At 37.0% G+C, this 57671-nt stretch carries 53 protein-coding genes and 1 tRNA gene (2 of these 54 cut by a window edge); 24 read left to right on the top strand and 30 right to left on the bottom strand.

All coding sequences use genetic code 11. The features are described 5' to 3' along the window. The 6 genes from D0T85_RS16435 to hisB form a co-directional block, all read left to right on the top strand. On the top strand, positions 1–113 hold the 3' end of the coding sequence (locus D0T85_RS16435; RefSeq protein WP_163214613.1) for a PaaI family thioesterase. It extends 358 nt beyond the left edge of the window; only the last 113 of its 471 coding nucleotides appear in the window; its start codon lies beyond the left edge, outside the window; the stop codon is at positions 111–113. A gap of 223 nt (positions 114–336) precedes the next feature. Further along, positions 337–1188, top strand: a complete 852-nt coding sequence (gene hisG / locus D0T85_RS16430; RefSeq protein ID WP_163214612.1) for an ATP phosphoribosyltransferase — start codon at positions 337–339, stop codon at positions 1186–1188. Between the two features lie 101 nt (positions 1189–1289). Continuing rightward, positions 1290–2588: a histidinol dehydrogenase gene (gene hisD / locus D0T85_RS16425; RefSeq protein WP_163214611.1), complete on the top strand. Its 1299-nt coding sequence runs from the start codon at positions 1290–1292 to the stop codon at positions 2586–2588. Further along, entirely contained in the window at positions 2588–2779 is a 192-nt protein-coding gene (locus D0T85_RS16420) for a hypothetical protein (protein WP_163214610.1), read from the top strand. The genes hisD and D0T85_RS16420 overlap by 1 nt, the downstream gene beginning before the upstream one ends. A 55-nt stretch (positions 2780–2834) precedes the next feature. Next, complete coding sequence (gene hisC, locus D0T85_RS16415) at positions 2835–3878, top strand: histidinol-phosphate transaminase (protein WP_163214609.1); 1044 nt, start codon at positions 2835–2837, stop codon at positions 3876–3878. Between the two features lie 95 nt (positions 3879–3973). After that, positions 3974–5098 (top strand): bifunctional histidinol-phosphatase/imidazoleglycerol-phosphate dehydratase HisB, encoded by a 1125-nt coding sequence (gene hisB, locus D0T85_RS16410; protein WP_163214608.1) that lies wholly within the window; start codon positions 3974–3976, stop codon positions 5096–5098. Positions 5099–5357: 259 nt separating this feature from the next. Here the strand turns inward: hisB and D0T85_RS16405 are convergent, their stop codons facing one another. The 6 genes from D0T85_RS16405 to D0T85_RS16380 all read right to left on the bottom strand — a co-directional run bounded on the left by D0T85_RS16405 (position 5358) and on the right by D0T85_RS16380 (position 12614). Then, positions 5358–6116 (bottom strand): exodeoxyribonuclease III, encoded by a 759-nt coding sequence (locus D0T85_RS16405; protein WP_163214607.1) that lies wholly within the window; start codon positions 6114–6116, stop codon positions 5358–5360. A 1-nt stretch (position 6117) separates the two neighbouring features. Then, positions 6118–7785 carry a formate--tetrahydrofolate ligase gene (locus D0T85_RS16400; RefSeq protein WP_163214606.1) on the bottom strand — a complete coding sequence of 556 codons (1668 nt, stop codon included), beginning with the start codon at positions 7783–7785 and terminating at the stop codon, positions 6118–6120. Positions 7786–7895: 110 nt separating this feature from the next. Next, positions 7896–8750 (bottom strand): CPBP family intramembrane glutamic endopeptidase, encoded by an 855-nt coding sequence (locus tag D0T85_RS16395; protein WP_163214605.1) that lies wholly within the window; start codon positions 8748–8750, stop codon positions 7896–7898. 255 nt (positions 8751–9005) lie between these two features. Further along, positions 9006–10325 carry an ATP-binding protein gene (locus D0T85_RS16390; RefSeq protein ID WP_163214604.1) on the bottom strand — a complete coding sequence of 440 codons (1320 nt, stop codon included), beginning with the start codon at positions 10323–10325 and terminating at the stop codon, positions 9006–9008. Between the two features lie 136 nt (positions 10326–10461). Further along, positions 10462–11541 (bottom strand): hypothetical protein, encoded by a 1080-nt coding sequence (locus tag D0T85_RS16385; protein ID WP_163214603.1) that lies wholly within the window; start codon positions 11539–11541, stop codon positions 10462–10464. Next, on the bottom strand, positions 11538–12614 hold the full coding sequence (locus tag D0T85_RS16380) for a hypothetical protein (RefSeq protein ID WP_163214602.1): 1077 nt from the start codon (positions 12612–12614) through the stop codon (positions 11538–11540). Before D0T85_RS16380 ends, D0T85_RS16385 begins: the two co-directional genes overlap by 4 nt. 646 nt (positions 12615–13260) lie before the next feature. Between D0T85_RS16380 and D0T85_RS16375 the strand changes: the two genes are divergently transcribed. Further along, positions 13261–14307, top strand: coding sequence for a leucine-rich repeat domain-containing protein (locus D0T85_RS16375; protein ID WP_163214601.1), 1047 nt, complete (start codon positions 13261–13263; stop codon positions 14305–14307). Positions 14308–14311: 4 nt separating this feature from the next. Here the strand turns inward: D0T85_RS16375 and D0T85_RS16370 are convergent, their stop codons facing one another. Then, positions 14312–15322 (bottom strand): lysophospholipid acyltransferase family protein, encoded by a 1011-nt coding sequence (locus D0T85_RS16370; RefSeq protein WP_163214600.1) that lies wholly within the window; start codon positions 15320–15322, stop codon positions 14312–14314. Positions 15323–15537: 215 nt separating this feature from the next. Between D0T85_RS16370 and D0T85_RS16365 the strand changes: the two genes are divergently transcribed. The 10 genes from D0T85_RS16365 (at position 15538) to D0T85_RS16320 (ending at position 25424) form a co-directional block, all read left to right on the top strand. Further along, positions 15538–15816 carry a tetratricopeptide repeat protein gene (locus D0T85_RS16365; protein ID WP_163214599.1) on the top strand — a complete coding sequence of 93 codons (279 nt, stop codon included), beginning with the start codon at positions 15538–15540 and terminating at the stop codon, positions 15814–15816. 15 nt (positions 15817–15831) lie between these two features. Then, on the top strand, positions 15832–16059 hold the full coding sequence (locus tag D0T85_RS16360) for a ferredoxin family protein (RefSeq protein WP_163214598.1): 228 nt from the start codon (positions 15832–15834) through the stop codon (positions 16057–16059). A 241-nt stretch (positions 16060–16300) separates the two neighbouring features. After that, complete coding sequence (locus tag D0T85_RS16355; RefSeq protein ID WP_163214628.1) at positions 16301–17380, top strand: 3-methyl-2-oxobutanoate dehydrogenase subunit VorB; 1080 nt, start codon at positions 16301–16303, stop codon at positions 17378–17380. 289 nt (positions 17381–17669) lie between these two features. After that, the gene (locus tag D0T85_RS16350; protein WP_163214627.1) at positions 17670–18431 is read left to right on the top strand and encodes a thiamine pyrophosphate-dependent enzyme; all 762 of its coding nucleotides are present in this window, start codon (positions 17670–17672) and stop codon (positions 18429–18431) included. Positions 18432–18672: 241 nt separating this feature from the next. After that, entirely contained in the window at positions 18673–19017 is a 345-nt protein-coding gene (locus D0T85_RS16345; protein ID WP_163214597.1) for a four helix bundle protein, read from the top strand. Positions 19018–19081: 64 nt separating this feature from the next. Next, positions 19082–19624: a 2-oxoacid:acceptor oxidoreductase family protein gene (locus D0T85_RS16340; RefSeq protein ID WP_163214596.1), complete on the top strand. Its 543-nt coding sequence runs from the start codon at positions 19082–19084 to the stop codon at positions 19622–19624. A 164-nt stretch (positions 19625–19788) separates the two neighbouring features. Further along, positions 19789–21822, top strand: a complete 2034-nt coding sequence (locus D0T85_RS16335; RefSeq protein WP_163214595.1) for a putative porin — start codon at positions 19789–19791, stop codon at positions 21820–21822. A gap of 8 nt (positions 21823–21830) precedes the next feature. Next, positions 21831–22664: a transporter substrate-binding domain-containing protein gene (locus tag D0T85_RS16330; protein ID WP_163214594.1), complete on the top strand. Its 834-nt coding sequence runs from the start codon at positions 21831–21833 to the stop codon at positions 22662–22664. Positions 22665–22831: 167 nt separating this feature from the next. Then, a complete protein-coding gene (locus D0T85_RS16325) occupies positions 22832–24205 on the top strand; it encodes an ATP-binding protein (RefSeq protein ID WP_163214593.1) in 1374 nt (457 codons plus the stop codon). A 244-nt stretch (positions 24206–24449) separates the two neighbouring features. Beyond that, entirely contained in the window at positions 24450–25424 is a 975-nt protein-coding gene (locus D0T85_RS16320) for a Gfo/Idh/MocA family protein (protein ID WP_163214592.1), read from the top strand. Positions 25425–25474: 50 nt separating this feature from the next. Here the strand turns inward: D0T85_RS16320 and D0T85_RS16315 are convergent, their stop codons facing one another. The 6 genes from D0T85_RS16315 to D0T85_RS16290 form a co-directional block, all read right to left on the bottom strand. Next, positions 25475–27019 carry a sulfatase gene (locus D0T85_RS16315; RefSeq protein ID WP_163214591.1) on the bottom strand — a complete coding sequence of 515 codons (1545 nt, stop codon included), beginning with the start codon at positions 27017–27019 and terminating at the stop codon, positions 25475–25477. A gap of 12 nt (positions 27020–27031) precedes the next feature. Then, the gene (locus D0T85_RS16310; protein WP_163214590.1) at positions 27032–28894 is read right to left on the bottom strand and encodes a RagB/SusD family nutrient uptake outer membrane protein; all 1863 of its coding nucleotides are present in this window, start codon (positions 28892–28894) and stop codon (positions 27032–27034) included. Between the two features lie 24 nt (positions 28895–28918). Next, complete coding sequence (locus tag D0T85_RS16305) at positions 28919–32311, bottom strand: SusC/RagA family TonB-linked outer membrane protein (protein ID WP_163214589.1); 3393 nt, start codon at positions 32309–32311, stop codon at positions 28919–28921. Between the two features lie 119 nt (positions 32312–32430). Continuing rightward, a complete protein-coding gene (locus D0T85_RS16300; RefSeq protein WP_163214588.1) occupies positions 32431–33444 on the bottom strand; it encodes a FecR family protein in 1014 nt (337 codons plus the stop codon). A gap of 297 nt (positions 33445–33741) precedes the next feature. Beyond that, positions 33742–34245, bottom strand: coding sequence for an RNA polymerase sigma-70 factor (locus D0T85_RS16295; RefSeq protein WP_370459990.1), 504 nt, complete (start codon positions 34243–34245; stop codon positions 33742–33744). An 81-nt stretch (positions 34246–34326) separates the two neighbouring features. Next, the gene (locus tag D0T85_RS16290; RefSeq protein WP_163214587.1) at positions 34327–35940 is read right to left on the bottom strand and encodes an ABC-F family ATP-binding cassette domain-containing protein; all 1614 of its coding nucleotides are present in this window, start codon (positions 35938–35940) and stop codon (positions 34327–34329) included. A gap of 251 nt (positions 35941–36191) precedes the next feature. On the opposite strand from D0T85_RS16290, the gene D0T85_RS16285 reads away from it, so the two are divergent. The 3 genes from D0T85_RS16285 (at position 36192) to D0T85_RS16275 (ending at position 38247) form a co-directional block, all read left to right on the top strand. Next, positions 36192–36812 carry a superoxide dismutase gene (locus D0T85_RS16285; RefSeq protein WP_163214586.1) on the top strand — a complete coding sequence of 207 codons (621 nt, stop codon included), beginning with the start codon at positions 36192–36194 and terminating at the stop codon, positions 36810–36812. A gap of 230 nt (positions 36813–37042) precedes the next feature. Further along, the gene (locus D0T85_RS16280; protein ID WP_163214585.1) at positions 37043–37567 is read left to right on the top strand and encodes a hypothetical protein; all 525 of its coding nucleotides are present in this window, start codon (positions 37043–37045) and stop codon (positions 37565–37567) included. A gap of 71 nt (positions 37568–37638) precedes the next feature. Then, positions 37639–38247 (top strand): thiamine phosphate synthase, encoded by a 609-nt coding sequence (locus tag D0T85_RS16275; RefSeq protein ID WP_163214584.1) that lies wholly within the window; start codon positions 37639–37641, stop codon positions 38245–38247. A gap of 772 nt (positions 38248–39019) precedes the next feature. On the opposite strand, the gene nhaA is transcribed toward D0T85_RS16275, so the two are convergent. The 4 genes from nhaA to ettA all read right to left on the bottom strand — a co-directional run bounded on the left by nhaA (position 39020) and on the right by ettA (position 44542). Next, positions 39020–40339, bottom strand: coding sequence for a Na+/H+ antiporter NhaA (gene nhaA / locus D0T85_RS16270; protein ID WP_163214583.1), 1320 nt, complete (start codon positions 40337–40339; stop codon positions 39020–39022). A gap of 183 nt (positions 40340–40522) precedes the next feature. Further along, positions 40523–42304: a translation elongation factor 4 gene (gene lepA / locus D0T85_RS16265; RefSeq protein WP_163214582.1), complete on the bottom strand. Its 1782-nt coding sequence runs from the start codon at positions 42302–42304 to the stop codon at positions 40523–40525. Positions 42305–42419: 115 nt separating this feature from the next. Beyond that, positions 42420–42620, bottom strand: a complete 201-nt coding sequence (locus tag D0T85_RS16260; RefSeq protein WP_163214581.1) for a winged helix-turn-helix domain-containing protein — start codon at positions 42618–42620, stop codon at positions 42420–42422. 236 nt (positions 42621–42856) lie between these two features. Beyond that, positions 42857–44542, bottom strand: coding sequence for an energy-dependent translational throttle protein EttA (ettA, locus tag D0T85_RS16255; protein WP_163214580.1), 1686 nt, complete (start codon positions 44540–44542; stop codon positions 42857–42859). 113 nt (positions 44543–44655) lie between these two features. Between ettA and D0T85_RS16250 the strand changes: the two genes are divergently transcribed. The 3 genes from D0T85_RS16250 (at position 44656) to D0T85_RS16240 (ending at position 46706) form a co-directional block, all read left to right on the top strand. Next, a tRNA-Lys gene (locus tag D0T85_RS16250) sits at positions 44656–44728 on the top strand. 257 nt (positions 44729–44985) lie between these two features. Continuing rightward, positions 44986–45846, top strand: coding sequence for an energy transducer TonB (locus tag D0T85_RS16245; protein WP_163214579.1), 861 nt, complete (start codon positions 44986–44988; stop codon positions 45844–45846). Positions 45847–45851: 5 nt separating this feature from the next. Next, positions 45852–46706, top strand: a complete 855-nt coding sequence (locus tag D0T85_RS16240; RefSeq protein ID WP_163214578.1) for an energy transducer TonB — start codon at positions 45852–45854, stop codon at positions 46704–46706. A 139-nt stretch (positions 46707–46845) separates the two neighbouring features. On the opposite strand, the gene D0T85_RS16235 is transcribed toward D0T85_RS16240, so the two are convergent. The 10 genes from D0T85_RS16235 to D0T85_RS16190 all read right to left on the bottom strand — a co-directional run bounded on the left by D0T85_RS16235 (position 46846) and on the right by D0T85_RS16190 (position 55449). After that, positions 46846–47349 carry a hypothetical protein gene (locus tag D0T85_RS16235; protein ID WP_163214577.1) on the bottom strand — a complete coding sequence of 168 codons (504 nt, stop codon included), beginning with the start codon at positions 47347–47349 and terminating at the stop codon, positions 46846–46848. A 27-nt stretch (positions 47350–47376) separates the two neighbouring features. Beyond that, complete coding sequence (locus D0T85_RS16230; protein ID WP_203558506.1) at positions 47377–48588, bottom strand: hypothetical protein; 1212 nt, start codon at positions 48586–48588, stop codon at positions 47377–47379. Further along, complete coding sequence (locus tag D0T85_RS16225) at positions 48581–49486, bottom strand: hypothetical protein (RefSeq protein ID WP_163214575.1); 906 nt, start codon at positions 49484–49486, stop codon at positions 48581–48583. Before D0T85_RS16225 ends, D0T85_RS16230 begins: the two co-directional genes overlap by 8 nt. A gap of 176 nt (positions 49487–49662) precedes the next feature. After that, the gene (locus tag D0T85_RS16220; RefSeq protein WP_163214574.1) at positions 49663–50445 is read right to left on the bottom strand and encodes an SH3 domain-containing protein; all 783 of its coding nucleotides are present in this window, start codon (positions 50443–50445) and stop codon (positions 49663–49665) included. 37 nt (positions 50446–50482) lie between these two features. Next, positions 50483–51316 (bottom strand): hypothetical protein, encoded by an 834-nt coding sequence (locus D0T85_RS16215; protein WP_163214573.1) that lies wholly within the window; start codon positions 51314–51316, stop codon positions 50483–50485. Positions 51317–51396: 80 nt separating this feature from the next. Further along, a complete protein-coding gene (locus D0T85_RS16210) occupies positions 51397–52107 on the bottom strand; it encodes a toxin-antitoxin system YwqK family antitoxin (RefSeq protein ID WP_163214572.1) in 711 nt (236 codons plus the stop codon). Between the two features lie 51 nt (positions 52108–52158). Beyond that, a complete protein-coding gene (locus D0T85_RS16205) occupies positions 52159–52971 on the bottom strand; it encodes an SH3 domain-containing protein (RefSeq protein WP_163214571.1) in 813 nt (270 codons plus the stop codon). 13 nt (positions 52972–52984) lie between these two features. Next, entirely contained in the window at positions 52985–53641 is a 657-nt protein-coding gene (locus tag D0T85_RS16200; protein WP_163214570.1) for a hypothetical protein, read from the bottom strand. A 325-nt stretch (positions 53642–53966) separates the two neighbouring features. After that, positions 53967–54845, bottom strand: coding sequence for a hypothetical protein (locus tag D0T85_RS16195; protein WP_163214569.1), 879 nt, complete (start codon positions 54843–54845; stop codon positions 53967–53969). A gap of 145 nt (positions 54846–54990) precedes the next feature. Next, positions 54991–55449 carry a hypothetical protein gene (locus tag D0T85_RS16190; protein WP_163214568.1) on the bottom strand — a complete coding sequence of 153 codons (459 nt, stop codon included), beginning with the start codon at positions 55447–55449 and terminating at the stop codon, positions 54991–54993. A 128-nt stretch (positions 55450–55577) separates the two neighbouring features. On the opposite strand from D0T85_RS16190, the gene D0T85_RS16185 reads away from it, so the two are divergent. Then, on the top strand, positions 55578–56084 hold the full coding sequence (locus D0T85_RS16185) for a GNAT family N-acetyltransferase (RefSeq protein WP_163214567.1): 507 nt from the start codon (positions 55578–55580) through the stop codon (positions 56082–56084). Here the strand turns inward: D0T85_RS16185 and D0T85_RS16180 are convergent. The 3 genes in view from D0T85_RS16180 to D0T85_RS16170 are tightly spaced (at most 21 nt apart) and all read right to left on the bottom strand, a layout consistent with a single transcriptional unit that may run on beyond the window. After that, positions 56081–56638, bottom strand: a complete 558-nt coding sequence (locus tag D0T85_RS16180) for a Fe-S-containing hydro-lyase (RefSeq protein ID WP_163214566.1) — start codon at positions 56636–56638, stop codon at positions 56081–56083. The genes D0T85_RS16185 and D0T85_RS16180 overlap by 4 nt on opposite strands. Positions 56639–56659: 21 nt before the next feature. Beyond that, a complete protein-coding gene (locus tag D0T85_RS16175; protein WP_163214565.1) occupies positions 56660–57502 on the bottom strand; it encodes a fumarate hydratase in 843 nt (280 codons plus the stop codon). Continuing rightward, positions 57499–57671: the final stretch of an alanine-tRNA synthetase second additional domain-containing protein gene (locus D0T85_RS16170; protein ID WP_163214564.1), read on the bottom strand. It continues 772 nt past the right edge of the window; the window shows 173 of its 945 coding nt (coding positions 773–945); its start codon lies beyond the right edge, outside the window — the gene reads right to left on this strand; the stop codon is at positions 57499–57501. Before D0T85_RS16170 ends, D0T85_RS16175 begins: the two co-directional genes overlap by 4 nt.

Raw genomic sequence — 57671 nt, 5'->3', positions numbered from 1 at the left:
TGTATAATGCACAGAAAGAACTTTGTACCAAAGCTATTTGTACCTACTTTACATTTTCACAAGAAAAGTCCAGAAATGAAATGAATTTCACATCTTGTGATCTCGAAGATTGATTTTTTGTGATAAAAGTTTGGTATATTCATAAAAATACTTTATTTTTGTCGCAATAAACAATAAAATATATGAGAATTGCAACTACACATCATCATCATTTACCTAACGATTAACGCGGTGGGCATATATGATATTGTGTGGAAATAATATAGTAAGGCTTACCCCATAGGTAAGCCTTTTTTTATTGTATAACCAAGAAATCGTAAAATAGTAAATATAATTATGTTAAGAATTGCAGTACAAGCCAAAGGCCGTCTTTTTGAAGAGACAATGACATTATTAAGTGAGTCAGACATTAAATTAAGTCCGTCAAAACGGACCTTATTAGTACAGTCATCAAACTTTCCACTCGAAGTTTTGTTTCTTCGCGACGATGATATTCCACAATCAGTAGCTACAGGAATAGCCGATCTGGGTATTGTAGGCGAAAATGAGTTTGTGGAAAAGGATGAAGATGCTCAAATTATCAAGAGGCTGGGATTCAGCAAATGCCGATTGGCTTTAGCTATTCCAAAAGACATTGACTATCCGGGTGTATCATGGTTCAACGGAAAGAAAATAGCAACCTCCTACCCTGTTATTCTTGAGAACTACCTTAAGAAAAACGAAGTAAAAGCTGAAATTCATGTTATCACCGGATCGGTAGAGGTTGCCCCGGGTATAGGCCTGTCCGATGCCATTTTCGATATTGTAAGTTCTGGCTCCACATTGGTAAGCAACCGGTTAAAAGAAGTAGAACTGGTTATGAAATCGGAAGCTGTGTTAATTGCTCACAATGAATTGAGTGAGGAGAAAAAAGAAATTCTCAATGAACTCCTCTTCCGTTTAAATGCAGTAGAAACAGCGCAAGATAAGAAATATGTATTGATGAATGCCCCCTCTGACCGGGTAGATGAAATCATCCAAGTATTACCTGGTATGAAGAGTCCTACCATTATGCCGCTGGCACAAGAAGGCTGGTGTTCGGTTCATACCGTTCTCGATCAAAAACGATTTTGGGAAATCATTGGCAAACTTAAAGCTTTAGGAGCAGAAGGTATTTTGGTGTTGCCTATTGAGAAAATGATATTATAATAAGAATTAAAGGAGGTATAGGAGGTAAAGTGAGGTAAAGAATCAATCTAATTACTTTACCTCACTTTACCTCACTCTACCTCCTTCCCAACTCTATAAATATGGAAACAATCAAATATCTGGCCAAAGAACAATGGGAAAGTATTCTTAAAAGGCCATCACTGCAAATTGAAAGCTTATTCGATAATGTTCAAGCCATTATCAATAAGATAAGATCGAATGGAGACGAAGCTATACTGGCTTATGAATCTCATTTCGATAAAGTAAAATTGAAAACACTCAATGTTACTAAAGAAGAAATAAAAGAAGCAGAAAGCTTGGTTCCCATTGAGCTCAAATCAGCAATCTATCTGGCTAAGAAGAATATTGAAAAGTTCCATGCTGCACAAAAATTTGAAAGCAAAAAGGTGGAAACCATGGATGGGGTTACCTGTTGGCAGAAAGCTGTACCCATTGAAAAAGTAGGGCTTTACATTCCGGGTGGAACCGCTCCCCTATTCTCTACAGTGCTCATGTTAGCTGTTCCTGCCAAAATAGCAGGATGCAAAGAGATTGTGCTTTGTACCCCTCCTAATAAAGAAGGTAAAATACATCCGGCTATTTTATTTGCGGCTCAGGTTGCAGGTGTAGATAAAATATTCAAGATAGGTGGTGTACAGGCAATTGCTGCCATGGCCTACGGGTCAGAAAGCGTACCTAAAGTTTATAAAATATTTGGTCCGGGTAACCAATATGTAACCGCTGCCAAGCAATTGGTAAGTCTACGCGATGTAGCGATTGATATGCCAGCCGGCCCATCGGAAGTTGAGGTATTAGCCGACGAAACAGCCGACCCTGCTTTGGTTGCCTCCGATTTATTATCACAGGCAGAACATGGAATCGACAGCCAGGCGATATTAATTACCACTTCCGAATCTCTTTTAAAAGAAGTTACTTTTGAAGTTGAAAAACAGTTAGGACACCTTGAGCGTAGAGATATTGCTACCCAATCGTTGAAACACAGCAAACTGATTCTGGTAGAAAACATGGATACTGCAATCAGCCTCACTAACGAGTATGCTCCCGAACATCTTATTATTCAAACAGCAAATTATCAGGATGTTGCAGAGAAGATAACCAATGCCGGTTCTGTATTCCTCGGCCCTTATACTCCGGAAAGTGCAGGTGATTATGCTTCGGGAACGAATCATACCTTGCCAACAAACGGATATGCTAAAGCATACAGTGGTGTTAGTTTGGATAGCTTTACCAAAAAAATCACATTCCAGGAAATAACCAAAGAAGGGTTAACTACTTTAGGACCAGCTATAGAAATTATGGCTACTAACGAAGAACTCGATGCGCATAAAAACGCAGTAACACTAAGATTAAACAAAATATTTAAAACCCGAAATTCTTAATGAGGATTAGCAGTAAAGATACCCGTAGGGCATACATCTCAATAGAAAGCCAACAACAAAATACAATCACAACCCGGTACGGGTTGCATCGTACATGTTATGCAACTCCTAATGGAGTTGTGATGATTGAAGATTCGTATTGTTCTATTGATATGAATGCCCTATGGGCATTTAGTGCAAACTCATATTAATTCTTAATTCCTAATTTTTAATTCTTAATTCCTAATTCTTAATTCCTAATTCCTAATGAAGCCCCTCGAAGAACTAACCCGTCCCAATATCTGGAATCTGAAGCCATACTCTTCAGCCCGTGACGAATATAAAGGAATCACTGCATCTGTATTTCTGGATGCTAACGAAAATCCATATAACGCGCCAACCAACCGATATCCCGACCCTTTACAATGGGATTTGAAACATGAGTTGGCCCGTATAAAGAAAACACAACCCGAAAACATTTTCTTAGGTAATGGTAGCGATGAAGCCATTGATTTGGTTTTCCGTGCCTTCTGCGAACCGGGTGTTGACAATGTAGTTGCCATTGATCCAACTTATGGCATGTATCAGGTATGTGCCGATGTGAACAATGTAGAATACCGTAAGGTGCTATTAAACAACGATTTTCAGTTTTCGGCTGATGAGTTGATTGCAGCAACCGACAATCATACCAAACTACTATTTCTTTGCTCGCCTAATAATCCTACTGGTAACGATCTATTGCGTTCCGAAATAGAAAAAATTATCAATGGCTTTGAAGGATTGGTTATTCTGGACGAAGCATACAACGACTTCTCCAAAGCACCTTCTTTCATTGAAGAGCTCGATAAATATCCTAATCTTGTAATATTACAAACATTCTCTAAAGCCTGGGCTTCTGCAGGTATTCGTTTGGGTATGGCATTTGCATCCACAGATATCATTAATATCCTGAATAAAATTAAATATCCGTATAATGTAAATCAACTTACCCAGCAACAAGGAATGGAAATACTTCATAAATATTATGAGATAGAACGCTGGGTTAAAACACTGATTGAGGAAAGAAAAACACTCATGAAGGATTTTGCTAAACTTAAAGTTGTTGAGAAGGTATATCCATCGGATGCTAATTTCTTTCTGGCTAAAGTTACAGATGCAAGTAAGATTTACAATTACTTGGTAGGCGAAGGAATTATTGTACGCAACAGAAACAATATAGCCTTATGTGGCAACTGCTTACGCATAACAGTTGGTACCCGGGTAGAGAATAATAAATTGATTGAGACATTAAAACAATTCCACATGCTGTAGGGGCTCCCCTATGTGGGTGCCCTGATGATGGTTTGCAATGTATTATTCCATCAGGGCACCCACAAGGGATGCCCCTACACTGCAATATCCTAATTATGAAAAAGAAAGCATTATTTATAGACCGTGACGGTACCCTGGTTATCGAACCACCCATTGATTATCAATTAGATTCTCTCAACAAGTTGGAATTCTATCCAAAGGTATTCCGTAACCTGAACTTTATCCGTACCAAGCTCGATTACGAGTTCGTTATGGTCACCAATCAAGACGGATTAGGCACAGAGTCTTTCCCCGAAGAAACTTTCTGGCCGGCACATAACCTGATGCTTAAAACCTTTGCCGGAGAAGGCATTACGTTTGATGATATCCTGATTGACAGAAGCTTCCCCGAAGACAATGCCCCTACCCGTAAGCCTCGTACAGGAATGCTTACCAAATACATCGATAACCCCGAATACAACTTGTCCGACAGCTTTGTTATCGGTGATCGTGCAACCGATGTTGAATTAGCCAAAAATCTGGGATGCAAAGCCATCTACTTACAAGATTCTGTTGAATCATTAAAAGATAAACAACTCGAATCTTATTGTGCTTTAGCTACAACCGATTGGGATAAAATAACCGAATTTCTTTTTGCCGGTGAACGCACTGCCGAAGTTCGTCGTACAACCAAAGAAACAGATATCTACATATCAATGAATCTGGATGGTAATGGTACCTGCAATATCTCTACCGGACTTGGCTTTTTCGATCACATGCTAGAACAAATAGGCAAACATTCAGGAATAGATCTTACTATCAAGGTAAACGGTGACCTGAATGTAGACGAACATCATACCATCGAAGATACTGCTATTGCCCTTGGCGAATGCTTCCATCAGGCCCTTGGAAACAAACGGGGTATTGAAAGATATGGGTACAGCTTGCCTATGGACGATTGCCTTTGTCAGGTATGCCTGGACTTTGGAGGCCGACCATGGTTGGTATGGGATGCAGAGTTTAAACGGGAGAAAATAGGAGAAATGCCTACCGAAATGTTTTTGCACTTCTTTAAATCGTTAAGCGACGGTGCAAAAATGAATCTGAATGTCAAAGCCGAAGGTCAGAATGAACACCATAAGATAGAAGGTATCTTTAAAGCATTGGCACGTGCTATTAAAATGGCTATAAAAAGGGATATATATCAGTTTAACTTGCCCTCAACTAAGGGGTGCTTATAAACAATACGAAGAAACTGAATAGGGGTTTTAACCCAGTCATGTTCGGAATATTTTGTATTGTTTACAATCTACGTTCTACGGGCTGTAAGCCCGACTCAATTCAGCCCCAGGCATCGCCTGGGGAATGGAAAACATCCCATAAAAGCGGGCTGAAAGCCCAACTCAATAAACTGCCCTTATCAGGGCGCTAGAGTGTTGCTGTTATTCCCCCAGGCGTTGCCTGGGGCTGAATTAACCTGCCACTTCGTGGCGAATGTGCTTAAATCTCCAATACCATCGGACAATGGTCGGAGTGAACCACATTATTTAATATCCGGGCATCCTTGATAAGTGCTTCGGCAGGTTTACTTACCATGCAGTAATCAATACGCCAACCTTTATTTTTTGTACGTGCATTAAACCGGTAGCTCCACCAGGTATATTCTTTTTTGTCAGGAAATAAATAACGGTAAGAGTCTATATAACCAACAGACAAGAATCGGGTCATCCACTCACGTTCTTCGGGTAAGAAACCACTATTCTTTGCATTTCTTACCGGATCATGGATATCAATTGGCTCATGACAGATATTATAGTCACCACAAAGAATCAGGTTAGGACGCGTTTTCTGCAACTCCTCAATATACTTCTGAAAATCTTCCAGCCAAACCATTTTGAATGCTTGCCGTTCTTCGCCACTGGTACCGGATGGATGATAAACACTTACAATAGAAAGATCACCATAATCGGCACGGATAAAGCGTCCCTCATTATCGTATGCTTCTATCCCCATTCCATACTCCACATGATCGGGCTCCGTTTTCGATAAGATTGCAACTCCACTATATCCTTTCTTCTGGGCACAAAAGATATACGAGTGATATCCTGCTTCCTTAAATAACTCAAAAGGATATTGGTCTGGTTGCAGTTTAGTTTCCTGCAAGCAAACTACATCTGGTTGCTCTTGTGCCAACCATTCAGGGAAACCCTTGCCAATAGCTGCACGAAGCCCATTTACATTATAGGTTATTATTTTCATGTTAGCTCAACCCTTCAATATTACCATCTACAATATCAATATGAAGCGCTTGTGGTTCTTTGGGTAATCCTGGCATCCGAAGTATATCACCCGCAATAGCAACAATCATTTCGGCACCATTATTAATAACAATGTTGCGGATATGTATTTCAAATCCCTTAGCAACCCCATACTGTTTAGGATCGGCCGAGAATGAATATTGTGTTTTAGCTATACACACCGGATAATGAGAGATTCCCATCTTCTCGATTAGCTTCATTGTTTTCCGGGCTTCCAAACTGTATGTTATTTCTGCTGCACCATATATTTTTGTTGCTATCTTTTCTATCTTAGCAGATACGGTATCGCTATCTTCATACGTAAAGCTCAGTGGTGCAGAGGGTTTATTTTCGATGGTATCAACAACCAGATTGGCCAATTCTATAGCTCCATCACCACCTTCGGTAAAGGCATTATTTACTGCAAACCCTACTCCTATCTCCTTGCAATGTTTACGAACAATATCTATTTCCTCGTCTGTATCGCTGGCATATTTATTGAAAGCAATAATTACCGATTGTCCGAAGCTTTGCATATTTTGTATATGCTTATCTATGTTTTTAAGACCTTTCTTAATACCTTCGGCATTGGGTTCTTTTATATGCTCTACACTAACATCGCCATGCATTTTCAGTCCCTGAAGCGTAGCTACAATAATAGTTAACTTAGGTTGCAGTCCCGATTTACGACATTTAATGTTATAAAACTTCTCTGCTCCCAGATCGGCACCAAAGCCAGCTTCGGTAATAACATAATCACCATAAGTCATAGCCATTTTGGTTGCTATAATAGAGTTACAACCATGGGCTATATTAGCAAATGGTCCGCCATGTACAAAAGCAGCTGTATTTTCGGTTGTTTGAACCAGATTGGGGTTGATAGCATCTTTCAATAATACTGTAATGGCTCCGGCAACACCCAGATCTTTTACAGTAAAAGGTTCGTCCTGATACGTAAATCCCAGAAGAATATTTTCCAATCGTCTACGTAAATCATCCTCATCCTTAGATAAACAAAGAATAGCCATTATTTCGGAAGCGGGAGTAATATCAAATCCCGACTGTTGAGTAATTCCGTTGGCTTTTGGTCCCAGTCCCACAACTATGCTACGCAAAGAGCGGTCGTTTATGTCGATAACTCTTTTCCACAATACTTCTTTCAGGCCGAAGCAAGTATCCTGATATTGGTAAAGATGGTTATCCAACAGAGCCGAAATCATATTATGGGCCGATGTAATAGCATGGAAGTCACCAGTAAAATGCAGGTTTATCTTCTCCATTGGAAGCACCTGTGCATATCCGCCCCCGGCTGCTCCTCCTTTCATGCCAAAGCATGGTCCTAAAGAAGGTTCGCGTAAAGCCACAATTGCATTTTTTCCAATCTTATTTAATCCCAGTGTTAAGCCTATAGATACGGTTGTTTTACCAATACCGGCTTTGGTTGGAGTAATGGCTGTTACCAGAATCAGATTACTTTTGGCTACTTTTTCTTCATCAATCAGCCGCAAAGGTAATTTAGCAATATACCTCCCATAATTTTCAACTTCGTCTCGAGGAATACCTGTTGCCTCGGCAACTTGCTTAATTTTTTTTAGCTCTATGCTGCGAGCTATTTCAATGTCTGATTTCATAATTATTTATTTTTTAAATATTATCTAAAATTCATTTAGAACACAGAGAGACACAGAGTCACAGAGATTTTAATTTTCGTTTTTTAAATTAAACTCTGTGCCTCTGTGTTCTACTTTTTTTCTCCCCAAAGAATTATTAACCCTGAGGCTAATATTAAAAGTACAGTACAGATAATGGACCCTTCGAATCCGAAAGCTCCACCATTTATTATATTATTTTCGGGTAATGAAAGTGTTAATAGTGACAATCGTTCAGTTCCACTAACTTCGTATCCCAACACCGGGCCCTGAATCCAGTTCCAAAACATATGGAGTACAATGGGAAACCATAAATTACGTGTGTACAAAAAAGAAGCTCCTAACATAATTCCTGCCAAAAATAAATTTATCATCGGAAGCACATCTATATGTTGATTACCTAAATGCAATGCCGAAAATATTATTGATGTAATGCCCAAAGCAAGAAATTTGTTCATTTTAGTCATTAAACGTCCTTGAATATAGCCTCGGCATAATACTTCCTCGAACCATGCAGCAACAAAGAACAGAAGAAGATTTAAAGTAAGAAGAAGAAAATCAAAATGTACTTCTGTTACAGAAACAGCACCCAACATTAACGAAACAGAGAAGCCTATTGCATATAACACAATTGCCAAAAGAAATCCCCCAAGGCAATCTTTTGCCCTTCCTTTTATACTTAATCCTAATTCCTTTGGAGAAACCAGATCAATGTATTTCAAAAAAATATATGCTGTGAATGTTGTTACAGCAGCCAGAATAGACCACTGAATTATCTCTTTGAATAGTGATACATAAACCGAGTCTGTTTTAATTAACTGTTCAAACGAAACATATACCACCGAAGTTACAAGCATTAATATACGCGAAGCAATTATGAATAAAGGTATAGAAACCCATATCGGCATAATAGGCTTATTAGCAATTTGTTCTTTTTCTAACTCCATAATCGATAATTAAACAGCAAAAATAGCCATTTATTCTAAGATAAGCATTCATTGTTGTGTCAAATTTTACATTTCATAATGCCTCTGCATTATTCATATTCAAGAATGGAAGGAGTTAATTGGAGATATAGGAGTTAAAGCTTTTCAGACAATAACCTTTTTTGAACTTTTAACTCCTAGAAGAAAAAGTAAACTGTATGATTATTCTGAAGTAATTGATGCAATTATTGTGCAATCCTTATGCAATTTGTGCAATTATTGTGCAATTAACTCATAGAAGCTTCCTGCTCCTTGCCCCTTGTTTATTAGTATGGAAAATCCATTCTCTAATTCTTTTAATTCACTGCTTGCTGTATTTCTTGACACTTCATTCATCTCTTGATACTCCTTATTGGTGATTTTTCCTTTTTCTTTCACATAGAGAACAGCCTTTATCTGTCTTACATTAAGCCCAAGGTTAAGCAATTGTTCTTTTGTAAGATTATCCTTAAATAGAGTTACCAAGAAACCGCCATCACGTTCTGTGAGTTCGGGTTCAGGAAGCCCTGCTTCCTTGCAAGTTTCAATGATACGAACTGTGCCACGTCCCCAAGAATCGATAAGTCCTCCTTTGAAGCAAACATCGGCAATAAGCGGATTACGTGGATGGGATGAGTGAACGTGTTTGAGTGACTCCAACGTAATTTCTTCAGGTAATGCACCGTCATTCCAAATAGTTATCTTATCATCATATACACGTATCTGAATAAATGATCCCATATATTTACGGTGTACTAGTGCATTGAGAAGCATTTCACGAAGTGCCGGAATAGGATACTCGCTGTGTTCCAAACGAAGCATACCCTTAAATTCAATGGAGCGAGTAAGATATTTATGGTCTAATCGTTCCAACACGTTTCTCAACAAAACAATTAAATTGCCTTCTTCAACATCCTGGAAACGTAAGTCTGCATCCCCTTTAAATCGTCCGATCTTAACAAAAGCATTCGTAGAAAAACACCTTGGATCTTTTCCGAAAAGGATTATTGCAGCACGTGTAAGTTCTCCATTTTTAGTTAGTCGTAACTTAGCAAAGATTTCTTCCATAGTTAATCCTTCCACATCGGGCAAACGGTCTTTTTCTTTAGCCATAACCAAGTATGCTTTGAAAGCCCTTTCATCAATATCGTCAAAAGTTGCCCTCGGCTCAGTTACTTCATCCCAAGTCAAACCGGAACGTTTGAGAAGAAACTCATTTAGTGAGTTTCCAGTTAGTTCCATCTTTACACTCCCACTACGATAAAAATACTGACCATGCAGCGAGATAGGCACTGAATATGGTTGGACTACAATCTCAATATAGTATTTATCATCTTCCCGCAAAAGATTTACATCAGCGGAAATTCCCATGTGATTTCTGATTTTATTTGGAATATCCTCCATCAGTTTTTTATAGTCTTCCACTCCAGTGACTTTTCCAGAATCTTCCTTGCCTATATAAATTTTACCACCTTGTGCATTGGCAAAACCGCAAACCCATTCCAGATACTTGTTGTGCCAAGAGGATTTGTATTCTATATTTTGTTGTTCGGGCATATTACTATTTTTTGGATATGTATTTCTTTTCTCGTTTTTCAAAGGCTTCTTTGACAAAATTACTAAATATTTGAAAAACGCCACTTGTATGTGACAAAAAAGTTAGTTATTTTTAAACAATACTCATTCACCGTAGTCACTTCGTTTGTTTGTTTACTAATTCAAAGAAAGTCTTCCCATATAATCTATTTTCTACAAAAACAACAACTGTCTTTTCAGGAAATTCTTGTTGATTCTTGTTGATACGATTAATTATTTGAGGATATATATCCGAAGGCCAATCTTTCATTTCAAAGAAAATAACCTCATTAAAATATTTACTAAAAAATAACAAATCAATCAATATGGAAGCTTTTATGTAAGGTTCGAGCCTATTTACTAATTTATTCGGTTTAAATCCAAATTCATTATAAAGAGCTATTCTGGTATCCTTGTTCCATATATGCTTTTTAAAGAATCTTTCTACTGTTGTATATTTAAATATTTTCTTGTTTTCATAAACAATTCCACCTTTATTTACAGAATTTGGATAATTAGCCCTAAATAGTTTCTTTGCTAAATCCGGAATTGATGTATGACAAGAATAGAAAGCGCCTTTTTCTATATCAAAAGATGCTATATCTTCAACATTTCTAAATTTAACATGATAAAGCGATTGTACTTCATGCGATTCTCTCCATTCCAAATAATTATTGATATTCTCCTTGGATACAATTTCAAATTCTGTTTTGTCGTAAAAAACAATGTTCTCAAAAACAACAGCAGTTTTATTGGGATAAAGTTGCATTCTCTGATAAATCCTATGATATATTTTAGAAATTGTTTGATAAGATAGGCCAATAGTGTTAAATAAGATCAGATCGTTCTGCTTAAATAATATATCAATATACAAAGAAGCTTTTATTAAAATATGGCATAATTCATCTGCACGAATATTTTTTTCTAAGTTAAATTCTTCAAATAATGATGATATTTCATCATCAGTGAACCCATACTTTTTTAATAATTTACGTACTCTAATTCTTTTAAAGAGAGTAAAAAACTCTTTAAACAACCCTGTGTTTACTTCTATAGTATCACTAAAGTTATTGTTCGCAATTCTCCCTAGATCTAGTATATCGGTAAAACAGGCATAAAATTTTCCTTTTTCAATAGTATAAGAGGTACTATTTTCAAGATTGGTTATTTTTAAACAATATTCATTCACCGCAGTCACTTCGTTTGTTTGTTTACTAATTCAAAGAAAGTCTTCCCATATAACTTATTCTCCTCGAAAACAACAACTGTCTTTTCAGGAAATTCTTGTTGCTTCTTGTTGATACGATTAATAATTTGAGGATATATATCCGAAGGCCAATCTCTCATATCAAAGAAAATAACCTTATCAAACTTCCCAAATAACAAATCAATCAATATGGAAGCTTTTATGTAAGGTTCAAGCCTATTTATTAATTTATTCAGTTTAAATCCAAATTCATTATAAAGTGCTATTCTGGTATCCTTGTTCCATATATGCTTTTTAAAGAATCTTTCTACTGTTGTATATTTAAATATTTTCTTGTTTTCATAAATAATTCCAGCAGCACCTGTAGCATTAGGATAGCTAGCCTTGGATAGTTTCTTTGCTAAATCCGGAATTGATGTGTGACAGGAATAAAAAGCGCCTTTTTCTATATCAAAAGATACTATATCTTCAACGTTTTTAAATTTAACATAATAAGGCGATTGAACTTCATGCGATTCTCTCCATTCCAAATAATTATCTACACTCTCCTTGGATACAATTTCAACTTCTGTTTTATCGTAAAAAACAACATTCTCAAAAACAACAGCAGTCTTATTGGGATAAAGTTGTAATTTCTGATAAATTCTAGAGTATATTTTTTCTCTTGACTGAAATGACAAACCACCTGCACTAAAAAAAATCAGATCTTTATTTTTAAATAAAATATCAATCAACAAAGATGCTTTAATCGAAACATGCCATATTTTATCTGCACGAATATTATAGTCTAGTTTAAACTCTTCTAACAAGGATGATATTTCATTATCAGTAAATCCATACTTCTTTAGTAATTTACGTGTTTTAATTCTTTTGAAAATGTGATGGTATCCGTGAAATACTTCTACACCCACTGCTCTCTTTAGTGGGGTTTCATAGATAATTTCTTCTGGGTTGGGTATATCGGTAAAACAAGCATAGAATTTTCCTTTCTCTATAACACAAGTACTAATATTCCCCAAATTTGTGATTTTCAAATAATAATCAGAAGATGGATTCATATTCATGCCATTTTTCGTTTTAAATGATTAATACTATGTTGCAACGCCACAAAAATACACTATATAAAACCATTTACAGCATGTTTTAGATGCTTTGTGAGCACTGTTTGCAAACAGTGCTCACAAAAAAAATCACAATTACACCATGTGTTGCTAAAACTCTGGAGTTTTAGGTAGAATACTCTAAAATTTTCGGTGAGAAATCCCAGAGTTTCTTAAAGGAAATATTATAGTTTCCTTTTCTCTTTGTAGCTCACTCACACTCACACACTCTTTTCCCCCTTTGAGGGGGTCAGGGGGAGAGTTAATAATAATACTACTATTATAGTCTAAATCTGAGTAGGTAGCAGCTACCTACTCAGATTTAGTAGTATTACCAAAATTCGCTGTTTTTGTACATTTTAGCCTATCTACCAACTCAAATTTAGTAGCACTACCGACTCAGATTTAGTGTCTACCAACTCAAATTTAGTAGTAACTACCAACTCAGATTTAGTGTCTACCGACTCAAATTTAGTAGTAACTACCAACTCAGATTTAGTGTCTACCGACTCAGATTTAGTAGCAGCTACCGACTCAGATTTATTTTATGCTTTTTAATACCGGTTTATCTATTCTTTTTTGTAGATTTGTGTAAGCAAACAACAAACCAATGAAGAAGATATTTTTAACAAGCATATTACTGATAGTAATAATTACAGGTAAACTTGCTGCACAAACCGGAGACACAGTAAGGGTTTATGTAGACAAAGCCGGAACCCTTATTAATAATTTCACTGAGGAACAGGCTAACAAAATTGTTCATTTAACCGTAACCGGAAAAATAAATGCCATTGACTTTAAGCATTTAAGAAACGGGTTCAAACAACTGGAGGTTCTGGATATATCGAATGCACAAATACGAATGTATACTGGTAAAGAGGGTACTCATCACGACAACTTTTATTTGTATCCACAAAACTGTATTCCGGCATACGCTTTCAGTACTAAGGTTGGCGAAAAAATTACAGGAAAACAATCATTAAGGCATATTATATTATCCGAAAAGATAAAGAATATTGAGAACAATGCATTTATGGGATGCACCAACTTAAAGATTCTGCAAATAATTAAAAAAACGCCTCCTAATTTGTTCGATGGCGCTTTAGCCGATAATACTACAGCTGTTTTTGTTCCACTGGGTTGCCGCGACGAATATCGTTTCAACAAAAGATGGGGTACTTTTACATTACTGGAAGGAAACCCGGTTTTTGCCGACATACAAATAGGAACTTTTGAAAATTTACGGGATGTACTTCAAAAAAGCGGATATAAACCTACCGATATTCATTATCTTACCATAGAAGGTAAGTTAGAGGATACAGACTTTTTGCTTATGCGCGATTACATGCCAAATCTTATTTCTATTGATATATCCAACACATCGGCAACACATATTCCCGATTTTGTTTTCTCGCACAAAAAATATCTGATGGCTATTAAATTACCTCAAAATCTGCAATCAATAGGCCAACGGGCATTTAGTAATTGCGAAAAACTGATGGGCGAAATTATACTACCGCCAACCGTAAACCGGATTGATTTTGGGGCATTTATGGGATGTGGTAACCTCAAAAAAGTAATTGTAACCGGCGACCATCCCACTACATTAGGAGACAACCTTTTTGGCGACGAAAACAGTAAATTGAAGATCAATTAAACAATTATATTTTTACAACTTTGTGAGAGATAATATTATTGACACTCAATTTATTGCTTGAATTGCATTTTAAGCGGAGATGCTCTTCGAGGGTCTGTGGAGTAGTATTCCAACGTTTGTGCATCCAAACCCATTGTTCGGGATATTCACTAATTAGCTTTTCCAGAATATTGTTATGTATCTGCGTATTATATCGTAAATCGTATTCTATATTATCCGTAAGCTGTAAAGGAACTTCGGGAAGAATTTTAAAAACGTATGTATTATTCGGCCGCCGGAAAGTGGCCATTGGCACAATAGCAGCTCCGGTGTCTATTGCCAACCGGGCACACCCCAACGGGGTGTATGCATCCATGCCAAAGAACTTTAAAAACTCACCTTTTACCCGTTTAGAGTCTTGATCAATCATAATAATCAAACACTCTCCTTTTTCAAGAACCAGCTTCAACGAATTATAAACATTACCATAACGCGAGATGTTTTTCATTCCCCTTTTTTCGCGGAATCTAACCATTATTTTGTTGAGCGATTTCATTCGTATTTCCCGGCTAACAGCCGACGTTTCATATCCTAAAACCGGTGGCATAATTGCCGAAAACTCCCAACCGCAAGTATGAGGAATCAAACACAACACTCCCCTACCCTTTTTGTAAGCAGCTTTGAGATGTTCTTCGCCTTCTACAACGAAATATTGGCTAAATTGGTGACGAGTTGTTAGTTTGGAGAAAAGTATATAGTCGGTAAAAGTTTTACCCAGATTTACAAATAATCCACGACCCATATTATAGATTTCGCGAGGACTTCTTTCGCAACCATACACCCATGTTAGATGTAGTAATACCCGATTACGCGTTGCTATCAGCATGTTAAAAAAGACCACTGCCAGATGCTCGTGAACAAAGAGAATCAACTGACGAGGAAATAGTCTTAAGGTAAAAAGAGCAATTTGCAAAAAAGAATAAAGTATCAGTTCGCGCATAGGTCTTACAACCTTACATTTAAATAGTCCTGCCATTTTATTTGCATATTTGTTAGTACTAAAGTAATGAGTATCAATATAAAATCCAAATGATTTAAATACTTTCTTAAGATGCTACCAATGAGGTTTTCAAAATATACAGACGATGAAATAATGTTAGATGTTACATTCATTGTTCATTTTTCACATAGGGATAGAATACCTTATACAAATAAAGATTATCTTTGTAGGGCGAATATTAAAGAAGAACAATGGATCAACTAACGACCATAAAAAATTTAATTCATGAAGGTTGTGTAGATAAAGCAATTGAAACTTTATCCATATACTTATCTGATAAAAACAGTCCTTCGCACGATGAAGCTTATTATCTGCTGGGTAATGCTTTTCGAAAGCAAGGAAACTGGCAACAAGCACTAAATAACTATCAATTGGCAATTGATATTAACCCTGAAAGCCCTGCTGCCGACGCACGCAAAATGGTTATCGATATTCTGAATTTCTATAATAAAGATATGTACAATCAATAAACGAACTTAATAATTATGGCTAAAATTAAAGGAGCAATAGTTGTTGATACAGAGCGTTGCAAAGGATGCAACCTTTGTACAGTAGCATGTCCGCTCAATGTAATATCACTAAGTAAAGACGTTAATGTACGTGGATACAATTTTGCCCAACAAATACTGGAAGACACCTGCAACGGATGTAGTTCGTGTGCAATAGTTTGTCCGGATGGTTGCATTTCTGTATATAGGATTAAAAGGGAATAAAGATGATAAAGATAATAAAGGAAATAAAGTAGTAAAGGGGATAAAGATGATAAAGATAATAAAGGAAAACATATAGAACTATTAACTTTATTAACTCTATCAGCTCTATTTACTCTATCAGCTCTATTTACTTTATCAGCTCTATCAGCTCTATTTACTTTATTAACTCTATTAACTTTATCAGCTTTATCAACTTTATCAACTTTATTTACTCTCTCTATCAACTCAAATTAAAACAAAAATAATGGAAGAAGTAGTATTAATGAAAGGGAATGAGGCAATAGCCCATGCCGCTGTTCGCTGCGGCACCGATGGATATTTTGGCTACCCTATCACCCCTCAATCTGAAATATTAGAAACGTTAGCCGAACTCAAACCTTGGGAAACAACAGGTATGGTGGTTCTTCAGGCAGAGAGTGAAGTTGCTGCTATAAACATGGTGTATGGTGCTGCCGGTAGCGGAAAACTGGCAATGACCTCTTCGTCCAGTCCAGGTATAAGCCTGAAACAAGAAGGAATTTCGTATCTGGCAGGAGCCGAATTGCCTTGTTTAATTGTGAACGTAATGCGTGGAGGACCCGGACTTGGTACAATACAACCCAGTCAGGCCGACTATTTTCAAACAGTAAAAGGTGGTGGTCATGGCGACTATCGGTTAATTGCACTGGCGCCTTCTTCTGTGCAAGAAATGGCCGATTTTGTTGGTCTGGGCTTTGAACTGGCATTTAAATACCGCAATCCTGCCATTATACTTGCCGATGGTGTTATTGGGCAAATGATGGAAAAAGTAGTTCTTCCGGCTCAGAAACCTCGTCGTACGGACGAAGAAACAATTGAGCAATGTCCGTGGGCAGCAACCGGAAGATCGAAAAACCGCAAGCCCAATGTTATTACTTCGCTCGAGCTTCAACCAGATGCTATGGAAAAAAACAATATACGTTTCCAAGCTAAATACAAAGAAATTGAAGAAAACGAAGTACGCTACGAAGAAATTAATTGCGATGATGCCGACTACCTTATAGTTGCATTTGGATCGATGGCCCGAATTGGTCAGAAAGCCATGGAGATAGCACGTGCCGAGGGAATTAAAGTTGGTATATTGCGACCCATTACTTTATGGCCTTTCCCTACAAAAGCTATTGCTGCTTATGCCAACAAAGTAAAAGGTATGCTTTCTCTTGAATTAAATGCCGGGCAGATGATTGAAGACATCAAGCTAGCGGTAAATGGTAAAGTTAAAGTTGAACATTTTGGCCGTTTAGGTGGCATTGTTCCCGATCCGGATGAAATTGTTGTAGCTTTAAAAGAAAAACTCATCTGATTTACGATTAAACTATTTACGATTTGCAATTAAAGTTACATTGTAAATCAATAATAGTAAATGGTAAATCCGTAAATGGTAAATTGAACGATGAACGTAAACAAAGTACGTAATATATTGAATATGATATTTTTGCTGGGTGCATTAATATCTATAATTGTTTACCTTACGGTAGATAATAAAATGGTGTTTATTTATGTATGCGGAGCAGCTCTTGTATGCAAAGTAGTGGAGTTCATAATCCGGTTTACTTACAGATAATTACTGCTGAAATAAAGAAACTGATATGATAACAAAAGAAGATATAATCAAGCCCGAGAATCTGGTTCACAAGAAACCAACTCTCATGAATAACAATGCCATGCACTACTGCCCCGGTTGCAGTCACGGAGTTGTGCACAAACTGATAGCCGAAGTTATTGAAGAAATGGGAATGGAAGAACAAACCATTGGTGTTTCTCCTGTTGGCTGTGCTGTATTTGCATATAATTACCTGGATATAGATTGGGAAGAGGCAGCTCATGGACGTGCCCCAGCTGTTGCAACGGGTATTAAAAGATTATGGCCAAACCGCTTGGTATTCACTTATCAGGGCGATGGTGACCTTGCTTGTATAGGTACAGCCGAAACCATTCATGCATTAAACCGTGGTGAAAACATAACCATTATATTTATAAATAATGCTATTTATGGTATGACTGGTGGACAGATGGCTCCAACAACACTTATGGGTATGAAAACATCGACCTGCCCATACGGACGCGATGTTGAAATACATGGTCATCCTTTAAAAATGACCGAAATTGCTGCTCAATTAGAGGGTACGGCTTATGTTACCCGTCAGTCTGTACAATCGGTTCCGGCTATTCGCAAAGCTAAAAAAGCAATCCGCAAAGCTTTCGAAAACTCAATGGCCGGTAAAGGTTCAAACCTTGTAGAAATTGTTTCTACATGTAGCTCAGGATGGAAAATGACTCCGGAAGCATCGAACAAGTGGATGGAAGAAAATATGTTTTCGTATTATCCACTAGGCGATTTAAAAGACAAATAATAATGTGCCAATATGCTAATATGCCAATGTGCCAATTATTAATGTGCCAATATGCTAATTGGCTGCGCATTAATAAATTAATAACATTAGTAATTGGTATATTTACACATTGGCATATTATGCGCAGCCAATTAGCATATTAGCACATTGGCATATTATATTAATTGGCATATTACGCGCAGCCAATTAGCACATTGGCACATTGGCATATTGGCACATTAATAATTGGCACATTAACTTTATGGGAAATATTATTTTAGACAAAAGTTTCTTATTTGCTTTAACAATAATAAAATATACTGAGGAGCTGGAAAAAAGAAGAAAATTCGTTCTTGCAAATCAATTATTAAAAAGTGGAACATCGGTTGGAGCAAATGTTAGAGAAGCACAAAATTGTGAAAGTCGAGCTGATTTTATCCATAAATTAAAAATTGCAGCAAAAGAAGCTGATGAAACTGAATATTGGTTATTATTGTGCAAACATTCTGAAGATTACCCTTTTGAAGAAACATTATTAACTGATATAAAGGAGTTACAAAAAATAATTAATAGCATTATAAAAACAGCCAAGAAACAATCCCAATAATTGGCACATTGCAATCCCAATAATTGGCATATTGACACATTGGCACATTGGCATATTAGATATTATGAAAGAAGAAATAATTATAGCAGGTTTTGGTGGACAAGGAGTTTTGTCGATGGGAAAAATCCTGGCCTATTCAGGTTTGATGGAAGGCAAAGAAGTTAGTTGGATGCCGGCTTATGGTCCTGAGCAACGTGGTGGTACAGCAAATGTTACTGTTATTGTGAGCGACGATCGTATCTCCTCTCCTATTTTAAGTAGTTACGATACTGCCATTATTCTAAACCAACCCTCGCTCGAAAAATTTGAAAGCAAAGTTAAGCCGGGCGGTACACTAATATATGATGGATATGGCATAATTAACCCTCCTACCCGTAAAGATATCAATATATACCGTATTGATGCTATGGATGCAGCCAACGAAATGAAAAATGCCAAAGCATTTAACATGATTGTATTGGGAGGACTGTTAAAATTACGCCCTATTGTAACAATTGAAAATGTACTGAAAGGATTGAAAAAAACACTCCCTGAACGCCATCACCACCTAATTCCGATGAATGAAGCCGCTATTCATAAAGGAATGGAAATTATCAATAAGTTTTGAGTAGTGAGTTTTGAGTGATGAGTAGTGAGTTTTGAGAACGATGCCGCATGGCAACTCAAAACTCACTACTCACAACTCATTACTCAATACCCAATACAATAATTCATAATTTATAATTCAATATTCATCATTCAATATTCATAATTGCTATATTTGCGGCTAATATGAAACGAATTCGACTTACATATCTGCTTCTTTTTTCAATTTGTCAACTGGTAGTTCTTGCACAGACTCCTAACCAGAGGCCACTCAACTCAATGGATCCGCAAATGGACCCTTCAATGCGTGCTACCGACCCGGATAGTTTGAATAACAAAGTAGAAATTATTAGTTTGCCACCCCGGCTTTATATGTGGAAAATCAGTGAAGAATTAGGAAACATTATTCCACTTCCGGTTGACACAGTACATCTGCAATTCCAAAACTCAAATCTGGCAGCAGGGGTTAATGGCGAATATAGCCACCTTGGTAATATTGGTACACCCCGATTATCGCGCATCTTCTTTAATCGGCCACTGTCATCATTATCTCCTTTTTTATCTCTTTACGATGAGTTTCTAACTCTACCTCATCAGCACATCTTTACCAACAGTAATATCCCCTATACAAACCTAAGTTATTATAAAGCCGGAGGTAAAATTGATGGTCAGGAACGTTTTAAATCATATTTTTCGGTTAACGTAAATAAGGCGTTGGCTTTTGGGTTTAACTTCGATTATTTATACGGACGTGGCTTTTACAATCATCAACAAACGGCACACCTCAAAGCGGGACTTTTTGGTAGTTATGTAGGCGATAAATACAGAGCGCATATTGTGTTCAATTCATTCAATATGAAGATGGCCGAAAATGGCGGAATTACAGACGACCGTTATATAACAGACCCTGAGTTAATGGCCAATGGTGGCAGAGAATACACTGGAAGAGATATTCCTACTAATTTAAGTTCGACCTGGAATTACAACAATCATTTTTATGTATATCTTACCCACCGTTATAACCTGGGATTTTATCGGGATGCAATCAGCCCTGTAAACGAAAACGATACTATTGAAGAGTTTGTACCAGTTACCAGTTTTATCCACACAGCAAAAGTAGAACGTTCAAAGCATAAATTTATATCGGAAGGAGAAGCCGATTTTTTCCCTGAAAAAATAATTAACTGGGGTAGCAATAACACCAAAGATACAACCACTTATATTGGTGTAAAAAACACTTTTGGTATTGCATTACTTGAAGGATTTAATAAATATGCAAAAGCCGGATTAACAGCCTATATTTCGCATAAATACAACCGATACCAGTTAATGGATAAGGACTCTATCACTAAAAACATATATACCGAACAAGAAGTTTTTGTTGGTGGAGAATTATCTAAAAGAGCAGGAACCCTTCTGCATTATAATGCAATCGGAGAAATTGGGTTGGCCGGAGAAGCTATTGGCCAATTCCGGGTAACAGGAAATGCCGACCTGAATCTGCGACTGGGAAGAGATACTGTAAACCTGATAGCCCGAGGTTCTGTTACCAATCTTCTGCCGGCATTCTATATGCGACATTACCACTCCAATCATTATTGGTGGGATAATGAAGATATGGATAAAGAGTTCCGTACCAAACTAGAAGGTGAATTAAACATTCGGCGCTGGGGTACAAACATTAAAGCAGGTGTTGAAAACATTAAGAACTACACTTATTTTAATAATCTGGCAAAACCTGCACAGTTTGCTGATAACATTCAGGTATTTTCGGCACAACTCAACCAAAAGTTAAACCTGGGCATTCTACACTTTGACAATGAGGTTACCTATCAGAAAACCAGCAATAAAAACATTTTGCCTTTACCCGAACTCTCATTGTACTCCAACCTGTATCTGGATGCCAAGCTAGCCAAGAAAGTATTGAGTTTACAGTTAGGGGTAGATATGCGCTACTTTAGTAAATATTATGCTCCGGTATATGCACCTGGTATTCAACAATTTCATCTGCAAACAAACAATGCAGACGAACAGGTACAAATTGGTGGATACCCTATTATAAATGTGTATGCAAACTTTCATCTGAAACGTACACGTTTCTTTGTAATGATGACTCATATTAATCAGGGTATGGGCGACGAGAATTCATTCCTTATTCCTCATTATCCTATTAATCAGCGATTGCTAAGATTAGGATTATCCTGGAATTTTTACGACTAATCTTATATATGAAACTCACAACTGCCAAAATAGTTAAATACCTTGCAATAGCAGTAATTGCTGTTTTATTATCTGCACTTTGGCCCAGAAAAGATAGTAAAGTAAGCCCAATACATATTAGGGATTACAACGAAATTCTGTCAAGCGATACTTTAAATGTTGTAACAGAGTACAATTCTATTAGTTTTTATGCCGATAGCGACTCTATCAGTGGGTTTCATTATGAACTGGTAAAAGCATTTGCACGTAACAAAGGTTTATTTCTAAACATTGTTCCCGAAATGAGTTTTGAAAAAAGACTCCACGGACTAAATAATGGCAAGTATGATATTATAGCCTATGGAATACCGCTCACCAACGAGTGGAAAGACTCTTTATCACTTACTACTCCAATAACACTAAGTAAACAAATTCTGGTACAACGTAAACCCGAATTCGACAGTACTTTCACCCATATTCAAAGCCAGATAAACCTTGCTAATAAAACCGTATATGTAGAAAAGGGGTCACCTTCTATTTTACGCATCCGCAATCTGGAAGCCGAAATAGCAGATACAATCTATATCAACGAAATAGATAAATATGGACCTGAACAAATTATGGCAATGGTAGCTCATGCTGATATCGATTATGCAGTAGTTGATGAACATATTGCTCAGGCATCTATCGACTCATTTCCACAATTAGATATAACTACCGGTATAAGCTTCACCCAGTTCTACAGTTGGGGAGTTAACAAAAAATCACCTATCCTACTCGATTCATTGAATTGTTGGCTTACCAACTTCCTTCAAGAAGATGAATATACTAAACTCAAAACCAAATACTTCAAGAGGAACTAATGTGCCAATGTGACGAACCGTGTGTAACAACAAACTATCCGTATTTTACTTTGGAAAAAACCAATATTTACAAATTTATTTCTTTGGATATTTCTAGTTTTGGATGATTTATTTCTTTGGATATTATTTTTCATCTAGCTTTGTAGCTATAATCAAAACAAGTTAGGATGTATTACGAAAGAATTATAGATAACTATTTGTCCGAGTGGGCATCACGCGATATTCGCAAGCCCGTATTGTTGCGTGGCGCACGCCAGGTAGGAAAGTCAACGGCAGTACGCCATCTTAGCAAACAGTTTGAAAGTTATGTGGAAATAAACTTTGAGAAGCAACCAGAGTATAAGGCTCTGTTCCAAGGGAATCTTGACGTTACTCAAATAATTCCCCAAATAGCTGCTATGTGTGGTAAGTTCATTAAAGTAGGTAAAACATTGTTATTTCTCGATGAGATACAGGCATGCCCTGAAGCTATTATGTCGCTTCGTTTCTTTAAGGAAGATATGCCCGGTCTTCACGTTATTGCAGCAGGTTCACTCTTAGAGTTTGCGTTAGAGGAATTACCGACTTTCGGTGTAGGGCGTATTCACTCCATGTTTATGTCTCCTATGACATTTGATGAATTTCTCAAGGCTAATGGTGAGCATCTGCTTATGGAAGTCCGTAATCAAGCTTCGCCTGTTAATCCAATATCCGAACCCCTCCACGATAAACTGGTTAAGTTGCTGCGTGCCTATATGCTCGTTGGGGGCATGCCCGAAGTTGTAAGTAAATGGGTTGATACGCATGACTTCCTACAGTGCCAGGAAGTACAAGATGATATTATTATAGGCTATGAAGATGATTTTCCTAAATATAGAAAGAAAGTCGATCCTATGCTTCTTCGTTTCACAATGCGCAGTGCTGCAGTTCAGGTTACACAAAAATACGTTTATTCTCAAGTTGGTGGAGGTTACAAGACCGACGAAATAAAGAAAGCTCTTGAAATGTTGATACTTGCAGGTATTCTCATACCTGTAACGCGCACCGATGCAAATGGGCTACCACTGGGTAGTGAAGCTGATAATTCTTACCGAAAGATGTTGCTCATTGATACAGGTTTGATGCTTCGTTTGCTTAATATGACGATTGGTGATACCACACAAATTACAACGCATATTCTCACAAGTAGTGCGACAGATTTAATAAACAAAGGTCCAATGGCCGAACTAATAGCCGGTCTCGAAATATTACGCTATCAGAGTCCGAATATTCGTCACGATTTGTTTTATTGGTTACGACAAGCCAAGAATTCACAGGCGGAAATAGACTATCTTACAAACCATATACAAACTGTATTACCAATAGAAGTAAAGGCGGGAACACAAGGTGGAATGAAAAGCTTGTGGTTGTTTATGCGCGAAAAGGAGCTCACGAAAGCTGTCCGGTGCTCATTAGAGAACTTTGGTGCTTTTGATTATATTGATAATGAAGCCAATGGTGCTATTCGCCATATTTGTATCTGTCCGCTGTATGCTGTTTCGATGATGCATTCAATCATATGAACGTAAAAACAGGAATATGAACCATGCGTATAATCGGCTTATTTCTAACACACCCTGTCGGACCTTGAAGACCTGTTGGGGTAGATGCTTGCTTTTTAATTAATGAATTAATTTTGAATACTTACTTAATAATAATTATATTCGCATTTTATTTCATTTGCACATTGTTGCATTGACATATTAACATTGGCACATTAGATTATTGGCACATTGGCATATTAGCACATTGGCACATTAGATAGATATGATTAAATGGGGATTTATTGGTTGCGGTAGTGTAACCGAACAAAAAAGCGGACCGGCTTTTCAAAAAGTTAACGACTCGGAGGTAATTGCCGTTATGAGCCGGAATGGTGAGAAAGCAAAAGCATACGCAAAGAAAAATAATATAAAGAAATGGTACGACGATGCTCAGGAACTGGTAGATGATCCTGAAATAAATGCCATTTATATTGCTACCCCTCCTTCCTCGCATGCTACTTATGCCATAATGGCTATGAAAGCAGGAAAAGCGGTTTACATAGAGAAGCCTATGGCGGTAGATTACGAAGAATGTTTGCGTATAAACCGGATATCTCAAGAAACAGGAATGCCCTGCTTTGTGGCATACTACAGACGCTACCTGCCCTATTTCCTTAAAGTTAAAGAGTTGGTAAACGAAGGTGCTGTAGGAAACGTAATTAATGTGCAAATACACTTTGCCCAACCTCCACGCGAACTCGATTATAACAACAAGGAACTCCCCTGGCGTGTTCAACCAGATATTGCAGGGGGTGGATATTTCTACGATCTTGCACCCCATCAAATTGATCTTTTACAGGAAATGCTTGGTTATATATTAGAAGCCAGTGGGTACAAAGCCAACCGTGGAGGTTTATACGAAGCCGAAGATACCCTCAGTGCCTGTTTTCAGTTTGATTCTGGTTTAGTGGGCTCGGGCTCATGGTGTTTTGTTGCTCATGAATCGGCCAAAGAAGACCGTATAGAGATTATTGGTGATAAAGGACAGATTACTTTCTCTGTATTTACATATGAACCTATTCTTTTACAAACCGAGAAAGGTATTGAGGAATTTATTATTCCTAATCCGGAACATGTACAACAACCACTTATTCAGGAAGTTGTTGACCATTTACTGGGCAAATCCATCTGTAATTGCGATGGTGAAAGTGCTACAACAGTGAACTGGGTTATGGATAAGATTTTAGGGAAATTATAAGCCTGAAAACCTGAAAGGGCTGAACCCTTTCAGGTTTTCAAGGTTGTGATTTATTTAGCCCAGTCTGGTTTTGGAAACTCCCTCATATTAAGATATCGGATATAGTTTTCAAACACATCCTTATCAGGTCCTACAATCCGGGGATCTTCTGATTTTTCTAATTCCTTCATTAACGCTGTTCTCATTTCTGTTTCAATCGTTGCATAAACAGTATTACCTGCCAGGTTATTTAAACAGTATGGATCATCTTTAATATTGTAGAATTCTATTTCAGGACGATGCCCAAATGTTAACTCATAATACGGAGCTATTTCAGGATTTGATTCCTCCTCTTGCAAGAAAAACTTGGATGGCGAATCATCCACATCGGCATATACATCTGGTGCACCAGCGGGATAGCGTTCAGGTTTCATATTCCAGATATAGAGATACTCAGTACTGCGGATAGCCCGTTGTGGGTAACCTAAGTTATTCCATCGGGAAGAAGAGTGACGTTCACGACCGGCAAGAACATACTTCTTTGTTTCATCTACTATACCTTCTTTCGTTGATTTAAGAATGTTTACCATGCTTCGGCCAGAGATAGGAAGCATACCATCCGGTTTAACACCCGCCATTTCAAGAAGTGTAGGAGCGATATCTGCAAAGCTGATAGGATCGTTTACCTGCCGTTTACCAGGAAAGCCGTTGGGATAGCTTATAGCAAAAGGAACATGCACACCATATTCAAAGCAATTGGCTTTTGCTCTGGGAAAAGCCATACCGTTATCAGCTGTTACGATAACGATGGTGTTATCTAATTCTCCTATTGAATCTAAATGATGAAGCATTTTTGTTAAATGCATATCGGCCCATTCTATTTCGACAGCATAATCGAGCATATCACCCCGAATAACATCACTATTGGGCATGAAAGCAGGCACATCAACATCGGCCAGGTTCTTTCCATTGCGTTTCCATGAATCTTTTTCATACGCCCGGTGAGGCTCGGTTGAGCCATACCAAAAGTAGAAAGACTGATTCTGGTTTCGATGCTCAAGGAAATCGCGGAAGTTCTCATAATAGTTAATTGATTCTATACCGCCTGCAGTACGAACATCCGAAGGGTCACCTTTTTTATAGCGGTGTTTGTTGTAGGGTTGTCCGGCAGCATTCTGCTTTCTCCATAATGAATCATTCTCGTTACGGGCGTATTGAAAAGGGCCTACCCCTTTTCCTGTAAATCCGGTGTGGTATCCGTTTGCGGCAAGCACATCAACAAAGGGAACATGTTTTTTCATCCAAGAGGAACCATGTTGTCCCGATTGTTCGTTCTGCCAGTGATAACGTCCTGTTACCAATGTACTTCTGGATGGTGCACTTCCCGGAGAACCCGCATAGCAATTGTTGAAATAGATTCCGTTTTTAGCTATGTAATCGAATCCGGGAGTGTTTACAAACTTTGAACCGGCAAAGCTTGTATGGACAAAGCTTTGGTCGTCATTGATAACAAACAAGATATTGGGCTGCTTTACAACAGTTGGTTGTTTTTGACAGCCTAACAAGAGCAAACCAGTGCTCATGGAAAGAGTGAGAGTTGTGGGTAATTTTAGCATATTTTTTACCTCCTATTCTTGATAAACCAACGCTGGCACATTCTTATCTGTACCTGGATATCCCTTGTTCTGGTTAATTACCCCACGACTATTTGAGTTAATAGCATACGAAGGAACCGGCCAGAAGATATGGAACGGCGAGCAGGTATAATAATTACCGTAAGGCGTACGCACATTTTTATTATAGAAGTCGCTAACCTCGTTTACACGATCGTACCAGAAATTATCGTCGGATATTTTTTCGTAGGTATACGTTTTACCACTTGGAGCAGCAATACCGGTACGAGCAAAAATAACAGCCATGCGGGTAAGTTCTACTTTGCGTGGTTCTTCGTAATATAATTCACGGGCACGCTCATCGAGTACAGCAGCTATTTTCTGGTTCTCAACATCGTTGGCTGTATACATATACTGGGCATTAGACCTTTGACGGATGGTGTTTATATCCTTGGCAGCTTTCTCCCACTCCCCTTTCCAGATGTAGGCTTCGGCTCTCAGCAGATAAGTTTCGGCCAAGCGGAAGATATACCAGTCGCCCGGTCCACCTTTGGGTTGTAGCCTGTCTGGATCAGGAACCCACACTTTGTAATGTGGCCAACTGTACCAACAACGGATGGTATCTTTACACAACAACTCATTTTTATCATTGTACAGTTGAAGCGGTTTACCATACCATTCGTTTCCGTTTTTCTTTAATGCAGGACTATTATAGACCAGCATCTCCATAGTCATCCAGTTACCATTATCGGTACGGTGACGATAGTCATTAAAATCTTCTACCCCATTCGTTACCCAAACCTGTTTTTGTGAATAATAGGTAGGACGCACGCGGGCTATACCTCTTCCATATTTCTCGACCAAACCAATTTCGTTTTTAGCAGCATCCGACAGGCCGTTGGCTCCATTCGGTGTTTTAATAGCTCCGGTTTGGCCAAAGTTAGGAATAGCATTGTACATGGTGTTCACTCCACCGGTGTTTCCTTCCGTAGCATAGCGGTCTATGGTCATTAATAAACCTTCGGTATTTTCGGCAGCACTTTTATTCTCAATCCGAAACATATCCCACACTACATCTTTTTCGGCAATACTTTTGTCGGATCCAAAACGTTGGGTACAAAGCTGGTGTACTCCGCCATCTATTACTTCGGATGTTATTTTAATAGCATCATCAAATCTACCTTCGAGCAGATAGTATTTAGCCAGCAAGTGCTTACAAGCAGCTTTGGTAACCTGCCCACCCAATACTAGATTTCCTTCGCGTACATGTTTTACAGAGAACTCAAGGTCTTTGATCATCTTTACCCAAATAGATTCTTTAGATGTGCTGTAAAAATCGGTTTTGGGTTCAGTTAATTCTTCAACTACAAAAGGAACATCACCAAATTGCAGTGTTAGCATATAATAACGGTAAGCACGAAGAAAATAGGCCGATCCTAATACTTCATTACGTCTCTCTTCGGTTTTAAAAGTAGCATCGGCAACACGACTTATTACCACATTACAGTTTTTAATGTTGAAGTATGCATTATCCCAATACCATCCGATTCTTGTAAAAGCAAAGTCATTATTTTTACCATCAGGTAACATCTGGTTATTTAAGTCTTGCCAGGGAGTGGCCTTATCGGTAGATCCATCAACAGCCACATCAGAGTATTTCATGTTGGTGAGAAACGGGGCCTGATCTGTACAATACTCTGTTCTAAGTTCTTTCAAAACTTTATCTACAACAGCCTGTAAACCGGCTTCGTCTGTTAAAACATTCTCGGGAGTATAAATGGACAGAGGTTTGGGATCAAGAAAATCGCTGCCGCAAGCATGAAGTGCCATTGCAACAACAAGTAGGAATGCTACTTTAAGATGAATAATCTTTTTCATATTTCGTTGTATTTTATGTTTCTATTAGAGTGTCATATTAATACCAAAAGTATATATTCTTTGTGCACGGGTTCCATCCTCGGGATCTCCAAACTTCCAGTCGGTAGCCCACAGCCCTGCATTCCTGATATTGAATGTTACTTTCAGGTTGTCGATAGGTGTTTTACTGAAGAATCTCTTCGGAACGCGGTATGCAAGAGCAACGTTTTCTAACCGTATGTACGATTTGTTGAACCAAGCAGAATGTTTAACTCCTTTGGCTGATGTAGATTTCAAACGGGCAAAATCGTCTCGCTGGTTGTTGGGTGTCCAGTAAGGTATATCCCAGGTATTCTTCCGGTCTTCCACGTGGTCAGAATGCTTGGCTAAATCATAGGCAGCTTTGTGACCCCAAAGCGAATATAAGATGAAAGATACTTCAAGGTCTTTAAATAAAGTAAAACTATTGGTTAGTGTCCACGAGAATTTGGGTCGCTTGTTTCCCAAGAATTGTTTATCCTTATCGGTCATCAAGCCATCGTTATCTACATCTTCCAGAATAAAATCGCCGGGTACCTGATTCCATTTGGCAGCTTCTTCTTCCTGCCCTACTTTCCAGGTTCCAAGTATTTTATAATCCCAGATCACATCTTTCGATTGTCCGATAAACCAGCCATTGTCAATATCATCGGGCTCTTTCCAGCCTATTACATTTCCATCTTTATCAAGTACTTCACTCTTTTCGCCTGTAATTGAAACTATTTTATTTCTGTTCATGGAGAAAAGAAAATTCGATCTCCATTCAAAATTATGGCGTTTGATGTTGGTACTGCTTAAACTAATCTCAAGTCCTTTGTTCTTTACTTCTCCCAGATTAGAATATACCCTGCTATATCCGGTTACGGTTGGTAGCTGGCGGTTTACCAATACATCTGTGGTAGACATATTATAGACTTCGACAGAACCGTTGAGAATACCATTCAGTATTCTGAAATCTACTCCTAAGTTATATGCTTCTGTTTTTTCCCACTTCAGTTTTTTGTTTTCCATGGTATTTATCCCTAAAGCAGGAATGGTAATAGATTCGCCGTTCTGTTCTGCATTTATCGACTTTTCGGCTGCCAGTTTAGAAAGAGCAGAATAGTTGGCAATATCCCGGTTACCATTTACCCCCCAGCTAACTCTAAGTTTCAGATAATCAACAACATCATTTTTGAAGAACTTCTCTTCGGAGAGAACCCATCCCAAAGCTGCTGCGGGGAATGTGGCATGTGGATTGGAGTAACCGAATAGTGAAGAGCCGTCCCGACGTACCGATAAAGTGAGTAGGTATCGATCTTTAAAACCATAATTGAGCCGTGCCATATATGCATCAGAGGTACGTACATTGTCGTCGCTGGAAAGCTCGGGCAAGGTACCGATGGACATATCGTGATAACCAAGGTTATCATTTGGATAGAATCCCTGATTGGTCATTTTACTTCCGTCTCCCCTGTATTTTTCAGCATTAGCCAGTAGGGTAATATCAAACTTATGATAATCAAAAAGCGTTTTGTTCCAGTTGATAATATGGTCGATTTGCCACTCTCTGTTCAGTTTGTTTTCGCGAGAGGCTTTACCTCCAAACAACCCCCATGACGGGTGCCCGGAAGAATCGTGAATATCATCGTGGTAAAAAACAAACCGGGTAGTATAGTTCATTGTGTATGTAATACCAAACGGTAGTTTCACTGTTGCATACAATTTAGGAAAGAGTGTAAAAAACTCTTTTTCCTGTGTTCTGAACTTACGGGTTAATACCGGGTGCGAGGCTTGATTGTCTTCGTTGGGGTATTGTCTTAGTGTTATACCATCTTCTTCATAGTAACTACTATAAGGTGTAAGTGCCCTGTACTGGCTGTTATCGGTCGATACAGAACTTTCGTCGCGATAAGAGAATTGTGCATTCAAACCTACCTTCAAGAACTTAGCCGGTTCTCCCTCAATGTTCACCCTTGAACGTATGGTAGAAAACTCATCACCAATGGTGAGGGCTGTGTTATCCATGTATCCCAGCGACCAGTAATAGGTTATGTCGTTCTTTTTACCGGAAAGACTGAGGTTGTAATCCTGCCTGATACCAGTTTTATAGATGTGATCTTCCCAGTCTATATAATTTCCAGCCTTATAGTTTTCAATTTCCAAACCGGTTAATCTTAATCCGGATAGCCAGGCATCAATCATATTTTCTTCGTTGGTACTGTGGTATGCCATCCATTCGTTGAGGTATTGCGAGTCAATGGTACGTGGATCGTCGAAAGGGCTCCACGGTTCTTGCGCAACAGTAGCACTGTGGGCAGATTTAAACATATCCGAACGCCACCTAATAAAACCGTCTTTATCATAAGGTTTCACCCGGTTTGCAGCTGTGGATATCCCAAAAGTTCCATTGAAGTTAATAATAGGTTTGTCGCTTTTTCCTTTCTTTGTTGTTATAGCTACAATACCATTGGTAGCCCGCGAACCATAAACAGCGGCCGAGCTGGCATCTTTCATAATATCCATTTTCTCAATATCATTCGGATTGATGTCTGAAAGGTCACCATTGTAAATCACTCCATCTACAACAATAAGCGGCCCCGAACCAGCTGTTAGTGTGTTTTCTCCACGAATTAACATATCGCTGTTGCCTTTAGCGGTAGAATTGTATCCGATGCTCATTCCGGGAATACTGGTTCTTAGCAGGTCGGTTACATTAGCGTGCGTATAGTTACTCAAATCTTCGGCCTTTACCTGAGTTATAGAACCTGTCAGATCGGTTTTACGGGCAACACCATATCCAATTACTACAACTTCGTCCAGCAATTGCTGATTTTCTTTAAGGGTGATTTTTATGTTGTTGGTTCCTTGGGTTACTGCCAAATCCTGCGAGTCATATCCTATATAAGATACAGTAAGAACAGCTCCGATGGTGGTTTCAACGCTAAACTTTCCATCTATGTCGGTAATGGTTCCGGTAGTAGCATCTTTTCCACGAATGTTTGCGCCAATAATCGGTTCACCCTTTTCATCGAGCACCACACCCGACAGATACAGTGTAGACACATTGGCAGGAGTTTGGCTTACACCTTCCTTTATTATTACATGACCACGTTCTATAGTATACGTAAATCCGGTGTTTTTCAATACTTCATTCAACACTTCGGTTAATGAAAGATTAGTTTGATTGAGGTTTATTTTTTTACTTGTATCTAAACGACTATGGTTGTAATCTACAGAAAGGCCTGTTTGTTTTTCAATTTCCTGAAATGTTTTTTGAATTGTTGTTTTGTTTTCAGAGAAAGTGATTCTTTGATTTTGGGCGTTTCCTATTAGTGTTGTACAAATAAACAGGACGAAAATAATAACTTTTTGATTTATTTTACATGCAAGAGGAACTTGCAAGGATATTTTTTTCATATCTTTGTGTATCAGATTATTTAAAACTGTTAGTTAACTCGATTAGCGGTATTCTACAAATAATTGGGTTGATTTCAGACGCCGGGAAGTGAATTAGGAGCTCTTTCCGGCTTCCTTTTTTACCTGGTTCGCCTCCTTTCTTTTAATTGTAAACGTATTGTTTGCCCCTCGCGCTCATGGGTAATATTTCCAAGTATTTCTTCCAATACATAAAGAGCATCATCAATCGTTTCGTGTGTTTTAAACTTCATTGTATACAGATCTGTTCCTTTAATTCGCGGGTCGACAAGGAAACGCACATCGTACCTGCGCTCCATTGTGAAGAGTATATCGTCAAGGCTTTTATTGACAAAGCGTAATTCACCATTTACCCAAGCCGAGTAATCGGCTACATCTACTTTTGTGATGTTAAATTGATTTTCATGAGGCAGATAAACTAACTGCTCGCTAGGCGTCATTAATATAGCTTCGTTGGGATTACCCTCCTTGTATACTTTTACGGATCCATGTTCGAGTGTTGTTGCTATAAAACCACCTCCCGGATAGGCTTGAACATTAAACTTGGTTCCAAGTACTTCAATATGTAAATCGTCCGTACGTACAATAAACGGTCGCTTCGGATCACCCTCGACAGAGAAGTTAGCTTCGCCGGATAAATAAACCTGTCGCCGGGTTTTACTAAACCGGGAAGGATAAACAAGTAAAGATCCTGCATTTACTTGTATGGAAGAACCATCAGGCAAAACAACGGTTTGTCTTTCACCGTTTGGCACAAAGTACTCAATCATTGTTGGATCATACTCCTGATTATTGTTGGATAACAACCATACAGCAAGCCCTGTTATAAGCGGTAACAGTAAGATGGCTGCATATCGTCCAAGTTTGTGCATGAATAGTTTATGCGATTGTTTTCGATCGGCTATTCTTATCTTTTCCAAAGTCTTTTTAAGGGCTTCTTCCGGCAGGTCTTCCAACTGGGAAGATGTTTGCTGCCAAATAGCTTGCAAAGCCTGCTCTTTGGCTTCGCGGTCTTCGTTGGTTATTAACCATTCTCTAACTATAGGCCGATAGCTTTTAGGGATAGCATGATCAATGAGCTGCTGAAGTATTTTGTTTATTCTGTTTTCTTCCATTTTAATTGTACTTTTAGCTTTTTGAAACGCAGATTTACGCAGATTATTTACTATAGAATGGAAGGAGTTATCGCTTCGCTAGGAGTTAAAGGAGTTAAAGCTTTAGATGCTCTGAAGTATCTTAGAGCTATAACTCCTAAGGAGCAAAGCTCCTGATAACTCCCTTTAACTCCTTCCATTCTGGAATATCAGGTTAGAGATTAATCTGCGTCAATCTGTGTTAATCTGCGTTTCAAAAAATCACTTTACCTTCTTTTATATATGACGGCAAAAAAAGAAAACGCACGTAGTGGAATCTTAAAAAAATAACAGAAATAGAGAAATTACTTTGCGAATGTCTGATAATGCAGCTGAGATATGCGTTTCGACAGTTCTTTTGCTAATGCCTAAACGCTGTGCTATTTCTTCATTGGACAAGCCTTCTTTGCGGCTGAAGGTGAAAATAGTTTTCCGCTGCAACGGCATTTTATCAATGGTGAGGTTTATAAGATCATTTAATTCGTTGGCGAAGAGAAGTTCTTCAATTGCATCTGTTGTTGGTACCTCGGGTAAACCGGAAGTTCGGGTATAGTGTAGTTTACGAGACTTTTCGATGTAATCGAATAATGTGTTTTTGGCTATGCGGTAAAGGTAGGCATTGAGATTATCAATGTAAATTAACTGGGAACGGTTTTGCCATACTTTGACAAAAACATCCTGCGACAGGTCTTCTACCTCTTCTTTAGAGTCTAGAAATCCTGCCAGGAAGTTTTTTATTTTTGGATAATAAGTAATAAACAGTGATTCGAAGCTCGTATTCACCCTTAATGTTCTTTTCTTGATTTGTGATAGCCAAATGTAGGAAAAAGAACTTAAATTTCAAAACGCTAAGCTCAAAACCAGTTAATTATACATCTTATTACGTAGTTCCTTGATATGATCGGAACTTATGTAATCATCGTAATCCATCATCTTATCAATAATACCATTGGGGGTTAATTCAATGATACGATTGGCCACGGTTTGAATAAATTCGTGGTCGTGAGAAGAGAAGAGAACATTTCCTTTGTACAACTTAAGATTGTTGTTAAATGCCTGAATAGATTCCAAATCCAGATGATTGGTTGGTGTATCCAATATTAAACAGTTGGCATTTCTTAACTGCATACGGGCAATCATACAACGCATTTTCTCACCTCCGGAGAGTACGTTTACTTTCTTAAGCACTTCTTCGCCCGAGAATAACATACGGCCCAGGAAACTCTTCATATAAACTTCGTTGCCTTCACCGTATTGGCTTAACCAGTCAACCAGATTAAGATCGCTTTCGAAGAATGCAGTATTATCTAAAGGCAAATAAGCAGTTGTTATGGTAACACCCCATTTAAAGGTTCCTGTATCCGGTTTTATGTTTTCGTTTATAATCTCGAACAAGGCAGTCATTGCACGCGGATCGCGAGAAAGGAATACTATTTTATCTCCTTTTTCAACGTTAAAGTTCACGTCGTTGAACAGTACCTCACCGTCTTCTGTTTTTTTGCTCAGCCCGGATACTTCCAGAATCTGGTTACCTGGTTCTCTTTCGGGCGTAAATATGATACCCGGATATTTGCGTGAAGATGGTTTGATTTCTTCTACATTCAGCTTTTCGAGCATCTTTTTACGACTGGTAGTTTGCTTACTCTTAGCCACATTGGCACTGAAACGACGAATAAACTCTTCCAGTTCCTTTTTCTTTTCTTCAGCTTTGGCTTTCTGGTTTTGTTGTTGACGCAAAGCCAATTGACTTGATTCGTACCAGAAACTGTAGTTACCGGCAAACTGATTTATCTTTCCGAAGTCTATATCAACAGTATGTGTACAAACAGAGTCAAGGAAGTGACGGTCGTGACTTACAACCAGAACGGTATGTTCAAAGTTAGAGAGATATTCTTCCAACCACATCACGGTTTCCATATCAAGGTCGTTGGTAGGCTCATCTAATAATAAGTTATCAGGATTACCATACAAGGCTTGAGCTAACATTACACGTACTTTTTCGCTTCCGCTTAAGTCGCCAACCAACAAGTAATGTTTATCTTCTTTAATACCTAAGCCGCTTAACAGGGAGGCTGCATCACTTTCGGCATTCCATCCATCGAGCTCGGCAAACTTTTCTTCCAATTCCGATACTTTCAAGCCGTCTTCATCGGTAAAATCTTCTTTGGCATACAATACTTCTCTCTGTTTCATTATGTCCCAAAGCACAGTATGTCCCATCATTACAGTATCCATCACTGTAAACGAATCCCATTTAAAGTGATCCTGACTCAATACCGAAAGCCGCTCACCGGGTCCCAAAGTTATTGAACCTGTAGTGGGATCCAGATCACCAGATATTGCACGCAGAAAGGTTGATTTTCCGGCACCGTTGGCACCTATAATACCATAACAATTGCCACTCGTAAATTTAAGATTTACATCCTTAAACAAAACTCTTTTACCAAATTGAACGGATACGTTCGAAGCTGTAATCATTCTTTTCCTTTTTATAAAACCGGCTGCAAAGGTACAAAAAAGTTTTGAGTAGTGAGTAATGAGTAGTGAGTAATGAGTTTTGAGTTTTGAGTTTTGAGAACGATGCCGCATGGCAACTCAAAACTCACTACTCATAACTCAAAACTCTTTGTTATAGAAAAAACAAATTACATCTCCGAACAAATCGACAAAGACGATTGTTTAACTAAAACATACCCAGTAATTTTGTCTTATCAAAAAACGAATAAATTATGAACACAATATTATTAACTTTAATTATGACAGTTATGACATATGAAATGCCTAAACTTCCATACGCTAATAACGCATTGGAACCTGTAATCAGTCAGCAAACAATTGATTTACATTATGGTAAACACCTTCAAACGTACGTAAACAACCTGAATAACCTTGTTCCGGGAACTGAGTTTGAAGGCAAAACAGTTGAAGAAATTGTTGCTACTGCACCCGATGGCGGCATATTTAACAATGCCGGACAAGTATTAAACCACACACTGTATTTTTTACAGTTTACACCTAATCAAGCCAATACGGAACCAACTGGTAAACTAGCAGAAGCTATTACACGCGACTTTGGAAGTTTCGATAAGTTTAAAGAAACATTCGAAAAAGAAAGCATTGCTCTTTTTGGTTCGGGTTGGGCATGGTTATCGGTAGATAAGAATGGTAAACTTCATATTACCAAAGAGGCAAATGGTAGCAATCCGTTACGTGCGGGCTTAACCCCTCTTCTTGGTTTTGATGTGTGGGAACATGCTTATTATGTAGATTTTCAGAACCGCAGAGCAGACCATATAAAAGCATTATGGAAAATTATTGATTGGAATGTAGTAGCATCCAGAATGAAATAAGAATGGAAGGAGTTATCGCTTCGCTAGGAGTTAAAGGAGTTAAAGGAGTTAAAGCTTTAGATGCTCTGAAGTATCTTAGAGCTATAACTCCTAAGGAGCAAAGCTCCTGATAACTCCCTTTAACTCCTTCCATTCTTGAATATGAATAATTCAGGCTAAAATTCATTCGCGTTTCTTGTTTTCTAATCAGAGAAGTATTGTTATGTTTGCATTTTAAAATTGCACATAACATGAAAAGAATTGAGGATTTTCGTTGTCTCCTGGCAGGTCCGATTAGTAAAGCATATATCGATGACATTGTTGAATCCGTACATCATTATCCGGAAGATTTTGATCGCATTTATAATTTAATGGATGATAAAGAAATCAAGGTTTCCTGGAGGGCCACATGGGCTTGCGAAAAGTTAGCGATATTACACCCTGAATGGTTCGCCAATAAACAGAACGAATTAATCGACAGGCTTTTAAGTTCTCATCACGATGGAACAAAAAGAATACTTCTCTCCATTTTATTTACTTTGCCCATTCCCGAACCATTCCCTGTAAACTTACTTGATTATTGTTTTAACAAAATGCTTGCGCCCGAAGAAACAACAGGGGTTCAAGCATTATCTATAAAAACAGCATACAAGTTATGTAAAAAAGAACCCGATTTGCTGTTGGAATTTAAAATGTACCTCGAAAATGCTGACTTAGATTATTACACAATGGGTGTAAAAACTACGATCAGACGCATGTTAGAAAAGCTGTCCTAACAAATTTTCACAATATTACTATCTGTTCAATCTGGTTAATTGTTACCTTTGTATAAAATGGTTAAGGTAAAATGAAGTTAATTGTAATCACAGCTCCATACTTCTTTGTTGAAGAAGATAAAATTATTACACTGCTTTTCGAAGAGGGGTTGGATATCCTTCATTTAAGAAAGCCCGAAACCTCGGCCATGTACTCGGAGAGGCTTCTTACTTTGATTCCCGAAAAATACCACAAGCGTATAGTTACTCACGAACATTTTTACCTGAAAGAGGAATACAACTTAATGGGGATTCATTTAAATATGAGAAATCCCAAGGAACCGCATGATTATGCTGGCCATGTTAGTTGTTCGTGCCGTTCAATTGAAGAGTTACGCAAGAAAAAACATTTCTACGATTACGTTTTCCTGAAAGGTATCTACGACTCTGATCCCAGCAGTAACAACTTCATGAACTTCTCTGCCGAAGAATTGCGTAAGGTTGTGAAAGAAGGATATATAGATACAGATGTTATGGCTTTTGGTGGTATTTCGCCGGAAAACATACACGAGGTTAAAGACATTGGTTTTGGAGGCGCAGTTATAATGAACGATCTTTGGGAAAAGTTCGATGTGTGCAACGATAAAGACTTCGGTGGGATTATAAAGCACTTCAAGATATTGAAAGAAATGGCGGAATAAGTTTTATCTATGCAAGCTATATAGCAAAGTGGCCTCAGGCTATATAGCTGAATGCCTTTGTTCTATATAGCATCGCTCCCTTGTTCTATATAGCATTGACCTTCCGGCCTATATACAAACAGATATTTTACTGCACTTTTTGTCCCGGTAGGATAAAGCTTTTCTCCTACCGGGATGAAGCGTTCATCCTACCGGGAGAAACTGTTTATCCTACCGGGAGAAACTGTTTATCCTACCGGGAGAAAGGCTTTATGCTACCGGGATGAAAAAAAGTTATGAGTTATGATACTTCGAATGGTACTTATGTTTTACTTTTTAGCGAACTGTCATAAATTAAATATTTGATAATTAACACATTAAATCATCTATGAGACTTATGATGCTTTTTTCATCGAAAACTTTCTGTGGCTAATAAATTTGAGAGGCTCAATCCAGCCCGAAAAGCGAAATAAAGAATATGAATCCCCTATATGGGGATTTTGTTTTTGTGTAATATGTTATTCTATTGATATGTATGCCTTACGGGCAACTCTGTAAATATGCTATATGGTAATTGGGCAACTAATTATTGGTTCCTAATATCCATAATCCACATTCTAATGCCCATAGGGCATTCATATCAATAGAAGAACAAAACATATGAACACAAATCCCCATAGGGGATTCATAAATAAAACACAAGAAATAGCATAAAGATCCACGCTTCGCAAGCACTACATGATTAAAAAAAGACGCAATGCATTGCGTCTCTACTGTGGGAATTAAAATCAATTTAATTTAAAGAATCTTTGGGTGGTAGCGTTTTGTTCAATACAATAAAACCAAGTATCCCTGCTATTAATGAACCTCCTAAAACACCCATCTTAGCCTGATTTAATAATACTGCATCTGCACCGAAAGACAGATTGGATATGAATAAAGAAACTGTGAATCCAATACCACCCAATAGAGCTACTCCGGCAACATTATTCCAATTCATACCTGGCGGCATTTTGGTTACTCCAAATTTTATTGCAGCCCAAGTAAACAAGAAAATACCCAAAAACTTTCCTATTACTAATCCAAGACCAATTGCATAGGTAACATCGCCAACAACAGCGCCACTTTGTGTATTAAAAACAATACCGGCGTTGGCAAAAGCAAAAAGAGGAAGAATTATATAGTTTACTGTATTGTGCAAATTGTCTTCCATAGATTGCAACGGACTAATAACCTTATCCGAAGCTGATTCTACACGCTTCAGTTTAGCAATTTGTTGGTTTGTTAACACAATACTTTCCGACTCCATGGCTGGGAAAGAGTTTATCAACCGACGAATCCGCTCAATATATTTTCCTACATTTAATTGCGGTTTGGCCGAAATTACAAACGCCAACAACACACCCGATATTGTGCTATGAATACCTGATTGCAAGAACAAATACCATATTGCCACTCCTCCTATTACTATAAAGGTTTTAGCTGTAGGGCCGCGTTTGGCTATAAAATAAAGAACTACAAATATCAGTAATGCCCAAAGAAGATAGCTTACATGTACCTGAGAACTATAGAATATGGCAATAATAAGAATACCGCCAATATCATCGACTACCGCAAAAGCTGTAAGAAATATTTTTAATGATAAAGGCACCCTACTACCCAAAAGACTGAGTACGCCCAGAGAAAATGCAATATCGGTTGCCATTGGAATAGCCACCCCCTCGCCTCCTGGCATAGACGGAGGACATATAAGAATATAAATTAATACTGGAAAAACCATACCGCCACAGGCAGCAATAAAAGGAAGGATAGCTTTACGAAACGAAGATAACTCTCCAACAAGAAGTTCGCGCTTTATTTCTAACCCAACACAGAAGAAAAAGATAGTCATTAAACCGTCGTTTATAAGTTCATGAACGGTTAGACAATGGGTTCCATGCGAAAACAAATTAAAACGTCCAATCTGTAAATGAACTTCACTGGACATAAACTCCCAATATGCAGGACCAAACGATGAGTTAGCGATAACAGCTGCCAGAATAGCAGCCAAGAATAATATCGCACTACCCATAACACTAATCCAAGCAATATACTTTCTGCGATAAAAAGCCATAATTTTCTATTTTAAATGAGAGGGTGTCAAAAGTCTTTTGACACACCTTCATCCTGTTTATATTAGATTAAAGGAATAATTTTCACTAAATTATATACGATTAATACAGAAATCACAGTATTCTATAGAAACCTTTTATGCAAATATAAGAAACTGGTATTAATTAAGAAAAGAATTATATTCTTAATCTAATTTTAATACTGCTAAGAATGCTTTTTGTGGAACTTCAACATTACCAATCTGTTTCATTCTCTTCTTTCCTTTTTTCTGCTTTTCAAGCAACTTACGTTTACGGCTGATATCACCTCCGTAACATTTAGCTGTAACATCTTTACGCACAGCTTTAATTGTTTCGCGAGCAATAATTTTAGCACCAATAGCTGCTTGAATGGCAATATCGAACTGTTGACGTGGAATGAGTTCTTTTAGTTTCTCACACATACGGCGACCAAAGTCGTACGCATTATCAAAGTGGGTTAAGGTAGATAGTGCATCAACAGATTCGCCATTTAACAAAATATCCAGTTTTACCAATTTAGAAGGACGGAAACCATCCATGTGATAATCAAAAGAAGCATATCCTTTGGAAATACTTTTAAGCTTATCATAGAAATCAATAACGATTTCACCAAGAGGCATGCTATAGTGTAGCTCTACCCGGTTTCCTGATATATATTCCTGTTTCAACAATTCGCCTCTTTTGCCCAGACACAAAGTCATTATAGAGCCTATATAATCGGTAGTTGTGATAACTGATGCTTTTATATAAGGTTCTTCAATATGATCGATCAAAGTTACATCGGGCATACCACCAGGATTATGAACTTCTGTCATATTTCCTTGCTTATCGTATATTTGATATGAAACATTGGGTACTGTTGTTATCACATTCATATCAAATTCCCTGTCTAATCGTTCCTGCACAATTTCCATGTGGAGTAATCCCAGAAATCCGCAACGGAATCCAAATCCTAATGCCAACGATGATTCGGGTTGAAACGTAAGGGAAGCATCATTTAATTGTAATTTTTCTAATGATGAGCGCAGGTTTTCATAGTCTTCTGCTTCAATGGGATATACCCCGGCAAACACCATTGGTTTAACTTCCTCAAATCCGGCAATGGCATTTTGAGCAGGACGAGCTACATGCGTAATCGTATCTCCTACTTTTACTTCTTTAGAAGTTTTAATTCCGGAAATTATATATCCTACATCACCTGTGCGTAGTTCTTTTCGTGGAACCATTTGCATTTTCAACACTCCGATTTCATCTGCTGCATATTCTTTTCCGGTATTGATGAATTTCACTTTATCCCCCGATCGAATTACGCCATTTGTTATTTTAAAGTATGCAATAATACCACGGAAGGAGTTAAAAACCGAGTCAAAAATCAAGGCTTGCAATGGTGCTTCTTCATCGCCTTTAGGATGAGGTACACGTTCTATTACGGCAGATAAAATATCTTCTATTCCCATACCGGTTTTACCGGATGCACGGATTATTTCTTCACGTTTACATCCAAGCAGTTCAATGATTTCATCCTCTACTTCTTCGGGCATGGAGTTAGACATATCGCACTTGTTCACTACCGGAATAATTTCCAGATCGTGTTCAATGGCCATATAAAGATTCGATATTGTTTGAGCTTGTACGCCTTGTGTTGAATCTACAATCAGCAGAGCACCTTCACAGGCAGCTATAGAACGGGATACTTCATAAGAGAAATCCACGTGTCCCGGAGTGTCAATCAAATTAAGAATATATTTTTCATTGTTATGAGTATATTCCATCTGAATAGCATGGCTTTTAATGGTAATACCCCTTTCCTTTTCCAGGTCCATATCATCGAGCATCTGCCCTCCAGTAACCTGAATTGTCTTTGTGTATTCCAATAAGCGGTCGGCCAAAGTAGATTTACCGTGATCAATATGTGCGATAATGCAAAAATTGCGTATATTTTTCATTCTATGCTTTAATCGTTAATAAGTGCGCAAAGATACATAAATGCAAGAAAATAAAAAAATGCGCTGATAACATTCAAATGTATCAACGCATCTTTTTTATCAGTTTAGTGTTCTCTTAGATCAACTTAATAAAAAGTTCACCTTCAACTTCCTCAGCTGAAACTTTATCTTCTCTCAATAACCATCCCAGTCCGAGGAAAAGATCTTTGTCCACTAATTTAGTAGCTTTTTTCAGTTGTTTAGCTGTTAATCCTTCAGTACCTTCAAGGGCATTCCAGATACGTCCTGCGGTTTCACCAGCTTTTTCTTTCAACATTTTGTTTTCAGATTTTTGTTAAACATTTGATTTTTTCAGCATAAATAAACTATGCAAATTTATTTTCGGTACAAAGATATATAATTTCATGTTATACAACATATTATTGCTGCATATTTAATATTTTTGTAATAAAAACAGTTTCTTGAATATAGAATACTTACTTTTTTTCATTGCAACAGCCATATATTTGCAAAAAATATTATATAGGGCAATAGCATATTCAAGAGGTTATTTTATTCCATAAGCTTTCTGTATCTTACTCTTTTAGGTTCTACATTACCCATACGTTTCATCTTATTCTCTTCATACTCCGAATAAGAACCTTCAAAATAGAATACATTCGAATCACCCTCGAAAGCAAGGATATGTGTACAAATACGGTCGAGGAACCAACGGTCGTGCGAAATCACTACGGCACATCCGGCAAACTCTTCCAAACCTTCTTCCAATGCACGCAAAGTATTTACGTCGATATCATTGGTAGGTTCATCGAGCAACAATACGTTACCTTCTTCTTTCAAGGCCATTGCCAGGTGAAGACGGTTACGTTCACCACCAGAAAGCACTCCACAAAGCTTTTCCTGATCACCACCAGAGAAATTGAAACGAGATAAGTAAGCACGTGCATTTACATCACGCCCACCCATACGAATTAATTCATTACCACCGGAAATAACCTGATAAACGCTCTTACTAGGATCAATATCACTATGCTGCTGATCTACATAAGCTACTTTCACGGTTTCTCCAACTTCGAATGTTCCTTTATCGGGTGTTTCCAATCCCATAATAAGACGGAATAGCGTGGTTTTACCTGCACCATTAGGTCCAATTACTCCAACAATACCATTAGGAGGAAGCATAAAGTTTAAATCATCAAAGAGTAATTTATCTCCGTAAGCTTTTGCTACATGAATGGCTTCAATTACTTTATTTCCTAAACGGGGGCCATTCGGAATAAAGATTTCCAGCTTCTCTTCTTTGGCTTTTACATCTTCATTCAACAATTTATCGTAAGAATTTAAACGGGCTTTTCCTTTGGCATGACGGGCTTTCGGAGCCATACGCACCCACTCCAATTCGCGTTCTAATGTTTTACGACGTTTGCTAACTGTTTTTTCTTCCATCTCCATACGTTTGGTTTTCTGTTCCAACCACGAAGAATAGTTTCCTTTCCATGGAATACCTTCACCGCGATCCAGTTCCAGAATCCAACCTGCTACATGATCAAGGAAATAACGGTCGTGAGTTACGGCGATTACCGTACCTTCATATTGTTGTAAATGTTGTTCTAACCAGTCAATCGATTCAGCATCCAAGTGGTTGGTAGGCTCATCGAGTAGTAATACATCAGGTTTTTGAAGTAATAAACGGCATAAAGCAACACGTCGACGTTCTCCTCCGGAAAGATTCTTCACCAACTGATCTTCGGGCGGACAACGAAGGGCATCCATGGCACGCTCTAACGTACTATCAAGGTTCCAAGCATCGGTAGCATCAATAATATCCTGAAGTTCTCCTTGACGAGCAAAGAGTTTATCCATTTTATCTGAATCTTCGTAATATTCCGGTTCACCAAATTTCAGGTTTATTTCTTCGTATTCGGTTAATGCATCAACAATCGGTTGTACGCCTTCCATCACCACCTCTTTTACTGTCTTTGTATCATCTAATTGAGGTTCCTGCTCCAAATACCCTACAGAATATCCGGGAGAGAACACAACTTCACCCTGATAAGACTTTTCAAGCCCGGCGATAATTTTCATTAAGGTTGATTTACCGGAACCGTTCAAACCGATAATTCCAATCTTTGCACCGTAAAAGAAAGACAGATATATATCTTTCAGTACATACTTATTGGGTTGGAATGCTTTGCTTACCCCAACCATTGAAAAAATAATCTTTTTATCGTCAGCCATATTAATAATGTATATGTTGTTAATTGACGCAAAGATATGAAAAAGTGTGGAATATTTTTGGAGTTAAAGAAAATAGTTATACCTTTGCACCCGCTTAACCGCAATAAAGGATTGATTCGCTAGCTCAGCAGGTAGAGCACAACACTTTTAATGTTGGGGTCCTGGGTTCGAGCCCCAGGCGGATCACGGAAACGGCTTTTCAGCCGTTTTTTTTGCTCTCAACGGTCGTCTGATGAACGTCTGTGAGATTCGAACGCAAAAATCAATCAGCTCATTTTCAAAGCATTACAAATCCATTCGATTAAGATTCAATGATGAGTCTCTATCCGGCGAAACTTTGCTGGAGGTTGCAAACGAAATGTTTGCAGAAGAAGACCTGTCAGTTTTGATCTACAAATAAAAACAGGATTAAACAACCGATGACCACCTTTAAAACTTTATTTATGAAGACACAACACCTCTATTTATTGGCGATTCTGATCCTCTTTTGTGCCTGCTCTACCGGCAAATCGGTGGTGCAGACAAAGCCCGCCTACCCCGTTTTCCCTGGAGGAGAAGACTCTCTGCAAAGCTTTCTAAAAGCACAGATACACTTTCCGGATACACTACTACGAAACAGAATTGTACATGCCAACTGCGAGATAGACAGTTTGGGAAAAGTGACAAGCTCTACCGTTTGGGGATATAAATCGGAAGAGTGCGAACTGCTGGTAGAGAATGCCTTAAAGCAAATGCCTGAATGGATACTGACAGAGAAAGACATTCCAAGTACCGGTGCCAAGTGTGCTTTCTTGTTCAAGTTTATAATACCCGGCTTAGAGGAGCAACAGTCCAACATAGAGGAAGATCCCGAATGCTTCAGACTCAACTTCTACAAGCAGGAGTTTCCCGGTGGGATCTACGCTCTGGAGAAGTTTATGCAAAAGGAACTTGGCTCCCCACTCCCTGTGCGATTGGGCAGAAAAGGAGATGTCATTGCAAGATTTACCATAAATAAAGATGGATTGCTAATGCCGATGGATCCTACTATCATCAAAGGACTTGGCAAGCGGCACAACCGCAAAGTAATAAAGGCATTGCAAATGATGCCCAGATGGAAACCCGGCGTTTCCAGAGGAGCCCAACACCGTTGCACTTGGGAGATGACTCTCTCCTTTGGAGGAAGAAAGTATCCGAAGTTCACTTGCCAATTAGTGGATATTATAATGTCTTATCATTTTTCTCTCTCGGCCGACGATCCTGTGTTCGAGAAGTTGCCCAAAGGACCATTTCAAAACTATCTCATTACCATCGAGAAAGAATAAACTGCATGAAAGCACAGTACCTTTATTTATTGGCCATTCTCTTCCTCTTTTGTGCCTGCTCTACCAGCAAATCGGTGGTACAGACAAAGCCCGCCTACCCCGTTTTCCCCGGAGGAGAAGACTCTCTGCAAAGCTTTCTAAAAGCACGGATATACTTTCCGGATACGCTGCAAGAAAACAGGATTGTACATGCCAACTGCGAGGTGGACAGTCTGGGGAGAGTAATGTATGCTACCGCTTGGGGGTTCGACTCAGAGTGCGAACAACTGATAAAGAGTGCCCTGCAACAAATGCCCGAATGGATACTGACAGAGAAAAACGTTCCAAGCACCAGCGCAAAGTGTGCTTTCTTGTTCAAGTTCAAAATACCCGGCTTAGAAGAGCAGCCATTTGTGAACAGACGCGTTCCACCCTTGTACGAATTCATTGAGCCCGAACACCTCACCTCTCCTCCCGGTGATGAAACGTTTCTGGAGAAATACATGCAGAAGGTTGTTGGCTATCCGCTATCTGTGAGACTAGGCAGAAAAGGAGACGTTGTTGTAAGATTCACCATAAATAAAGATGGAAGCATCATAGACCCAACACTGGTCAAAGGGCTCGGCAAGCGATGCAACCACAAAATTATGCATGCAGTACAAACAATGCCCAAATGGAGACCCGGCCTTGCCAGAGGAATCAGTCGCCGCAGTATCTGGGAAATGACCCTCTCGTTTGGAAAGGAAAGGTATCCGGCATTCACATGCAAACCGATAGAAATAATCTCCTATCGCTTCTACATCTCGGCCTGCGATCCTGTTTTCAAGGATTTGCCTCAAGGTCCGTTTCAGCGGTATTCTATTACCATAGAAAAGAGATAACTACACCTTCAGCTTGATATGCCCCTTCACCAGCCCGGCAACCCAACCTAAAGTCAGAAATATCTTAGCCTCAATGGGCTATTTAACTAACTCCGCTTACAAAAAAGAACAGGAATTAAGAACAGAAATTCTCAGCATATCAATGTCTTTGCCCACTGTTTTCTAAATTTAAATAATTTGTTGTTACACAAGCACTTTTATATAACCTTTTTGAGCGATTTACATATTTCCATGATATGTTGATATCTATACCATATTCATCTGTTCTTATTTCATTTTCAGAATAAAACCAAGGTAACACAATATTTAATTTAATTTTCCCAAAAGGATATATCGGTATTCGATCACCATAGTCTTTGCTAATTTCAAAATATAAAGGAGCGTAATCCCATACTTTACCTATCGACACTTTATTTTTATAAAAATTGATCATAATTCCCAATGAAGACTTATAAGGTACTATATCCCGTTTATGTACATATCTATTTGCTATAAAAATAGTATCGTTAGATGGGTTTTCAAAAACAAGATTAACACAATAGTCTATTGTATCATTCTCCAGATAAACAAGCAGTGTATCTTGTTGAGAAAATACATGTAGAGTATTTAATAACAGAAAAAATAATATAGCTATTTTACTCATATAAAAGATATTAATGCCATTATTTTATTAATCAGGAAAAAAGTACCATGAAAGAGGCTCCAATTCATAAAACAGCGCTTTCAGGTTAGTTTTTATTTCTTTTTGTTTACTGAAAGGAAAATCTATTTTTTTATCTAAACACCCATCCCACCTCTCTAATATGATTCCATTCTTAATTATTAACACTCCATATTCACTACTGATTTGTTTTTTAAGAATTTGTTCATCAACCAAATAAAATGGCTTCTCTATAAATGGATATTCAGGCAGAGCATCTTCAAAAGAAGGAATAAAATGCCTGAAAGGGTATTGTATCTTATTGATATTTTTCCATTTATCTATTTCAGCAGCAGACGAAGCAGTTAACCAATAAAAATCGTATTTATGCTTCATACAATATTTAAACAATTCAACAATATGCCAGTGCAGGCTTCTGTTTATTTTTTTAATGTCAGGAGTAATTGTCAGAAAAATATAATCGTGGGCATCGAATATAGCTTTCTCTATATATTTTCCTAATTCCAAACTAAATATTGGAGTATTTTGAATGCAATCTGCTTTGAGATAATTCTGGTGTTTTATCCATGAAAGCAACTCTGCTATTTGATTATATGTATCCGTTTTTACTTTTAAATTATATGGAGGAAGTATTTCTTTCATTAACACATTGGAATCTTGAATATTAAATTTGAAGAAACCATCTATGAAACCCAAATTGCCAATCGGAATACCTGAAACCAAAGAAAAACTAATGGCAGCTATAGGTACTAAATTATTATCCAATTCAATAATTGATGTTATCCTAGGTGGCAAATTTATATTTAAACAGTATTTATTTTTTCTAATTCTATTGCTATAAGTATAATATCCCTTCAAATGGTATTTGATCAGATAAAATCTTATTGTTGCCTTATCATATAAACCAATATATACATAATTAATATCCGACTTATCTTTCTGAAACAAATCAGGACAAAACATGTGATAGATAGAAAATCTCTCATTCTCATTTATATAAACGAACAAGCTTTCTAAGCTATCTGCTTGATGTTTAAAACTTACCTTTTTCTGTATTAAATCAAAATAAGTGTTGGATTTCTGATTAATCTTTGACGAGATTACAACTTCTTTAGGAGATAATTCTTCTAAAAAACGAATAAAATCAACCTGAGACACACAGAAATAGCTGTTCATAAGCCAAAGCAAAAATATTGATAGCCTTTTCATGTTATTATTCATCTTCTATTTCTTTTTTGGGAGTAAAAAAACCATCAGTATCCATTACAATATTTATTGGTGATACATTTATTTGAATCGGTTGATTAAAAAATACATCTGTAAACTGAGAAGATGAAGTAGAACATTTATCTGGTATATATTCATCTATTACATTTTGTTTATTAGAACTAAAGAAAAGAGGTGTCTTTTTGGGGGTTGAATTTTTAATGTAGAAATATATATTGATGTCTTTTTGGTAAATAGGAATCTTTTGAATCATATTTTTAACAATTAATTCATAAGGCTCATCCTTTTGTGGCGAAACAGGGTTATTTGAATTAAGGTAACCTATATCAAAGAAAGGGGATGAAAAAGTGGCATTCAGAATATCTTTTATCTGCAATTTCCCTTCTTTGGTAATAGAATATCTTATAGTATTAGAATGCTCAATAACTGTATCATATCCCGTGGAAAGACAACATTCTGATTCATTATAAGTAATAATTATACTACTATCATTTTCGATTTTATAGTTTTGACTTAATATTCCTCCTTCCCCTTCAATGTGTATTTCCAAAATCCTATTACTACTATAAGGATTATAATCATCAACCAATTCTCCGTTTTTAAATACCAGATATAGCTTATTATCTATTGGTTCTTCACCATCATCTATGACTTGTCTGACCACGAAAAAAACACACTCATTTGAGCATTCAACCATTTCAATAGCATAATAAAAGCAATGCTCTGGTAATGAATATAGAAATTGTGTAAAATGATTTTTTGGTATCAATTGCTCGGGATTTGTTTTTTGAAAACAATGTTTAAATTCATTGTATGAAAACAATGTATCTGTTTGAGAATAGCAAAAGTTAGATACCAACAGGAGCAAAACTATTATTTTAGCGACTCTCATTGTTCTAATCAATTATATGTTTAAATTTAGATTAAAAGCTGTTACTTAGACTTTGGGCAATCACAGCCCTCACTTGTAAGAATTTCCTGTTCTTCTGGAGCATGATCCATATATGAATACTATAATATTAATATATCTTTTCAACATAATTATCTACATCTTACTTCTGTTTACTGTTATTGAATTGACTCAATTGGTTCAAGAAAATCTCCATTCACATATATTGCTTTCTCATTATATGCTTCCAGAAATGCTTCTTTAAACTTGATTTCATACCATATACTATTATATTGCTCATATGTATTGACTATCTCAACAAGCGTTCCAACATTTACTTGTATAACTATGTTACTATTCAAGTCAGCACTTTTTCGTATATTTACATTATTGGAATTAACATACGCATATTTCCCTTTGATAGGAGGGTTGAAACGAACTAACTTGGCATCATCAGGTATCTCTAGTTTATCTATATTTAATCTGGATAAAAGTTTATTTTGTGTTGTCAAATCTTTTATATCTAAATATAGAATATCAATAAATGTATTTGTGCAAAATTCAACATGTTCTATTTTACTATCATTCATTGATTGGATTTCGTAATTATAGTAAATTGAATCATTTACTTTGCTCTTATTACAATAACCCCAAAGAGATTGACCCTCACTTTCTTTTCTTGAAAATAACACCCTTTCTAATAATCCTTTATTTGAATAGGTAGATATAATAAAGAAAGTAGATTCTGGATAGCGATAATCTTCGATCATTTTCCTTATAAATTTGTTTTTATCAATATATAAGCAGGTATAGCCATCCTGATTATTTACGAAACTTTTTAATAATCCATTGTCTAAATAAACTTTGCGAAAAACAAGTTCATCTTCTGTATTAATGGATTGACAATGGACTGTTATACAAAAAAATAAAAACACTATTATATCTAAAAATTTCATCTTCATATGGATTACTGGGTTACTCATTACTTCTTTGATATTTTTATCTCAAGTCATATATTTTATTTTTTTTGTATGAATAGCTAAATAATATTTCATTATCAAAATCATAAAAATTGATCCATTCTGAATATATAGCACATTTGGGATAATTGAATTCACAGGCTCCTCTCTCAAGAATTGCTTCTACATTTTGTTTTCTTGTTAAACGTCCATTTTCTATTATATGAATACAAGAACTATCTATAATTAAATAACGATTATGATATTTGATTGGAGCTGCAAATGGTGGATTTAAAATCAAATTTAGGTCTTTCTCTTTACAAAACACTTTAAACTCTCCATGAATAGATTTAATAGCTATACTATCTAAATCATATACTTCATAATCTGGCTCCATTTGAATTAAATGCAAATTACCTAAATCCTTTTTTTTATCTAATTTACGATTTATATAAAAGGGCTTGAAATTTGGAGCATATATATATTCTACTATATCAAACAAATCTTCTCTAGTGAGGAAATAGCCATAATTGGAACAGTCTTCTGTATTGATACTTATGTGATAAGCATTTTTACTTTCATAAACTTCGAGTAAAGAGCGCTTTCGCTGATAATCAAATCCACAAATATCATACACAATCTTTTTTTTGATTCCATTTTGTGAGGATTTTGATTTAATATAAGCGTTCAATTCTGCCGAAATTTCAAACATTCGAGCTAAATCTCCATTCCCGAATTCAGATATCGGAAGTCCAAAACTTTGATTAGAAATAAAACTAAAATAAGAAAATTGGTAATGATATCCATAATATTCTTTGGAATTTATTTTCAAGCTAAAAGTTAGTATCAGGGCAATATATATAATATTTTTCATCTTTTATAAAATTGAATTAATATTTATTGATTTGTATTCTTGAAGGTGACCCTCATTGGGAAGATTTCCTCTAGCATGAATTATTTTCCGTATTCTTCAGTACTTATTAACACCCCGTTTTTATCATAGTACTTCCATGTTCCTTTAGGATCTATTTCATCGCTTTCAAAAATTGCATTATTATAAAAAGATTTTTCTGATTTTAATTTACCATTATCATAATATTCTATTATAATTATGTATGGTTTTTCTTCTATGGGGTAAATGTAATCTTCGGTTTTAATTATATTTCCTTCTGGAGAATAATATTTTTGCAATCCTACTGGACCATTTTGAGCATATCTCGAGCTGTATTTTTTTACAAATTTCAATTTTCCATTTTCATAGAAACATTCTCTAAGTCTATCTGTACCTTGGCTAAAAGAGGAATCCGGTATTGATTCTCGGTATTTCAATATTCCAGACTCCAAATAGAATTCTTCTGATATTAAGTTTGAATTAATCATATTATATTCTATTCTCTCAAGAAAACCGTCCTTTGAATAAAATTTAAAATGAATAGGAGTATTTACATCTAAATATTCAATATATTTAAGGATACCATCTGGAGAATATGTACACAAAGAGTCTTTACCATAAATTCTAACTAAATCTCCATAAGGATTAATACTATCAGGCACCACTGCTTGTTCAGTAGAAATACCTACTTGCTTATCTTGATTAGCTGAATATTTACACGAATTCATCAACAATAAAATAAATACTATAATATTAATATATCTTTTCAACATAATTATCTATTCCTTTTTTTATCTTTTCATACATCTTACTTCTGTTTACTGCTATTGAATTGACTCAATTGGTTCAAGAAATATAGCCAAAACATAGGCCACATGCTTATGTGTATCTATTTTGCACCATCGTTGATTTTCATAGTTTATTGTATCTAACACCTGTACTGCCCAACTGTCGGTTCCAAGTCCTCCTATTTCTGTAATTTTTGATTTTAGATTTGGTTCTGCTCTTAAATTTAATCTACGTACATTGATAAATGTTTTTTCATCAATGGATAATTTGAATAATACCCGTACAGAATCTTCCGAATTGATTTCTTTTATATTATAAATCTGATGCAAGTGCTTTTTTAAATCTGCAATGGATTTAATATTGTAAATTATATCTCCCGAAACAATATCTTCACCACCCCAAAATTCTTTTGCTTCAATTATTTCATTGTTATCATTATTTAGTTGAATATCAGTATAAATCAACTTGGAATTTCTTAATGCTCTAACTCCTAAAATAGCTGGTTCTAAAGAAGAACGATTCTGGGTTATTGTGTAAATAACATCACCAGAGTTCCCATAATAATGTATTGTGAATCCTGCAAATTCAGGGTGATTTCTCAAGTGTATTGACTTCTTTATATTGTTCTCTATGTCGAAATAAATATATGCCACATCTTCAATCACTCTATCATACTCTGTAATAGGTATATTCTTTTGTCCATTGTTGCTTAAAATGGATTTGAATACTATTTCCTTATTAATACAAGCTACCTCTTTTCTAATATCCTCCAAATTCAATTTATAATCTTGTGAGTATAAAGAAATTGAATAGTGTGTAGCGATTAATAGAATAAATAACATTTTCATAGAATTCATCACATTAATTATTCAAAGATGGAAAAGGTTTTATTTCTTTCTCCTCTCCATTAATATCCTGAAAAAACACCTCTCCATTTGTACCATCTATACTGTATAAAACAGGCTTTCCGTCCTGAGTAATAAAACGAACCATATAGTGTGGGTATGGATTTTCGCTACGGTCTACCCTATAACCTTCTCTATATTGAAGTATATTTACACCATGTGTTTCTTCTATCCAAGTAGCTAAATCATAAATAGAATACGGAAATGGCAAATCGGTATCAAGTTCTTTTTCTAAATTACCAAAAGCATTGAAATATCTAATTTTGCCAACATACATTGTATAAAATCGTCTGGAAATCATTCTAACTGTTAACTCCTTTTTATAATAATTAATATGGTCTTCAAATACACCATTTTTATAATAGATTGTTTTTCGATACCAGTTACCAAGATCCGTTAGCACAATTCTTTGTCCTTTTTCCTGATATTCATAAATATTTCCTTTTTTATTCTTTTCAAATTTATCAATATCAAATAAGTCAATATCTACTTCGACCTCATTATTTTTCTTCACAAATGAGAACAGACTATCTAGCAAACTATTTTGCCCCAATACAGTAGAATTAGATACTGTAATTAATAATATTATTGAAATTATACGTTTCTGAAGCATAATGTTATGTTTTAATGTTTTAACCCGATCTCAACAATGTTATTTTTAGCAAAAATTAAAGTTGATAATCAACAACTTACAGTACCACTGCTTTTTTAACCCTGAGAAAAAAGTTTCACCGATTATTTTAAGCTTGAAACAAAAGTACCAAGCAGGGTGGTACAAAAGTATCAAGCCTAAGACACTTTTGTATCACAAGCGTGATACTTTTGTATCACCGGCATGATACAAAAACGAATATTCATTTTACTTCTTTAATATTGAAGTATAGTACCCATAATAAAAAATATAAAACAAGATAGCACCCCTAAACTATATATTCAGCTTACCCACATGTTTCATCTGTAAGGCAAACATAAGACATACATGTTGGTTTTGGAAATCCTTCTGATTGCCTACGTTTAAAATCCTGCTTACGGTATGGGTCAAAAACACTACCACAAGGTAATGGATAATTTTTGTCCATGTATTGCAACAACATATACCACGTTTCTGCATTATACTCGTACCAAACCGTTACACCCAAATGGAGATATTTGGCATATTGAAAAATCATATGACCATAAAAAACACCAACTTGCACCTCGCTAAAAGGAATGGTGTTTCGAGGAAATATGCCAAATATGCCTGGTAAACTTACTGTTCCATTCATTCTGTCAAAAACAACTCTTTTAACCGGATGAACAATGATGTTGATAAAATAGATAAGAAAGAGTAATGTAGCAAAAGAAAAAATGCCAGTCCCATTAGAGAAAAAATCTCCATTTTGCCAAGTTAAAACAAGAGCAAAGAAAAAAGCAGAAAGGATAATTCCAAAAATCCAATAGATGATTTTCGTTGGTCGGTCTTCAAAAATAATAAATTTATCATCTGCCCTGATTTGTACGCCTGAAACATTTTTTTCGAAAAAAACATTTGGTTCTAACTTCTTAGGACGAGAGCAAATAATATGGGGCATTGCAGACTTGGAAAAAGCAAACGAAAATATGAAAATAGCTAATAATAGAATACCAATAAAGATTAAACAGATAAGTAATTCTCCAACAAAACCGGCCAATCCTTTGACTCCTGCAAGAGGAACTTCCTTATATTCCATTTCCCATTTCCCAATAGCTTCACAAGTTAAATAAAGTACCCCCATAGCAATAAGCAGATACCAAAAAACAAAAAGGAAAATGCATAATACATTGTTTATTTTCTTCATATCTTAGTTCTCCAATTTATTAGGATGTTGTTGTTTTCTGTTTTTCCGTTTCTTGAGTTTTATTTCGTTATTCATTTTGTAGTTTCTTTTTTGTTCTAAATATATAATGATTCTATTTATCATGTTCTTTATCAGTTTGTTATTGTTACATATAAAATAAAATATCACCACCCCATTTCATAATCAATACTACTATTACATAGATTACAATTAAAGTAGCTACTTGTTTTATATATTGTATTTTACTTTTTGATTTTTTTCTGAAGAAAAAGTGATTAATTATCAGAAACAGTGTTCCTGAAATTACCCCAGAGGGTAAGCCCAACCAAAACACAACTATGCCACGCCCCCAGCCATCGCCTTCCCATAGATAGATAAATAACATACTGATTAAAATCCAGAAGAATAAGAACAATAGACCTTTTAAAATATTAGAACCTAATAATCCATAAAGAGCAATCAATGTACCTGTAATCAAAGTTGAAAAAGTATATTTTAATTCTTCTATAGTAATTATATCTCTACTTTCAATTGGATAAACAATTAAACTGCCTATAAGGAATATAACAATTCCTACGATGAGAGATATTTTTTTTATTTCCATATTTTTTTGAACGATATTGCCTTTCAGGCAAATGTTATCTGAATACAAAAGTAATTATTTGTTAGACATTTCAACATATGAGATTCATATTAATAAAAAAAGTAGTAATATTGTAGATAAATACTATTATGGAATATAACATACGCCCTTGGAAACTAGCAGATGCAGAGAACATTGCTGAAGCACTGAATAATAAAAAAATACTCGATAACTTAAGAGATGGAATTCCATTTCCTTATACTGTACAAGATGCAAAAGAATTTATAACAGCAATGCTCAATGCAGATAAAGAGATGACTTATGCTTTTGCAATCACAGCTAACAACAAAGCAATAGGAAGTATTGGTGTGTTTCGTCAAACTAATATCCATGCCAGAACAGCAGAAATGGGATATTACATTGCAGAACCTTATTGGGGAAAAGGTATTGGCACGAGTGCTATAAAACAAACATGCGATTACATTTTCAAGCATACCAACATTATCAGAATCTTTGCAGAACCTTTTGCTCATAACATTGCTTCTTGCCGGATACTCGAAAAATGTGGATTTAAATTTGAAGGCACTCTCAGAAAGAATGCCTTCAAAAATGGGAATATTATTGATATGAAAATGTATTCTATTTTAAAGGATTAAGCCTCGGCGAAGTGTTCTCTACCTTCTTTATATGCATCTCTACCTTGACTATCAACTGCTACGATAACTGGTAACTCGTTAACCACTAATCGTCTTACTGCTTCTGTGCCCAGTTCATCATAGGCAATAACTTCTGCGCTTTCAACACATTTACCCATCAGAGCGGCTGCACCACCAATAGCTGCAAAGTAGATGCCGTTATGTTTAACAATGGAGTTTACTACTTCGGGGCTACGAAAACCTTTGCCTATCATTACTTTAAGACCCTCTTCCATCAGGCGTGGGGCATATAAATCCATTCTTCCACTTGTGGTAGGGCCTACAGAGCCAATGGGTTTTCCCGGTTTGGGAGGACATGGACCAGCATAATATATGGCAGCTCCGGTAAAGTCGAAAGGCATAGGCCGACCCTCGTCTAAATATTCGCACATGCGTTTGTGAGCAGCATCTCTTGCGGTGTAAACAACTCCGGAGATGTAAACCAAATCGCCTGCTTTTAAACTGCGGATTATTTCGTCGGTAAAAGGAGTGGTTATGATGTTTTTAGTTTCCATAATCTTTTTTGCTGTTTATCGTTATAAATTGCCTTCGGCATGGCGGGTAGCATGACAGCCTATGTTTACCGAAACAGGCAGGCCTGCAATATGGGTGGCATACGTAAGGATGTTTACACTCAAAGCGGTGGTGGTTCCTCCGAAGCCGGCCGGACCGATACCTAATTGGTTGATTGACTGGAGAAGTTCTTCCTCCAGAGCTGCTAATGTTGGATCAGGATTCTTCTCTCCTACGGAACGAAGCAATGCTTTTTTACTCAGGTAAGCGCTTTTTTCCATAGTACCGCCTATGCCTACACCCACAATGATTGGAGGACAAGGATTGGCGCCCGCATCGGATACGGTTTGAATTACAAAATCTTTAATTCCTTGTAACCCCTGACTAGGTTTCAGCATTTTTAGCCCACTCATATTTTCACTACCGAAGCCTTTAGGGGCAACAGTGATGTGGAATTTATCGCCCGGAACAATGTCGTAATGAATAACGGCAGGTGTATTGTCTTTGGTGTTTACACGGTTCAAAGGATCGGACACAACGGATTTACGCAAATATCCTTTCTCGTATCCACGACGCACACCTTCGTTAATGGCATCTTCGAGAGAGCCACCGGTTATGTGCACATCTTGCCCGATGGTAATAAACACAACAGTCATGCCGGTATCCTGACAGATGGGGGCTGTTTCGTTCTTTGCTATTTGGGCATTCTCGACAAGGGTGTTAAGAATGTTTTTACCCAAAGGAAATTTTTCGGTACAGTGGCAGGCTTTGATGCAGTTAAAGATGTCGTCGGTAAGCACACAGTTGGCTTCGATGCAGAGTTTCTCTACCAGGTTAGTGATTTTATCTGTGGCAATTTGTCTCATATCTTTTTACGTTGAAGGAAATGAACAGTATTTAAATTGTCAATAGCAATGTTTTCGTTGTTGCTCAATACACCAACAATACAATATGTGTTGGTTTTAGGATCGGGAATGAAGCGTTTGATAAAAGTAAACTCTTCGATCTCGGAAGTGTTGAGCACATGCAAACGGG

The organism is Bacteroides sp. 519, assembly GCF_010500955.1.
Taxonomy (GTDB): domain Bacteria; phylum Bacteroidota; class Bacteroidia; order Bacteroidales; family Bacteroidaceae; genus Bacteroides.
The sequence above is the reverse complement of the archived record's forward strand: the minus strand, read 5'-3'. Positions and strand labels throughout refer to the sequence as shown.

Coding starts and splice junctions, on each gene's coding strand:
- hisG (WP_163214612.1), top strand. CDS start 337: ATGTTAAGAATTGCAGTACAAGCCAAAGGCCGTCTTTTTGAAGAGACA.
- hisD (WP_163214611.1), top strand. CDS start 1,290: ATGGAAACAATCAAATATCTGGCCAAAGAACAATGGGAAAGTATTCTT.
- D0T85_RS16420 (WP_163214610.1), top strand. CDS start 2,588: ATGAGGATTAGCAGTAAAGATACCCGTAGGGCATACATCTCAATAGAA.
- hisC (WP_163214609.1), top strand. CDS start 2,835: ATGAAGCCCCTCGAAGAACTAACCCGTCCCAATATCTGGAATCTGAAG.
- hisB (WP_163214608.1), top strand. CDS start 3,974: ATGAAAAAGAAAGCATTATTTATAGACCGTGACGGTACCCTGGTTATC.
- D0T85_RS16405 (WP_163214607.1), bottom strand. CDS start 6,116: ATGAAAATAATAACCTATAATGTAAATGGGCTTCGTGCAGCTATTGGC.
- D0T85_RS16400 (WP_163214606.1), bottom strand. CDS start 7,785: ATGAAATCAGACATTGAAATAGCTCGCAGCATAGAGCTAAAAAAAATT.
- D0T85_RS16395 (WP_163214605.1), bottom strand. CDS start 8,750: ATGGAGTTAGAAAAAGAACAAATTGCTAATAAGCCTATTATGCCGATA.
- D0T85_RS16390 (WP_163214604.1), bottom strand. CDS start 10,325: ATGCCCGAACAACAAAATATAGAATACAAATCCTCTTGGCACAACAAG.
- D0T85_RS16380 (WP_163214602.1), bottom strand. CDS start 12,614: ATGAATATGAATCCATCTTCTGATTATTATTTGAAAATCACAAATTTG.
- D0T85_RS16375 (WP_163214601.1), top strand. CDS start 13,261: ATGAAGAAGATATTTTTAACAAGCATATTACTGATAGTAATAATTACA.
- D0T85_RS16370 (WP_163214600.1), bottom strand. CDS start 15,322: ATGGCAGGACTATTTAAATGTAAGGTTGTAAGACCTATGCGCGAACTG.
- D0T85_RS16365 (WP_163214599.1), top strand. CDS start 15,538: ATGGATCAACTAACGACCATAAAAAATTTAATTCATGAAGGTTGTGTA.
- D0T85_RS16360 (WP_163214598.1), top strand. CDS start 15,832: ATGGCTAAAATTAAAGGAGCAATAGTTGTTGATACAGAGCGTTGCAAA.
- D0T85_RS16345 (WP_163214597.1), top strand. CDS start 18,673: ATGGGAAATATTATTTTAGACAAAAGTTTCTTATTTGCTTTAACAATA.
- D0T85_RS16340 (WP_163214596.1), top strand. CDS start 19,082: ATGAAAGAAGAAATAATTATAGCAGGTTTTGGTGGACAAGGAGTTTTG.
- D0T85_RS16335 (WP_163214595.1), top strand. CDS start 19,789: ATGAAACGAATTCGACTTACATATCTGCTTCTTTTTTCAATTTGTCAA.
- D0T85_RS16330 (WP_163214594.1), top strand. CDS start 21,831: ATGAAACTCACAACTGCCAAAATAGTTAAATACCTTGCAATAGCAGTA.
- D0T85_RS16325 (WP_163214593.1), top strand. CDS start 22,832: ATGTATTACGAAAGAATTATAGATAACTATTTGTCCGAGTGGGCATCA.
- D0T85_RS16320 (WP_163214592.1), top strand. CDS start 24,450: ATGATTAAATGGGGATTTATTGGTTGCGGTAGTGTAACCGAACAAAAA.
- D0T85_RS16315 (WP_163214591.1), bottom strand. CDS start 27,019: ATGCTAAAATTACCCACAACTCTCACTCTTTCCATGAGCACTGGTTTG.
- D0T85_RS16310 (WP_163214590.1), bottom strand. CDS start 28,894: ATGAAAAAGATTATTCATCTTAAAGTAGCATTCCTACTTGTTGTTGCA.
- D0T85_RS16305 (WP_163214589.1), bottom strand. CDS start 32,311: ATGAAAAAAATATCCTTGCAAGTTCCTCTTGCATGTAAAATAAATCAA.
- D0T85_RS16300 (WP_163214588.1), bottom strand. CDS start 33,444: ATGGAAGAAAACAGAATAAACAAAATACTTCAGCAGCTCATTGATCAT.
- D0T85_RS16290 (WP_163214587.1), bottom strand. CDS start 35,940: ATGATTACAGCTTCGAACGTATCCGTTCAATTTGGTAAAAGAGTTTTG.
- D0T85_RS16285 (WP_163214586.1), top strand. CDS start 36,192: ATGAACACAATATTATTAACTTTAATTATGACAGTTATGACATATGAA.
- D0T85_RS16280 (WP_163214585.1), top strand. CDS start 37,043: ATGAAAAGAATTGAGGATTTTCGTTGTCTCCTGGCAGGTCCGATTAGT.
- D0T85_RS16275 (WP_163214584.1), top strand. CDS start 37,639: ATGAAGTTAATTGTAATCACAGCTCCATACTTCTTTGTTGAAGAAGAT.
- nhaA (WP_163214583.1), bottom strand. CDS start 40,339: ATGGCTTTTTATCGCAGAAAGTATATTGCTTGGATTAGTGTTATGGGT.
- lepA (WP_163214582.1), bottom strand. CDS start 42,304: ATGAAAAATATACGCAATTTTTGCATTATCGCACATATTGATCACGGT.
- D0T85_RS16260 (WP_163214581.1), bottom strand. CDS start 42,620: ATGTTGAAAGAAAAAGCTGGTGAAACCGCAGGACGTATCTGGAATGCC.
- ettA (WP_163214580.1), bottom strand. CDS start 44,542: ATGGCTGACGATAAAAAGATTATTTTTTCAATGGTTGGGGTAAGCAAA.
- D0T85_RS16245 (WP_163214579.1), top strand. CDS start 44,986: ATGAAGACACAACACCTCTATTTATTGGCGATTCTGATCCTCTTTTGT.
- D0T85_RS16240 (WP_163214578.1), top strand. CDS start 45,852: ATGAAAGCACAGTACCTTTATTTATTGGCCATTCTCTTCCTCTTTTGT.
- D0T85_RS16235 (WP_163214577.1), bottom strand. CDS start 47,349: ATGAGTAAAATAGCTATATTATTTTTTCTGTTATTAAATACTCTACAT.
- D0T85_RS16230 (WP_203558506.1), bottom strand. CDS start 48,588: ATGAATAATAACATGAAAAGGCTATCAATATTTTTGCTTTGGCTTATG.
- D0T85_RS16225 (WP_163214575.1), bottom strand. CDS start 49,486: ATGAGAGTCGCTAAAATAATAGTTTTGCTCCTGTTGGTATCTAACTTT.
- D0T85_RS16220 (WP_163214574.1), bottom strand. CDS start 50,445: ATGAAGATGAAATTTTTAGATATAATAGTGTTTTTATTTTTTTGTATA.
- D0T85_RS16215 (WP_163214573.1), bottom strand. CDS start 51,316: ATGAAAAATATTATATATATTGCCCTGATACTAACTTTTAGCTTGAAA.
- D0T85_RS16210 (WP_163214572.1), bottom strand. CDS start 52,107: ATGTTGAAAAGATATATTAATATTATAGTATTTATTTTATTGTTGATG.
- D0T85_RS16205 (WP_163214571.1), bottom strand. CDS start 52,971: ATGAAAATGTTATTTATTCTATTAATCGCTACACACTATTCAATTTCT.
- D0T85_RS16200 (WP_163214570.1), bottom strand. CDS start 53,641: ATGCTTCAGAAACGTATAATTTCAATAATATTATTAATTACAGTATCT.
- D0T85_RS16195 (WP_163214569.1), bottom strand. CDS start 54,845: ATGAAGAAAATAAACAATGTATTATGCATTTTCCTTTTTGTTTTTTGG.
- D0T85_RS16190 (WP_163214568.1), bottom strand. CDS start 55,449: ATGGAAATAAAAAAAATATCTCTCATCGTAGGAATTGTTATATTCCTT.
- D0T85_RS16185 (WP_163214567.1), top strand. CDS start 55,578: ATGGAATATAACATACGCCCTTGGAAACTAGCAGATGCAGAGAACATT.
- D0T85_RS16180 (WP_163214566.1), bottom strand. CDS start 56,638: ATGGAAACTAAAAACATCATAACCACTCCTTTTACCGACGAAATAATC.
- D0T85_RS16175 (WP_163214565.1), bottom strand. CDS start 57,502: ATGAGACAAATTGCCACAGATAAAATCACTAACCTGGTAGAGAAACTC.